General features: G+C 60.2%; 51 protein-coding genes (1 of these 51 cut by a window edge). 28 read left to right on the top strand and 23 right to left on the bottom strand.

All coding sequences use genetic code 11. The annotated features are described in order from the left end of the window. The coding region (locus tag FHT76_RS12800; RefSeq protein WP_259132222.1) for a transposase at positions 1 to 321 on the top strand (321 nt) is incomplete at its 5' end. Here FHT76_RS12800 and FHT76_RS12795 read toward each other — a convergent pair. The 3 genes from FHT76_RS12795 to FHT76_RS12785 all read right to left on the bottom strand — a co-directional run bounded on the left by FHT76_RS12795 (position 286) and on the right by FHT76_RS12785 (position 1,654). Next, positions 286 to 894, bottom strand: a complete 609-nt coding sequence (locus FHT76_RS12795; protein ID WP_259185611.1) for a class I SAM-dependent methyltransferase — start codon at positions 892 to 894, stop codon at positions 286 to 288. The two genes, FHT76_RS12800 and FHT76_RS12795, sit on opposite strands and share 36 nt — an antisense overlap. Before the next feature lie 145 nt (positions 895 to 1,039). Continuing rightward, a complete protein-coding gene (locus tag FHT76_RS12790) occupies positions 1,040 to 1,240 on the bottom strand; it encodes a hypothetical protein (protein WP_183860261.1) in 201 nt (66 codons plus the stop codon). A 180-nt stretch (positions 1,241 to 1,420) separates the two neighbouring features. Continuing rightward, positions 1,421 to 1,654, bottom strand: a complete 234-nt coding sequence (locus tag FHT76_RS12785; protein ID WP_183860259.1) for a hypothetical protein — start codon at positions 1,652 to 1,654, stop codon at positions 1,421 to 1,423. 245 nt (positions 1,655 to 1,899) lie between these two features. On the opposite strand from FHT76_RS12785, the gene FHT76_RS12780 reads away from it, so the two are divergent. Next, complete coding sequence (locus FHT76_RS12780) at positions 1,900 to 2,304, top strand: hypothetical protein (RefSeq protein ID WP_183860258.1); 405 nt, start codon at positions 1,900 to 1,902, stop codon at positions 2,302 to 2,304. Between the two features lie 112 nt (positions 2,305 to 2,416). Here the strand turns inward: FHT76_RS12780 and FHT76_RS12775 are convergent, their stop codons facing one another. After that, positions 2,417 to 2,623: a hypothetical protein gene (locus FHT76_RS12775; RefSeq protein WP_016552716.1), complete on the bottom strand. Its 207-nt coding sequence runs from the start codon at positions 2,621 to 2,623 to the stop codon at positions 2,417 to 2,419. Positions 2,624 to 2,858: 235 nt separating this feature from the next. On the opposite strand from FHT76_RS12775, the gene FHT76_RS12770 reads away from it, so the two are divergent. Both FHT76_RS12770 and FHT76_RS12765 read left to right on the top strand, forming a co-directional pair. Further along, positions 2,859 to 3,284 carry an OsmC family protein gene (locus FHT76_RS12770; protein WP_183860256.1) on the top strand — a complete coding sequence of 142 codons (426 nt, stop codon included), beginning with the start codon at positions 2,859 to 2,861 and terminating at the stop codon, positions 3,282 to 3,284. Between the two features lie 147 nt (positions 3,285 to 3,431). Then, positions 3,432 to 4,328 (top strand): DMT family transporter, encoded by an 897-nt coding sequence (locus FHT76_RS12765; RefSeq protein WP_183860254.1) that lies wholly within the window; start codon positions 3,432 to 3,434, stop codon positions 4,326 to 4,328. 6 nt (positions 4,329 to 4,334) lie between these two features. On the opposite strand, the gene FHT76_RS12760 is transcribed toward FHT76_RS12765, so the two are convergent. The 7 genes from FHT76_RS12760 to FHT76_RS12730 form a co-directional block, all read right to left on the bottom strand. Next, a complete protein-coding gene (locus FHT76_RS12760; RefSeq protein ID WP_183752738.1) occupies positions 4,335 to 5,354 on the bottom strand; it encodes a polysaccharide pyruvyl transferase family protein in 1,020 nt (339 codons plus the stop codon). A 42-nt stretch (positions 5,355 to 5,396) separates the two neighbouring features. After that, entirely contained in the window at positions 5,397 to 6,887 is a 1,491-nt protein-coding gene (locus FHT76_RS12755; protein ID WP_016552720.1) for a lipopolysaccharide biosynthesis protein, read from the bottom strand. A gap of 67 nt (positions 6,888 to 6,954) precedes the next feature. Then, positions 6,955 to 7,872 carry a glycosyltransferase family 2 protein gene (locus FHT76_RS12750; RefSeq protein ID WP_183752736.1) on the bottom strand — a complete coding sequence of 306 codons (918 nt, stop codon included), beginning with the start codon at positions 7,870 to 7,872 and terminating at the stop codon, positions 6,955 to 6,957. A gap of 722 nt (positions 7,873 to 8,594) precedes the next feature. Then, the gene (locus FHT76_RS12745; protein WP_183860252.1) at positions 8,595 to 10,217 is read right to left on the bottom strand and encodes a VOC family protein; all 1,623 of its coding nucleotides are present in this window, start codon (positions 10,215 to 10,217) and stop codon (positions 8,595 to 8,597) included. Then, on the bottom strand, positions 10,214 to 11,830 hold the full coding sequence (locus tag FHT76_RS12740) for a response regulator (RefSeq protein WP_183860250.1): 1,617 nt from the start codon (positions 11,828 to 11,830) through the stop codon (positions 10,214 to 10,216). The genes FHT76_RS12745 and FHT76_RS12740 overlap by 4 nt, the downstream gene beginning before the upstream one ends. Beyond that, positions 11,823 to 12,260 (bottom strand): response regulator, encoded by a 438-nt coding sequence (locus FHT76_RS12735; RefSeq protein ID WP_183752730.1) that lies wholly within the window; start codon positions 12,258 to 12,260, stop codon positions 11,823 to 11,825. The genes FHT76_RS12740 and FHT76_RS12735 overlap by 8 nt, the downstream gene beginning before the upstream one ends. Then, entirely contained in the window at positions 12,247 to 14,394 is a 2,148-nt protein-coding gene (locus FHT76_RS12730; protein ID WP_183860248.1) for a PAS domain S-box protein, read from the bottom strand. The genes FHT76_RS12735 and FHT76_RS12730 overlap by 14 nt, the downstream gene beginning before the upstream one ends. A 169-nt stretch (positions 14,395 to 14,563) precedes the next feature. On the opposite strand from FHT76_RS12730, the gene FHT76_RS12725 reads away from it, so the two are divergent. From FHT76_RS12725 to FHT76_RS12715, 3 genes are all read left to right on the top strand, one after another. Next, a complete protein-coding gene (locus FHT76_RS12725; RefSeq protein ID WP_183752726.1) occupies positions 14,564 to 14,938 on the top strand; it encodes a response regulator in 375 nt (124 codons plus the stop codon). Positions 14,939 to 15,250: 312 nt separating this feature from the next. Beyond that, positions 15,251 to 15,955 (top strand): helix-turn-helix transcriptional regulator, encoded by a 705-nt coding sequence (locus FHT76_RS12720; RefSeq protein ID WP_183752724.1) that lies wholly within the window; start codon positions 15,251 to 15,253, stop codon positions 15,953 to 15,955. A gap of 14 nt (positions 15,956 to 15,969) precedes the next feature. Then, positions 15,970 to 16,404: a response regulator gene (locus FHT76_RS12715; RefSeq protein ID WP_183860246.1), complete on the top strand. Its 435-nt coding sequence runs from the start codon at positions 15,970 to 15,972 to the stop codon at positions 16,402 to 16,404. An 8-nt stretch (positions 16,405 to 16,412) separates the two neighbouring features. Here the strand turns inward: FHT76_RS12715 and FHT76_RS12710 are convergent, their stop codons facing one another. The 4 genes from FHT76_RS12710 to ybaL form a co-directional block, all read right to left on the bottom strand. Beyond that, the gene (locus FHT76_RS12710; RefSeq protein WP_183860244.1) at positions 16,413 to 17,120 is read right to left on the bottom strand and encodes an ATP-binding protein; all 708 of its coding nucleotides are present in this window, start codon (positions 17,118 to 17,120) and stop codon (positions 16,413 to 16,415) included. A gap of 85 nt (positions 17,121 to 17,205) precedes the next feature. After that, on the bottom strand, positions 17,206 to 19,761 hold the full coding sequence (secD, locus tag FHT76_RS12705) for a protein translocase subunit SecD (protein ID WP_183860242.1): 2,556 nt from the start codon (positions 19,759 to 19,761) through the stop codon (positions 17,206 to 17,208). Positions 19,762 to 19,852: 91 nt separating this feature from the next. Continuing rightward, positions 19,853 to 20,236 (bottom strand): hypothetical protein, encoded by a 384-nt coding sequence (locus FHT76_RS12700; protein ID WP_183860240.1) that lies wholly within the window; start codon positions 20,234 to 20,236, stop codon positions 19,853 to 19,855. 54 nt (positions 20,237 to 20,290) lie between these two features. After that, the gene (gene ybaL, locus FHT76_RS12695) at positions 20,291 to 22,108 is read right to left on the bottom strand and encodes a YbaL family putative K(+) efflux transporter (protein WP_183860238.1); all 1,818 of its coding nucleotides are present in this window, start codon (positions 22,106 to 22,108) and stop codon (positions 20,291 to 20,293) included. A gap of 34 nt (positions 22,109 to 22,142) precedes the next feature. Between ybaL and FHT76_RS12690 the strand changes: the two genes are divergently transcribed. After that, complete coding sequence (locus tag FHT76_RS12690; RefSeq protein WP_183752712.1) at positions 22,143 to 22,451, top strand: DNA-binding transcriptional regulator; 309 nt, start codon at positions 22,143 to 22,145, stop codon at positions 22,449 to 22,451. A gap of 81 nt (positions 22,452 to 22,532) precedes the next feature. Here FHT76_RS12690 and FHT76_RS12685 read toward each other — a convergent pair whose 3' ends face one another. Both FHT76_RS12685 and FHT76_RS12680 read right to left on the bottom strand, forming a co-directional pair. Then, the gene (locus FHT76_RS12685; RefSeq protein ID WP_183860236.1) at positions 22,533 to 22,901 is read right to left on the bottom strand and encodes a hypothetical protein; all 369 of its coding nucleotides are present in this window, start codon (positions 22,899 to 22,901) and stop codon (positions 22,533 to 22,535) included. A gap of 205 nt (positions 22,902 to 23,106) precedes the next feature. Beyond that, positions 23,107 to 24,540, bottom strand: a complete 1,434-nt coding sequence (locus FHT76_RS12680) for a glycosyltransferase family 39 protein (protein ID WP_183860234.1) — start codon at positions 24,538 to 24,540, stop codon at positions 23,107 to 23,109. Between the two features lie 645 nt (positions 24,541 to 25,185). On the opposite strand from FHT76_RS12680, the gene FHT76_RS12675 reads away from it, so the two are divergent. The 13 genes from FHT76_RS12675 (at position 25,186) to visR (ending at position 37,274) form a co-directional block, all read left to right on the top strand. After that, positions 25,186 to 26,799 carry a globin-coupled sensor protein gene (locus FHT76_RS12675; RefSeq protein ID WP_183860758.1) on the top strand — a complete coding sequence of 538 codons (1,614 nt, stop codon included), beginning with the start codon at positions 25,186 to 25,188 and terminating at the stop codon, positions 26,797 to 26,799. A gap of 63 nt (positions 26,800 to 26,862) precedes the next feature. Then, on the top strand, positions 26,863 to 27,159 hold the full coding sequence (locus tag FHT76_RS12670) for an STAS domain-containing protein (RefSeq protein ID WP_183860232.1): 297 nt from the start codon (positions 26,863 to 26,865) through the stop codon (positions 27,157 to 27,159). Further along, the gene (cheY1, locus tag FHT76_RS12665; RefSeq protein WP_007530053.1) at positions 27,156 to 27,521 is read left to right on the top strand and encodes a chemotaxis response regulator CheY1; all 366 of its coding nucleotides are present in this window, start codon (positions 27,156 to 27,158) and stop codon (positions 27,519 to 27,521) included. The genes FHT76_RS12670 and cheY1 overlap by 4 nt, the downstream gene beginning before the upstream one ends. A 17-nt stretch (positions 27,522 to 27,538) precedes the next feature. Next, positions 27,539 to 29,821: a chemotaxis protein CheA gene (locus tag FHT76_RS12660; RefSeq protein WP_183860230.1), complete on the top strand. Its 2,283-nt coding sequence runs from the start codon at positions 27,539 to 27,541 to the stop codon at positions 29,819 to 29,821. Between the two features lie 4 nt (positions 29,822 to 29,825). Next, positions 29,826 to 30,293: a chemotaxis protein CheW gene (locus FHT76_RS12655; protein ID WP_183752702.1), complete on the top strand. Its 468-nt coding sequence runs from the start codon at positions 29,826 to 29,828 to the stop codon at positions 30,291 to 30,293. Further along, a complete protein-coding gene (gene cheR, locus FHT76_RS12650) occupies positions 30,290 to 31,201 on the top strand; it encodes a protein-glutamate O-methyltransferase CheR (protein ID WP_183860228.1) in 912 nt (303 codons plus the stop codon). The genes FHT76_RS12655 and cheR overlap by 4 nt, the downstream gene beginning before the upstream one ends. Further along, entirely contained in the window at positions 31,198 to 32,241 is a 1,044-nt protein-coding gene (cheB, locus tag FHT76_RS12645; protein WP_183860226.1) for a protein-glutamate O-methylesterase CheB, read from the top strand. Before cheR ends, cheB begins: the two co-directional genes overlap by 4 nt. After that, positions 32,241 to 32,630 (top strand): response regulator, encoded by a 390-nt coding sequence (locus FHT76_RS12640; protein ID WP_007530058.1) that lies wholly within the window; start codon positions 32,241 to 32,243, stop codon positions 32,628 to 32,630. The genes cheB and FHT76_RS12640 overlap by 1 nt, the downstream gene beginning before the upstream one ends. Continuing rightward, a complete protein-coding gene (cheD, locus tag FHT76_RS12635) occupies positions 32,627 to 33,181 on the top strand; it encodes a chemoreceptor glutamine deamidase CheD (RefSeq protein ID WP_016552743.1) in 555 nt (184 codons plus the stop codon). Before FHT76_RS12640 ends, cheD begins: the two co-directional genes overlap by 4 nt. Before the next feature lie 17 nt (positions 33,182 to 33,198). Next, on the top strand, positions 33,199 to 33,591 hold the full coding sequence (locus FHT76_RS12630) for a hypothetical protein (protein ID WP_016552744.1): 393 nt from the start codon (positions 33,199 to 33,201) through the stop codon (positions 33,589 to 33,591). Positions 33,592 to 33,701: 110 nt separating this feature from the next. Further along, positions 33,702 to 35,393, top strand: coding sequence for a flagellar basal-body MS-ring/collar protein FliF (gene fliF / locus FHT76_RS12625; protein WP_183752696.1), 1,692 nt, complete (start codon positions 33,702 to 33,704; stop codon positions 35,391 to 35,393). A 375-nt stretch (positions 35,394 to 35,768) separates the two neighbouring features. Next, a complete protein-coding gene (visN, locus tag FHT76_RS12620; RefSeq protein WP_114711407.1) occupies positions 35,769 to 36,515 on the top strand; it encodes a transcriptional regulator VisN in 747 nt (248 codons plus the stop codon). A 12-nt stretch (positions 36,516 to 36,527) separates the two neighbouring features. Then, positions 36,528 to 37,274: a transcriptional regulator VisR gene (gene visR, locus FHT76_RS12615; RefSeq protein WP_183860224.1), complete on the top strand. Its 747-nt coding sequence runs from the start codon at positions 36,528 to 36,530 to the stop codon at positions 37,272 to 37,274. An 18-nt stretch (positions 37,275 to 37,292) separates the two neighbouring features. Here the strand turns inward: visR and FHT76_RS12610 are convergent, their stop codons facing one another. The 6 genes from FHT76_RS12610 to motA all read right to left on the bottom strand — a co-directional run bounded on the left by FHT76_RS12610 (position 37,293) and on the right by motA (position 42,483). Further along, entirely contained in the window at positions 37,293 to 37,733 is a 441-nt protein-coding gene (locus tag FHT76_RS12610; RefSeq protein WP_259126509.1) for a hypothetical protein, read from the bottom strand. A gap of 4 nt (positions 37,734 to 37,737) precedes the next feature. Next, entirely contained in the window at positions 37,738 to 38,817 is a 1,080-nt protein-coding gene (gene flhB / locus FHT76_RS12605; RefSeq protein WP_183860220.1) for a flagellar biosynthesis protein FlhB, read from the bottom strand. 129 nt (positions 38,818 to 38,946) lie between these two features. After that, positions 38,947 to 39,987 (bottom strand): flagellar motor switch protein FliG, encoded by a 1,041-nt coding sequence (gene fliG, locus FHT76_RS12600; protein WP_183860218.1) that lies wholly within the window; start codon positions 39,985 to 39,987, stop codon positions 38,947 to 38,949. 29 nt (positions 39,988 to 40,016) lie between these two features. Further along, on the bottom strand, positions 40,017 to 40,601 hold the full coding sequence (gene fliN / locus FHT76_RS12595) for a flagellar motor switch protein FliN (RefSeq protein ID WP_183860216.1): 585 nt from the start codon (positions 40,599 to 40,601) through the stop codon (positions 40,017 to 40,019). Between the two features lie 64 nt (positions 40,602 to 40,665). Beyond that, a complete protein-coding gene (locus tag FHT76_RS12590; protein WP_183860214.1) occupies positions 40,666 to 41,604 on the bottom strand; it encodes a FliM/FliN family flagellar motor switch protein in 939 nt (312 codons plus the stop codon). Between the two features lie 6 nt (positions 41,605 to 41,610). Beyond that, complete coding sequence (gene motA / locus FHT76_RS12585; RefSeq protein WP_007796569.1) at positions 41,611 to 42,483, bottom strand: flagellar motor stator protein MotA; 873 nt, start codon at positions 42,481 to 42,483, stop codon at positions 41,611 to 41,613. A 250-nt stretch (positions 42,484 to 42,733) separates the two neighbouring features. On the opposite strand from motA, the gene flgF reads away from it, so the two are divergent. From flgF to flgG, 7 genes are all read left to right on the top strand, one after another. Continuing rightward, positions 42,734 to 43,468: a flagellar basal-body rod protein FlgF gene (gene flgF / locus FHT76_RS12580; protein ID WP_016552754.1), complete on the top strand. Its 735-nt coding sequence runs from the start codon at positions 42,734 to 42,736 to the stop codon at positions 43,466 to 43,468. Positions 43,469 to 43,482: 14 nt separating this feature from the next. After that, on the top strand, positions 43,483 to 44,874 hold the full coding sequence (fliI, locus tag FHT76_RS12575; RefSeq protein WP_183752684.1) for a flagellar protein export ATPase FliI: 1,392 nt from the start codon (positions 43,483 to 43,485) through the stop codon (positions 44,872 to 44,874). 11 nt (positions 44,875 to 44,885) lie between these two features. Next, on the top strand, positions 44,886 to 45,437 hold the full coding sequence (locus FHT76_RS12570; protein WP_183752682.1) for a flagellar protein: 552 nt from the start codon (positions 44,886 to 44,888) through the stop codon (positions 45,435 to 45,437). 173 nt (positions 45,438 to 45,610) lie between these two features. After that, on the top strand, positions 45,611 to 46,003 hold the full coding sequence (flgB, locus tag FHT76_RS12565; protein ID WP_114711419.1) for a flagellar basal body rod protein FlgB: 393 nt from the start codon (positions 45,611 to 45,613) through the stop codon (positions 46,001 to 46,003). Between the two features lie 4 nt (positions 46,004 to 46,007). Then, positions 46,008 to 46,424, top strand: coding sequence for a flagellar basal body rod protein FlgC (gene flgC / locus FHT76_RS12560; protein WP_037114251.1), 417 nt, complete (start codon positions 46,008 to 46,010; stop codon positions 46,422 to 46,424). After that, positions 46,424 to 46,750: a flagellar hook-basal body complex protein FliE gene (locus FHT76_RS12555; protein WP_183860212.1), complete on the top strand. Its 327-nt coding sequence runs from the start codon at positions 46,424 to 46,426 to the stop codon at positions 46,748 to 46,750. The genes flgC and FHT76_RS12555 overlap by 1 nt, the downstream gene beginning before the upstream one ends. Positions 46,751 to 46,769: 19 nt before the next feature. Then, positions 46,770 to 47,192, top strand: partial view of a flagellar basal-body rod protein FlgG gene (flgG, locus tag FHT76_RS12550; protein ID WP_016552760.1) — the 5' portion only. The gene runs 366 nt beyond the window's last position; 423 of the gene's 789 nt are visible here — the first part of the coding sequence; the start codon lies at positions 46,770 to 46,772; its stop codon lies off the right edge, out of view.

The following is a 47,192-nucleotide window of genomic DNA, read 5'->3' as shown; positions in this document are numbered from 1 at the left end:
GATGCTGTGTCCTACACCCTGAACCAATGGGATTACCTGACGCGTTACACCAGCGACGGCAGGATGCCGATCGATAACAACATTCTGGAACGCGACATTAGGGTTTTTGCGACCGGAAGAAAATCGTGGCTGTTCAGCGACACTGCTGACGGAGCCAAGGCCAGCGCCGTGATCTACAGTCTCATGCTGACATGCCGCGCCTGTGGCGTCGACCCTCTGATCTGGCTACGACACGCGCTCACTGAGTTGCCGCAGCGAGACGACGACGCCGACATCGGCGACCTGCTACCAATCAACTTCTCGAAAACATCCACCGCCTAACAGAGCCGGATCTCGGTACTGATGCGAGGCCAGCAGTGCAGCAGCCGTCAATGCGCATCGAAAATCGCGCTTACGATCTTGCGGCTGATATTGCCAAACCGAGATGTCGACCTCTTTCACGGCCACGAGCCCGCCTGGCTTTACGACGCGGCGAAACTCCTCGACTGCGCGGGCGAGCTGTTCGTCACTCAGATATTGGCTGGCGTTCGCGCTCCAAACCGCATCAAACGTTCCCGTCTCTTGTGGCAGCGCGGTCATGTCTCCGGTTCGCGTGCTTATCGGACAGGGAAATTGTTGATCGGCAATCAGGCTTTCGATTGCCTCGATATTTTCGGGTGCCAGATCCAGAGCCTCGATGTGTCCCTGGCTACCCAGCAATTCCGCCATCAAAGGCAGGAAGACCCCATTCCCGGCACCAGCGTCAAGCACCGACCAACCGGGTCGGATGCCGGTGGCGCGAAGCGTAGCATCGTACTCGTCCTTTAGCGCCAGGTAGTGAACGTCGAGATGCCTGCCGCCACTGAGCCTGTGCCCAGCCGATGTAACGCGTTCGGGACTTGAGGCGTTGTTCATCTTGTCCCCCGGTCTGGATCCGAATGACAGCTCTCAACGCCATATTGTTATGGATATCTCGTACGCAGACAATCCCCATCCAGAGCGAGTCACGGCACCCTGATCGCTCTGCTACGATCGACCGCCAGCATCGGGCCCGATAGTGCTATTCGCGGTTGAGCCGCTGGACGAGCTCCTCGAACAGCGCTTCGCCTCGCCTCGTCAGGACAAGATCGATTGCGGCGGTAAGGGCGCGATGCCCTTCACTGCTGTCAACGTCGATCCGTTGGGCGGAACACCATTGCCGAACGGCATCGGTAACGCGCGCAACATCATGGTCTGTAAGCGATATGAGAGATTGGAGCATTTTTGTGCCCTTCGCTAAAGCGGCAAGAGCACGTAAAAACTCCCAAGCAGTCCCCGCCGATTAATCTTATGGGGCCGATTTCATCGGTGTACTCTCATTCCACGGGAATGATACAAGCTCTTCGAGCAATTTTTACGAAGGCAATTGCGACCGCCGGTGGTCCGCTGAGGTCGAGCGGAATTACGCCATCCTGCGCAGCACATCGAGCAGTGTCTGCGCGTCATCATTGGCGCCGATCCGCCTTAGGGCGTCGTCCGCGAGCGTGATGATGGCCTCGAGCGCTTCATGCTCGCTCCAGCCCGCCTCGACCGATGCTGCGACAAGATCGCGGAAGGCAAACTGCAGGGCGTCCTGGCAGCGGACGTCCCGATCGGGGTCGTCTGTGGTGACGAAGGGTTTGTAGATGTCTCTCATCTCGCTCTCCGCGAATGTGCCGACGAGACAGAATAGCGGGAATGAGTTTAAGAAAGTGCTTAAGAAATAGCTACTGGGCGGGGCTGTGGCACTTCCGCGCGGCGATGCCGGCGCGCCGCCTTCGGGACATGGCTCACGCGATGGTAACATGGTGATTTTCCGAAGGTTAAAACTCCGTTCATCTGCCGTTCTCAATCCGCTTTTGCAATGATAATACTAACGGCGCAAACGGAGGGGGATACTCTATGCCACGCATCTCGCAGCTATACTTTAAGACCGCAATTCTATTTCTGATTATCGGCATTGTCATGGGTCTCAACATGGCGATCTCCCAAGATCACACCGTCATCGGCGCCCATGCGCACTGTAATCTGTTAGGCTGGGTGACCATGGCGATCTTCGGCGGTTACCATGCGCTCAATCCACAGAAGGCGGAGACGCGCCTGGCCATGATCCAGTACTACGTCTACACGGCCGGCATCGTCCTTATGGTGCCGTCGCTCTATCTCATGCTGCAGGGCAATGCGGCGATGGAGCCGATCGTCGCGCTCGCTTCTGTCGTCACCTTTGTGGGCGTCTTGCTCTTCGCGTTCATCATCTTCTCGAGCGGAAAAGTCGTCGTCACACCGTCGGCACCCTCGTATCGCTGACATCACCCAACGCGGTGTTCGGCGGGGCGTGATCGCCTTGCCGAACGCTCTTGGTGCAGATATCCGCTCGTGATCTCAGGCTCTGACGGTGTGGTGCCGTCGGACCGGAGCTTCAGTGGATGATCTGTATGCGGATCTGTTCCTTGGCCGCGTAGTCATGGCAATCGCTGGCGGCGTCGCCGACAAAGATCACGTCGCCGTCGGAATCGAAAAGACCCCAGCAGGGGTCTTCGTCGACATAGACTTTTCTGACGTAGCCGAAGGGCTCGGCATCGATGATAACGCTGGGTGCAACAGGAACAGCCGCAAGTGCTCGCATGGATAACTCCAATGAGTCGTTTCTGTTTTAGTGCATTTGCATATTGCGCCTTGAAGCTGACTCGGAGCTATCCTCAGAAATCGGGATGGGAAACTGAGGTTGACGAGCGGGCCGATTGTCGCCGGCCGAATCACTTTTGATTGTCTGTTCCCGCCGCGAGCAGATCAAATGCGCGTTGCCGCGGCGGTTCAAAATCCCTATCTAGAGCAGGCTATCATCACCAAAGGATTTTCCCATGGCCGACCTCAAGGCGCGCCCCCGTCCCGTTGGCGCAACCGCCGTTCTCGGCCGCACCGGCTTTCCGCATGTCACGTCGGCCACTAAGGGCGAGTTGCATATCGTCACCGGCGCTTCGCAGCCTGGTTTCAATCCGCTGGACCTTCTATATGCGTCGCTGTCGGCCTGCCTGGTCCTCAGCGCCCGCATCGCTGCGAGCCAGATGGGCATTCTCGACCGCGTAACCGAGATCACTGCAGACGTGACGGGCGAGAAGGCAAGCGAGGGTCCGTCGCGGGTTCAGGCATTCAACATTGCCTTCGCGATCAAGGGTGACATCGACGAAGAGACGCGCTTGAAGATCGCTCATGCGGCCGAAGAGATCTGTACGGTCAGCAACACCATCCGCGGGACGCCCGAATTCTCGACCGTCGTTTCCGGTTGATGGGCGCAGTGCTGCAAATGCGCATCGGCGGACAATAAGATTACGCTTTTGCCTACCCTTGTCGCTCCTCGGCTATCCACTCGGTACAGCTTCTGATAGGCCCGTTCCGTCGCCTGTCTCCAGGCGGCTCAGAAAGCATCGAGAGTCATGTCGCAGGCCGCTTCCACAATCGCAGACCCCCCTACCTCCAACCGGTTGGCTCTTGCCGCCCTGATCCTCGGCGGCGCGGCGATCGGCGGCTCGCCTATCTTCGTTCGGCTGTCGGAAGTAGGCCCAATGGCAACCGCCTTCTGGCGCGTGGCGCTTGCCCTGATCCCGCTCTTCATTTTTTCGCTTGCCAAGGGCAAGAACGCCGGCCCGAAGCCTGAAAAACTCTCGGATTATGCCCTGCTGATCCTGCCGGGCGTGGTTCTCGCGATGGATCTGGCGGCCTGGCATCTCTCCATCACCATGACGTCGGTGGCCAATGCGACGCTGCTTGCCAATCTTGCCCCCGTCTTCGTCACGGTGATCGGGCTTCTCTTTTTCGGCGCGTCCGTCACCCGTGTGTTCGTTCTCGGGCTGATATTGGCGCTTGCAGGCGTGGTCATCCTGAAGGGAGGCCCTGCGGCACTCGGCAATGGCGACCTGCGTGGCGACGGTGTGGCGGTCATCGCCGCCGTCTTCTATGCCGGTTACATCCTGGCGATCGGCAAGCTTCGCAGCCGTTTCGATACTGTCCGTATCATGCTCTGGAGCACGGCATCCGCCGCTGTCTGCATCTTTCCGCTTGGATTCTTCTACGAAGGCCACATGCTGCCGCCGACGGCCTATGGTTGGGCAATCGTCTTCGGCCTTGCCTTCGTCAGTCACGCGGGAGGGCAGATGGCCATCGCCTACGCGCTCGCCTATCTGCCAGCCGCCTTCTCCTCACTGACGCTGCTGCTGCAGCCGGTGGTGGCGGCAATCCTCGCCTGGGTGCTGCTCAGCGAGCCGATCGGTCCGATGCAGGCGATCGGCGGCATTGTGGTGCTCGCCGGGATTCTGGTTGCCCGGCGAGGCTGATCTCAATCAGGCGACCGCTGCAGGAGCGACACGTCGCGCATCGAGGATCGCAAGCGCCTCGTCGACTGTCGAGGCAAGTTCCGCCTTGTCGCTGTTGCAGGTGCCCCAGGCCGCGATGAAGCTGCTGGTCTTGCCATAGCTGTTATCGAGAACGCAGTGATCCGCGCCGAGAAGCACGCACATGATGTGTCCGTGCATACGGTCGGTAATGACCTGGCGTGCCGAGCCCAATAGAGCCACGCCGCGGTCGAAACGCTGCTGCGCCCGTTCGCGATAGGCTAGCTCCGTCATCCGCGCGCGACCGCCGATGCGGCCGGTCAGAAGGCCCTTCAGGATCGCGGCGTGCTTCGTCTGGCGCTGGAAATCGGCAGGCTCGTCGGGCCAGTCCGATTTCACGGTGCCCGGACGCAAGGTTGCTGCTGTCAAGTCCTGTGCGGTACCGACCTCCTGGTCCTCGCGCAGATTGAGCAGCAGTTCGTGCTGCGGCGTCGGTCGAGCGACCGGACCGATGCAGAAGGCCATGTCGGGGCAAAGGCGCGTTTCGCACTGGAACCAGCGCTGGGCAAATTCCAGGCTTCGCTGGTCGCGGACGAGCAGCGTGAACTGACCGTGACGCTCGATCGCGCGCGCGGTGCTGTCGACGTTCGCCTGTTCCTTGAAATGAATGGTCTGCGGCATCTGCACGATCGGCCGGCCCTTGTGCTTGTCGAGCAGACCTTCGCGGAACTGGCGGTAGCCGGCCCAGATGTCACCGAAATTGCCGCCGCCGTGCAGGAAGATGCGACCGTTGCCGATCGCGCTGAGCATCCGGCCTTCATCGTAGGTCGGGATCTCGGTCACGTAGGTCGGACGGGTGCGCTTCCGGTCAAAATAGGCCAGTTCGCCAAGCCAGATGGCACTGTCGCCGATGTTGTAGTGGTTCGGGAAGTCGAGAAGCGCAAAACGCTCGGACGGATCAAAGAGATCGGAAAGGCAATTGGCGATCACACCCTGAAGACGGTTGATGATCGTAATATTGGATTCCATGGAATGCTCCTTGTTTGCGGACACTTGGGTCCATGCAAGCGGCTAGGCTTCGGCCTGTTTGCGGAATGGGTTGAGGGACATGGCAAGCGCGATGTACGGACGGATGACCGAGCGGCCGAAGATCGGCAGGAAGGCGAGGTAAATCAGTCCGCCGAGACCGATGCTGAGGCCGAGCGCCAGCCAGCGGTTTTGAATATGTGCGAGGATGACTGGATGTGCGAACCAGACGCAGACCGCCATCAGCGCCGCGCCGCAGAAGGGCAGGGCGACAGCCTTCAACGTGCTCTTGGCGTCGATATGCGCATATCGTGCAAGCACATATTGCTGATAGGGCATCGTCAGCCAGGCCCGCAATGTGTAGCCCGCGGCAACGGCCACGACGCCGTAGGGGACGAGCAGCCAGGTGAGGATCAACGTCGTCGCGAGCTGCAGGGCAGCGACGGACAGGATCGATTCCGCCCGGTTGACCGCAGAAAGCGCCGACGAGGCGAAGAAGTTCATGACGAAGGGAACCGCCATCAGCACGAGAACGGTGGCGATATCGCCGGCATTGCCCCACTTGTCGCCGAAGAGCAGGGCGATCATGTCGTTGGACAGAGCGCCGAAGCCGAGCAGCAGCGGGATGGTTCCGAGCGCGGCAGCGCCGACGATCTTGTTATAGGCATTGCGAAAGGCCGTGTGGTCGTTCTGCAGGCGCGACAGCGTCACGAGCGACACGCTGCCGATCGGCGCCAGCACCGCTTGGCCGATCAGCTCGATCAGTCGCCAGGCAATGCGGTAGCGGCCGACTTCGACCGGGCCGAACCAGCGCGAAATGAAGATGTCCTGCACGCGGGCAAGCAGCATCCACATCAGCTGGGTGACCACGAGGCTGATGCTGAAGAGGAAAACGGACCGGAACATCGGCACGTTGAAGCGAAACTTCGGCATCCAGGGATAGTAGAACCAGCCGAGGAGCACGGTCACGGCAGCGTTGACCGCGGTCTGCGCCACGAGCGCCCAGACGCCCCAGCCGAGGAAGGCGCAGACGACGGCGGTGATGCCGGACAGCAGGCTGGCGGCGATCGCCTGCCCGGCAAGGCTCTTGTGGCCGAACTCGCGGGCAAGGCGGGCATTGTGGATGACTGCCAGCGAGGAAATCGGAAGCAGTGGCGCCAGCCAGCGTAGAATGCCTGAGACCGATGGGTCGCGCACCAGATCGCCGTAGTAGGGCGCGAAGAAGAACACCAGCGAGGCAACGATGCCGCTGAAGGCGATCGTCGCCCAGAAGGCCGTGTCGGCAAGCTCCTCGTCGAGATCGAGCTGGCGCGTGACGGCATCGCCGAGGCCCGCATAAGCCAACACGCGGCCGATTTCCACGAACAGGCTCGCAAGCGCGAAGGTCCCGAAATCGCCCGGCCCGAGAATGCGCGCCAGGATGACGAAGATCACAAAGGTTGCGATCGTGCTCCAGGCCACGCGGACGACCGACCAAAGGACGGAGAGCGCGGTTTTCTTCTTAAGCTCGGCGTGCGCAATTGCCGTATCGGCCATGCATTATCCAATCGAATCTGGCTCGCGATCGGTCTCGCGTGTTTCCGTTGACGGTGAGGCGGGCGCCCTAGGCGGGCTGCTTTGCCTTCGGCGCCCGCCAGTAGGCGAGCATGCCGGTCAGGTTGTCACGAAGCTGGCTGCGATAGGTCAGGCCAAGGTCCTCGTTGAGTTTCTGGCGCCCCATGGCTTCCATGAGCGCCTGGCGGATTTCCCAGCGCAACATGCCGCGCATGTTCGAGCGACGATCGAAGAGATATTTGGCGTACAGCGCTCCGTTGCCGAAGGCGTAGCCGGTCTGCAGGCGCTTGATATCAGCGAGATCACGCCGTCCATGAAAGTGCTTGACGGCAAAATCGGGCAGATATTCGACGCGCACGCCGGCATTGAAGGCGCGGTGGACATAATCCGTGTCTTCGCCGGAGCGGAAAGGCGTGCCGGCCCCGAAACGCGTGTCGAAGAGGCCGATCCTTTCGACCAGGCCATGCGGAAACGCCATGTTGGCGCCATGAATGAAGCCGCCGGCGTGCAAGTCGCTGGTCAGCACCGCGGGTTCCATCTCAGGCTTGATCGTCACCGGCAGGTCGCGGGCATCACCGAGTTCGATCCGTCCACCGCGCATGACCATCTCGGTATCCGAGCTGAAAAGCGCCGCAAGCGTCGTGAAATAGTCTGGGAAAATCTCGCAGTCGTCGTCGGTAAAGGCAAGGATGCGGCCCCTCGCGGCGTTCAGGCCCGTGTTGCGGGCAACGGCGAGGCCGGGCTTCGCTTCGTAGATCAAGTTGGTCTTGATCGGCGCGGTCGACGCCCATTGGCGAACGACGTCCGACGTCTCGTCCGTGGATCCATTGTCCACGAAGACCAGCTCAACTCTCAGATAGTCTGCCTGCCGGGCGGCAACAGACACGGCATCCAGGCAGTTCGTCAGTCCATAGGCCCGATTTCTCGACGAGATAATCAGGCTGATGTCCACGGGCCGAGGAGGCATGCAATTTCCCCTTCTGCGATCGATGTCGAGGCGAGGATAGGGCTGAGACCCCGCTTCGGCAAGGAGCTTTTTGCGCTGCAGCAAAATAGAACAGTTGGAGCAGTTCGCAGACGAATGTGGTAATTTCTTGCCTCAAGAAGACAGAAAATAAATACAAATATAGATTTTGTCACAAATCAAAGTTAATCGTAAAAATAACAATGAAAAATAATCTTATGTAGTTCTATCTAAGCACCAAAGAATTTTTAGCTTGCCAAAATTAAAGAAGATTGGCGTGGCTTCGGTTGTTTCTATAGTATTCCCCTGTCAAAATGCAATAAGAAGTATTTTGTCGATAAGTGCTTGCAATAATCGTTGCGGCAGTCGGTAGTCCTTAACAGAAACGATCACAAACACCCTTCTGGGTAGCATTGGCCATTGCCAACGGCATGGCGCGATCACTGTGCAGATTCGAGAATAGATAGCCATCGGATCTGTTGGAGTGCCATTTCGCATGTCTTCATCGTCGTCTCATGCCGCCAACGTAGTGTTGTCCGCTACCGCCGCTGTGCGGACGTTAAAACACTACTCTGCCAACAACTGGCAAAACTGCGGGCGCCTGGGCATGGGTCGGAGCACGCGGGCAAACGCCTTGCTCGCAAGGGGGCTATTATCCCCAGTTATACCAAGGCGCTGTAGCCGAATCGCTCGACGCTGATGCCCTTCGCCACAAGGCGCTCTGCTCAGTTGATTTGCTGCGACAGCCATTTCTGGATGATCGAGACGTCCCCCTCTCCGAGGTCGTGTCCGCCGGAGATGACATCCGAATCGACTGTCGCGCCCGATTGCTTGAGGCGCGTTTCGAGTTCGTTCGCATACTTTCCGTAGGCATCCGTCTTTCCGCTGATAACAAGAAGATCCGTGCCTTTTAGATCGGCATGCGGATAGGTCTTCAAAACAGGCATGGAGCGCAACAGCACCGCACGGTGCACCAGATTCGGATGCAGATAGAGCAACGAGTTGAGCAGGTTCGCGCCATTGGAATAGCCGACATAGACGATCTTCTTGGGATCTAGACCGTATGACGACACGGCGCCCTCGATAAAGGCGGCGAAGGCCTCTGCTTCGCTCTTGATGTCATCCTGGTCGAAGGAGAACGGCGTGATGCGCTTGTACCAGCGCGGGATGCCTTCCTCGGTCGCCCGTCCGCGCACACCAAGCAGCGTGGCACGCGGGGCAGCCTCATGCAGGAGCGGCATCAGCGTTGTTTCGTTACCGCCCGAACCGTGCAACAGCACGAACACGCTGCCGTCAGGATTTGGCGGCGTATAGAAGCGGTGCACGAAAGGCAGGTCGCGATAATTGACGCGCGGCTCGCCCGGCATCGAAAACTGCGGCAGCACGACCTTGAGGTCCTTGAGGTCAGTGATCGGATCCTTGGGGACGAAGAGCTTGGTGCCGAGTGTGGCCTGCGGCTCGTCCACCATCATACCGGGCTTGTCAGTCGCCAGTTCGATTAGCGTGCCGCCCGGCTCGCGGGCGTAGAGCGATTCGAAATATTTGCGATCGTGCAGGTTCGTCGCTGCCGCGCCGCCATCCTTCAGCGCATCGTGTACCTTATGGAGCTGCTTTTCGTTGGCGGCGCGGAAAGCGACGTGGTCGGCAGTCCCTGTGCCCGGCGCGCCGGCCCAGAAGCCCTGAGCGTTTCTGACGTCGACAATATCGCCCGATTCAGAGACAAGCCGTTCGATGTTGCCGCGGCTCTCCTGGAAGCGATAGCCGAAATGCCGCTCCACGAAGTCACGGCTTTCGGCCGGTTTTTCCGTCAGCATGGTAACGCCGCGCACCCGCTGCACGGCATGCTCGATCGGCACGCCGGCGCCATCCCAGGCGGCCGGGGACTTCAGATTACGAGCACCGGCAAGCTTGACGATGATGTTGTCGGGGTCTTTCAGCCGCAGCACGGGTTCGCCAAACTCGTCGGCCGGACCTTCGGAGCGAAACCCGAAACTCATAGAGCGGGTGAGCCAATAACCGATACTGGAGGGATCGATGGCAAGCGAGAGTTCGCCGATCTGGCTATGGCCGACACGACCGGGCGAACCATCCTCCCAGACGAGGAAGGTCACCAACGAGCCGGGGCTGCCCACGGTGTCTCCGTAGAACAGATGAAGCTGCGTGGCGTCTTCGAAGCCCGCGGTCTGCTTGACCAGCCGCATGCCGAGAAACCCCGCGTAGAAATCCACGTTGGCCTGTACCTTTCGGGTCAGAAGGGTCACGTGATGGATGCCAGATACCATTGAGTTCAGTCCGGATGGCGTGGAGGGCGTCGTAAGCGCCAGAATCAGTGCGAGTATAAACGTCATGCCGTTACAATTGGAGTTTGCCTCGAAGGTTCCGCATAAAGAACTAGGCTATCTCCGCGCGGCTTCAAATCCAAACTGTCCAGTCCGGCCAAGGCCTCCTGAAACTGTTGGAGGGTTGGCGGCTTGGTCATGTAGGCGCTAGCGCCAAGTCTTTTTGCCTGCTGGATGTCGCTTTCGTCGCTAGAAGTGCTCAGGATGCAAACCGGAATGGTCTTCAGCCGCGCGTCCGCCGAAAGCGCCCCGAGAACCTCGAAACCGTCCATGATCGGCATGTTGATGTCGAGCAGCATGAGGTCGATTCCAGGGATGCCATCTGATGTCGCCCGCTCCTGCAGTAGTCGCATGGCATCGCGGCCGTTGCCGGCGACATGGAGGTTGAAGTTCACCTTGGCGCGTTGCATCAGCTTGATCTTCAGCAGTTGAACGTCCGCAGGGCTATCCTCGACGAGTAGAACCTCGGCAAGCCTGGGCGAGCCTTCGGGTGCTGGCGACAACACATTGGCAGCATGTCCATACGGCACATTTGCCGAAGCGGAGGCAGCGGGTCTGGCAAGCGGCAATTCGACGACGAAGGTCGAACCGGTGGCCTGCCTGCTTTCGCACCAGATCGCGCCGCCATGCAGCTGCGCGATGCGCCGGCAGATTGCAAGTCCGAGCCCCGTGCCCTCGATGCCGCGTCCCACCAGTCGTTTGAACGGCTGGAAGATGACCTCGCGATGCTCCGCGTCGATACCTGGACCGTTGTCCTGGACGGCTAGGCGGCATATCTCACCATCGCTTGCCGCGGAGACATGGATTTCTGGCCGATCGACGCAGTAGCGGATTGCATTCGAGACGACGTTCTGCAGCAACTGCACCAATAGCGTTGTATCGCCCATTACTTCGGGCAGGTCGCCATAGGAAAGCGACGCGCCGGAACTGGCGATCTGTTCACGAAGGTTGCTCTCCACGCGTTCGATCACTGCCGCAAGCGCGATGGGCTTCAACTCCAGCTCGCCCGAAACCTCGAGCTTGGTAAAGCCGGAAACCTTTACGATGAGATCTTCCATGTGACCCGCTGCCCCGACGACGTAGTCCAGCAATTCGCGGTCCTCGTCTGACAACGTCGGGGAAACCTGCAGGATCTTGCTGAACGACCGGATCGTGCGCAGCGGCTCCTTCAGGTCATGCGCCATCGCGCGGGTAAAGATTTCCAGCGACTGCCGCTTCTGCTCCAGCTTGGCTTCGAGGTCGCCATGCATGATGGCGTTCTGGATGCACCAATGAAGAGTTTGCGGGGAGAGCGAATCCTTCGTCAGGTAGTCGCGAGCTCCGGCCTTCATCACCTCGACGGCGATGGTTTCGCTTCCTTGGCCGGTCAGCATGACGACGTTTGCGGTCGGATCCTGTTTCAGGATTTCTTCCAGCACGCCGATGCCGTCGCGGCCGGGCAGAGAGTAGTCCAGCAAGATGCAGTCAGGACGTTTCTGAAGGCTAAGTGCGACTCCCTCGTCGCCGCTTTCGGCCTCGCGAACACTGTAGTGGGCCTCGGACACCCGCGAGAGCATGCGTCGATAGAAATCGCGGTCGTCGACGTTGTCATCGACGATGAGTATGGCGCAGTCGTCAGCCACGGTCGTCCCCATCGGCGGGTAGGATGGCGATCTCGAACCAGTATTCCTTCAGCCGTTGTATGGCGGCGAAGAGGCCATCGAGATCCACCGGCTTCTGCACATAGGTATTGGCGCCGAGCGCATAGCACCCTTCGATGTCGCGCTCGTCGTCGGATGTCGTAAGGATCACGACCGGGATCTTGCGCCATTCCGGATTAGATTTGATCGCCTCCAGCGTCTTGCGGCCGTCGAGGCCCGGCATGTTCAGATCCAACAGGATCAGGCCGGGTCGCGGCATCATGGCGGCCAGCGCTTCCAGGGCATCCTGCCCCGACGCTGCCCAGCGGATAGGATTCTTCAGCTTGGCACGCTGAAAGGCGCGCAGCGTTGCCTCGAAATCGTCTTCGCTGTCCTCGACGATGAGGATCGGCTGTGATTCACGCTGTGGCATTCTGGTCCTCTCTTTTGTGGCCCAAGGTGAAGTAGAAGGTCGTTCCACGCCCCACCTCGGACTCCAGCCAGATATCGCCCTCATGCCGGGCGATGATCTTGCGCACGAAGGTCAGCCCGGCTCCGGTACCGTCGTCGGAATCCTTAGGCTTTTCCAGCCGTTTGAAAATACGAAAAATGTCTTCGTGGAACTCAGCCGGAATGCCCTTCCCATTGTCCCTGACGAAGAAGACGTCGCGTGCCGAAGTGCCATCATTGCCCGTGAATTGCTGGAGATGTCCGATTGTTACGATGGGGTCGGGCTTGTCGTTGTACTTGACAGCATTGGTGATCAGGTTGCGGTAGACCTCCGTCAACCGCAGAGCATCGCAGACGATCTCCGGCAGGCGACCTTCGACCTGAACCTTGGCATGGCGCTCCTCCAGATAGAGTTCCATGGTCGAAACGACGTCCCCGACGATCGCGTTGACATCGCTGCGCTTGATTGCCAGCTGCTGCCGCCCGATGCGCGAAAAATAGAGGAGGTCGTTGACAAGCTTCTCCATCCGCTGGCTAAGGAGAACGAGCCGGTTGAGACGCCTGGTGCCGTCCTCGTCGAGCTGGCTTTGATAGTCTTCCAGGAGAAAACGGGAGTGATTGTGCAGACCGCGCAGGGGCTCCTTGAGGTCATGCGAGGCGATGTAGGCGAACTCGTCGAGATCCGCATTGCTGCGCTCTAGATCGGCCGTATAGGCCTGCAATTGGCGAAACATCGTCTTCAGCTGCTCCTCATGCGCGACGCGATCGCTAATGTCGCGAAGGATGCCGACGAAGGTAATGGTCGTGTCCGTTGCCAACCGACTCACTGAGAGATCGAGAGGAAATACCTCGCCGCCCTTGCGTCTGCCGGAAACGGACCGCGTTGTTCCGAGGATATGCTTTTCGCCGGTCCGGGCGTACCGAGCAAGATAGCTCTCATGCTCGGAATGATAGGGCTCCGGCATCAGCAGTCGAACGTTCTGGCCGATAGCTTCTTTGGCGGCATAGCCAAACATTTTCTCCGCTGCCGGATTGAACAGCGAGATTAAGCCTTCCGCGTTTATGGCGATCACGGCGTTCGGCGTGTTTCTGATGACGCTGTCGAAGCGAATGCGCTCCGCATTCAGGCTGCTGTCCTTGCGGAGAAAATAGAAGACGAGCAGGGCGACCAGCCACAGCGTCGCTATGGTGATGGCCCGGTTGGTGGCCTCGTACCAGTAGCCTGCGCCCGCCCGATCGACCGCAAAGAACCCGAGTGACACGAGAACGGAACAAGCAAACGCGAAGGAAAAGGGTGCATTCTTGTTGCCGAACCACAAGGAGGCGAGCACGAGAGGCACATAGAGAATGCCGTTGGCCACGCCGAGCGGCGTATAGAGATCGACGAATAAGCCGGTAAGGCAAACGACTGCCGGCAACCAGATCGGCATGCGGCCGCGACTTTCCGGATTCAGCCACCAGGAGCGTGCCAGCATCGCCGACCCGAACAGCACCAGCCCAGCCGCGGTATGGACGGCCATGCCGATATTGGCACCCCATTGGTATCCTTGCTCAGACCGCGTCGCATAGCCGGCAAGCGCTGCCATGCCGAGCCCGATGACGACGTAGCCGACAAGCTCCTGCACAAGCTGTGTTCGCTCCGCTCGCCCGGAGAGCGCGAAAGCGAGCGAGAGGTTGGCGACGAAGAAGATGACCGCCGTATTCGGGGCCATGCCGCGATTGACCCTCGCGGTAAAGGCGGGGTCAACGATCAGGCTTGCGAGAAAGCGCTCGACGATCTGCGCCTGATTTCCGACAAACAGGATCTCGATCAGCCGCTGTCCGCTCATCGCTGCCGCAAGGCTGAAGAGCAGGAATGCCAGCATGTGACCGCGGTGACCGGGTTGAACGGAGGAGATGAGACCGAGCCCGGAGAGCGCAAAGCATAGGGCCGTGTTCAGGGCCATTGACGAGAAGCCGGGCAGCACTGAGAGAATACTCTGGACCTGCGCGATCCAGGCGACGATCACGACCGCGCCGAGCGCAACGAGGAGGGCGCTGATCGCTATAACAACGAACCGGTACTGCCGTTGGCGGCGTAGTATATCGGCGCTGGCGGCCTCGATCGGCTTTGGCACGCGGTCTCTCCCATTTGCGCGCTCATCTAGTTCTGGAAACTGGGAACTTTCAATATGGTTCGTTGCGGTTACGAGAGCTTTCCCGCGCGCTGCAGGGATGGCGTATTTCGGTTTTCCCGCCACCCGATCCTAAGGCATAGTGGCAGCCTCATGGTTCGAACGGATCGATATGCCGACGGTATTCTACGTAGATGACAACGCCGACGACCTCTTCTACGCCGATTATGTGCGCAAGAAGCAGCAGGTTGGCGTCACGCTCCTATGCTTCTCCAAGGCTGAGGATGCCGTGCAGGCGCTGGAAGAAACATATGCGAAGCATGAAGAATTGCCGGACGCCCTGATCGTCGATCTCTATATGCCGCTCGACAGCGGCCTCGACCTGATCATGCGACTGCGCGCCGACGCACGGTTTTCGCAGGTTAGGCTCGGTGTTTGCACAGGCTCGGATGCGGATGAGGATCGCCGGCGCGCGCTGGCCGCGGGTGCCGACTTCTATGTCGAGAAACCGATCGATCTCCCGGCCATGGTGGCGCGGATAGGCTGATGTTGGAAGAAAAAGCTGAGAGAGCCGGGCAACCTTAAGTTTGCCGCCACAAACACAGCCAACCCCTTGACTGAAAGGCTGCCGGCTCCCTCCAATGCCGCTACGGCACCGCCTTCCGCACTCAAGGGGTGTTGGATGCGGAAAGACAAAAGACTGGGAGGAGACGGCGCGGGCCCCTAATCCGAAGATCGAGGTCTTGTTTCACGCTCTTCCTGCAATAGTCTTGCTGGTGGTAATAACTGTGCCGGTCTAGGACGTGTATCCTTAGATCTAGGGATAAGGCCGCCAAACCCGAGAGGCCCAGGACGTGCAATGAGCAGTGCCGCCGCCATTCCTTTCCATCTCGGACCGGAGCTCGGTCGGGCGATAAACCGCACCGATTTCTTTCGGTTGCTGAAGTCCGCAGCACAGCACTACCGCTTCGACTGCTTCGCCCTGGCGCGTGTCTCCGAAGCTTCGCCACCGTTCAGCAACCGCGAGATCATCATCACAAACGTTGCCGAACGGCGCGTCGCCCTGTTTCTCTACGGCATGCGCCAGGCTCTAGGCCTGCTGAAGACGAAAGCCGCGCAGTTTCTGGCGATGCCGCTCACCGGCAGCGGCAGTTTGCGGGAAGATTACCCGCGCGATCTCGTCCTCAACGAATTTGACAGTAATTCCTTCCTCCTTGTTCCGTTGTTCACTCCGGAGGGCAAGCGCTATTGCGTCGCCTTCAGCGGCAAGCGGGCGGAGCCGGATCAGGGCGAGGTCGCCGAGGTGCTGCTCGACACGATCCGAATCTTCGATAAGTTTTATGAGGAGATCCTGGCGCATGAAATGTCTGCACGTCTTACCCAGCGCGAGACCGAAGTCGTGAAGTGGACCAGTGAGGGCAAGACATCCGCCGATATCGCGATCATCCTTGGCCTGTCGGAACACACGGTCAATTCCCACATAGCGGCCGCCGTGAGAAAGCTTGAGGCTGTCAACCGCGTCCACATGGTCGCAATCGCGCTGAGGATGGGGCTGGTGTCGTGATCGGAGAAACGGGAATGACAGCCGGTGAGGGCCGCAGGGCGGTAAAGGTGCTGTTCGTCGACGACGAGTTCATCGAGTTTCGATCGCTGAAAAAGAAGCTCTCTACGTTGACCGAGCCGCCGGTCGAGATCGACTATGCACAATCGATCGGCGACGCTTTGGGCAAGCTCGGTGGCGACAGGTTCGACCTGATCCTCCTCGACAATCGGCTGCTGCCGAATGCCGATTTTCGCGAAACAATGCCTAAGCTGCGGGGCAGCGGCTATACCGGCCCGATCGGCGTCATTTCCATGGACATCTCGGACGGCTACTTCCAGCAGTTCCCAGACTACGGCGTCGACTTCCGGATCGGCAAGGACGAGATAGACGCAGACACCTTGCAATACATCATCCGCGAATATGTGACCTACAACATGCCCGACATCTGGAAGGACGACTACACCACGTAGCTCGTTTTTTATGCTCGCGAGGCGGGGAGGCGAATGGCAAAGCGACTGCCGCCCGCGTCCGACCGCTCCAGACGAATGCTGCCGCCGAGCGCCCGCAAGATTTCGCGCGAGGCCGTCAGTCCAAGCCCAGGGCCGACCGGCAGGCCCTCCTGCGGCAGCTTCCAGAAAGCATCGAAGATCTTGTCTTGATGAGTCGGGTCAATACCGGGACCGTTGTCGGAAATGCGGATTGTCACTTCGGCGGCTTCCCGCTCGGCTTCGATTGTCACGACCGGAACCAAGCTGCCGCGATGGGTCAGTGCATTGGCAATCACGTTTGTCAGCGCGATCCTGACGATCGCACCATCCGAAACGATCGTCGGGAGGCGATCGTGCTGCAAGGTCGCACCCGATGCGATCACGTCGCTCTCCATAGCGGCCCAGATCTCCCTGACAAGACCGTTTAGATCGATCTCATCCGCGGTCACCTGAGGCATGCTGGTGGCAAAGCCGATCAGCGCCTTTGTCAGTCGCTGCGCCGTCTCTGCTTTATGGAGAATGGTTTGCAGGCTTTGCAACTGCTCGCTGTCGAGCTTGTCACCCAGGTCGTCGAGCAGGATTTCCGCATACATCGCAATATGCCGCAGCGGCGACTGCAGATCGTGCGAGGCGATCGCGAGGAAGCGGCGAATGCGCTCCTCGTTCTCAGTCGATGCAAGCGATTGTTCAGACGACATGCCGCGGAATCTCCTTGCGTCAACATAGAAAGAGGGCGCCGGCTCTGCAACCGGCGCCCTCTTTTCAAGTCACGTCAGCATGTTCTCAGCCCGCGGTCTTGCGCGACTGGCCCTCTTCCGGAGGGATGATCTCCGGCGCGCTTTCTGCGGCCGCGACAGCCTTGCCGTGGCGACGACGCCAGTCGCCGAGGAAGAGCAGGATGGGTGCCGCGATGAAGACGGACGACGCGCCGGCAACGAGGATGCCGAAGACCATCGGGATCGCGAAGCTCGAGACCGCGCTGCCACCCCAGATCGCCATCGGCAGCAGGGCGAGGAAGGCGGTCGCGTTGGTGTAGAGGCTACGTGCCAGCGTCTCGTTGATCGACCGGTCGATGATTTCGCGGAGCGGCATCGACTTGTAGAGGCGCATGTTTTCACGCATGCGGTCATAGACCACGACCTTGTCGTTCACCGAGTAGCCCACCAGCGTGAGGATGGCGGCGATGGCGGTAAGGTTGAAGTCGAGGCCGGTCAACGCGAAGAAGCCGATCGCCTTTGTCACGTCGAGGATGAGCGTGACGATGGCGCCGACTGCAAACGGCCATTCGAAGCGGTACCAGATGTAGAACAGCATCGCGAGGCTGGCGATCACCACCGACAGGATGCCGGCCCAGGCAAGTTCGCCGCTGACCTTCGGACCGATGACGTCGGTGCCGGTGACAGTTGCCGACGGGTCGATCTTGATGATCTCCGCCTTCAGCTTTTCGACGGCTGCCGTCTGGGCTTCTTCACCGCCGTCCTGGCGTTGCGCGCGCACCGCCATGGTGTTGTTGTCACCATAGGACTGCAGCGACACCTCGCCGAGGCCAAGGCTGTTCAAGCCTTCGCGGAAGCGGCCAAGATCGCTGGCTTCCGCGGTCTTCACCGACATCTGGATACCACCGCGGAAGTCGACGCCGTAGTTGAGGCCCGGATGGATGAAGAGGACGACCGAGGCGATCGACAGAAGCGCCGAGACCGTCACGCCGAAGAAGCGAGCCTTCATGAACTGGATGTGGCGGCCGTAAGGGTTGAACATCATCGGGATCAGCGGCTTGATGTTCAAAACCTTCAGCTTACGGCGACGCGTGATCTCGATCATCGTGACGCGAACGAAGGCAACCGACGTGAACATCGAGATGATCAGGCCGAGCGCCATGGTGACCGCGAAGCCACGAACCGGACCGGTGCCGAACCAGAACAGGATCGCCGCTGCGATTAGCGCCGTCATGTTGCCGTCGATAATCGTCGAGTAGGCGCGGCGGAAGCCGGTGTCGATGGCTGCAAAGGCGCTCTTGCCCTTGCGCGTTTCTTCGCGGATGCGCTCGTTAATGAGAACGTTCGCGTCAACCGCAAGACCGATACCGAGAACGACACCTGCGATACCCGGCAGCGTCAGCGTCGCGCCGACGAGCGTCAGCGCCGAGAAGGTCAGGATCGTGTGGATGAGCAGCGCGAAGTTCGCGAGGAAGCCCCACTTGCCGTACAGGATGAAGATGAAGACAGCGACCAGCACGAAGCCGACGAGGCCGGAATAGATACCCATGCGGATAGCGTCCGCACCGAGGTCGGCGCCAACGGTGCGTTCTTCGATGACGGTGAGCTTGGCGGGCAGGGCGCCGGCGCGCAGCATGGCGGCAAGCGTCGTTGCGCTGTCGGCCGAGAAGCTGCCGGAGATCTGGCCGGAGCCGCCGGTGATCGGTTCGCGGATAACAGGCGCGCTCAGCACCTTGTCGTCGAGAACGATGGCAAACGGGTTGCCGACGTTCTGGCGGGTGATGTCGGCGAAGCGGGTTGCGCCGGCGCTGTCGAAGCGGAAGCTAACGACAGGCTCATGCGTGTTCGGATCGAAGGAGACGCGGGCATCCGAGAGGCGGTCGCCCGAGATTTCGACGCGATCGAGAACCGGATAGCTGTTGCCCTGCTCGTCCTTGAGCATCGTCACGCCCGGTCCCGGCTGGTTGTTCGGAGCGAGCATGTGGAAGGACATCTTCGCGGTGGAGCCGAGAAGCTGGCGAAGGCGGGACGGGTCCTGTGCGCCCGGAAGCTGCACGAGAACGCGGTTTCCGCCGATACGCTGGATCGTCGGTTCGGCAACGCCGACCTGGTCAACGCGCTGGCGAATGACTTCAAGGCTCTGCTGGACCGCGGAATCGACGTTGGCTGCGATACCGGCCGGCGAGAAGGCGACGAGGATGTTGCCGCCGCTGGTCGTCACCGCGAGATCGGACTGGCCGGCGCTGAGGCCGGTGGCGATGGCGTTGCCGAGCGTCTTCAGCTGCGTGACGGCTTCGTCGGTCTGGGCAGTATCCGTCAGGGTGACGACGATCTGGTTCTGATTGCGAACGATCGACTTCGTCTGGATATTCTTTTCACGAAGCACGCGACGCGCGTCCTGCAGAAGCGATTGCAGGCGCTCGCGGGTCAGGTCCGCCTCGTCGACTTCGAGAACGAGATGCGAGCCGCCGCGAAGGTCGAGACCGAGGGAAACCCGGTCGTGCGGCAACCACGAGGGCAGGCGGTCGAGGGTGGACTGCGGCAGTGCGTTCGGCAAAGCGATCAGAATGCCGAGGAGAATGATCACCGTATAGGTGAACACCAGCCATGGTGAATTACGCATGTTGTTGTTTATCCTTGATAACGCTTGAGCCTGCGCTCCTCGCGCAGGCGGCGTGTCTTAAAAGCCATGGAAAGCGCCGGAGGGCGCGCATTCATGCCGCGGCCGCAGGCGGGCCGTGCGAATCGTAAGCCTTCGCATCGGCGGCACGAAGCTGCGGGTGGAAGGCGACGGGATATGTAGGCTCCACGAACGAAAGGAGCGCAATTCCGGGGATTGCTCCGACTGCGGCGTTGGCGGAATCGTAAGGAATATATTTCGGTGCCGCTTTGCGCTCGGCGGTCAGAATACCGCGGACGGCGTCTCGCACGCTGAGCTGCAGCGGCTGGCCATCCTTGCTGGACGAGGAGACAGAGTTCGGGCCGCGCGTCGGGCCGATGACAAGGTTGCCACCGAACAGCAGGCCGAGATAAGCGAAGACGGCAATGACCAGAGAAATCGCAACGCGACCGCTCATGCGGCGTGCGTCGAGCCTCATCTCGTGGTCACCCAAATTTTCGGCCTCGTACCGGTTCAACGGCGCAAAAGTCTCTCATTCTTTGTCGGGAGAAGGCGCTTCCTTGGCTGCAATTGTAGCAGTCTCGGCCTCGTCTTCATAGCGCACACTGTCATGATGCACTTGAGCGAGCCGGTCAACCATGCCCATGGCAATTTCCCGTTCGCCCATGATGACGGTATCGGCGCCGTATTCCTTCAGTTCCTCGACCTCGGCGTCCGAATGCGCACGCGCGACAATCAGGATGGACGGGTTGATGTCGCGGCCCTGTTCGGCGATGCGGCAGGCCTCGAAGGCATTGGGGATGGCGATGACGAGGCTGCGGGCGCCACCGATGTTGGCAAGGTCGAGCACCTCGCGCGATACAGCATTGCCGCTGATTGCCTCGATCCCTTGATCCCTGAGTTCTCCAATGCGCTTGTCGGAGTCCTCGATGACAAGGAAGGGCGTACCTGAAGATTTCAGGTTTTGCCCGACGATGCTGCCCACACGGCCGTAACCGACGAGGATCGCGTGCCCCCGAAGCGCCGTCGGGTGCACATCGTCTTCTTCTGCCGCGGGCTCGTCAGCCGGCTCTGGTGCCGTCTCAGCAGTCAGCTCGGCGACAGGCTCTTCCCGCTTGCCACGCTCCAGCATCGGGCGCAGACGATCGCAGACGTAGAAAAGCAGCGGATTGAGGATGATCGAGATGATCGCGCCCGCCAGGATGAGGTCGCGCCCTTCCTCCGGCAGCAGGCCGAGGGCGACGCCAAGCGTTGCCAGGATGAAGGAGAATTCGCCGATCTGCCCGAGGCTTGCCGAAATCGTCAGCGCCGTGCCGACGGGCTTGCGGAACAGCAGTACGATCAGGAAGGCGGCGATGGATTTGCCGATGACGATAATGAAGATGGTTGCAAGCAGCGGCAGCGGCTTGTCGACCAGGATGTTCGGATCGAACAGCATGCCGACGGAGACGAAGAAGAGAACCGCGAAGGCATCGCGAAGCGGCAGGCTTTCCTGGGCGGCCCGGTGGCTGAGTTCGCTTTCGGCCAGAACCATGCCGGCAAAGAAAGCGCCAAGAGCCAGCGAAACGCCAAACATCTTCGAGGCGCCGAAGGCAACGCCGAGCGCAATGGCAAGCACGCCGAGGCGGAAGAGTTCGCGCGATCCGGTGTGCGCGATGCGGTGCATCGTCCAGGGAATGATGCGCCGCCCGAAGACCAACATCAGCCCAACGAACAGCGCGACCTTGATCAGCGTCATGACGATAATGCCGCCGATGCCGAGATCGAGGCCGAAAATTCGGCTGACAGCGGCTGAGAGCGGCTCGACGGTCGCATGCTCCCCACCGCCGATGCTGGCCGCGGCCGGGATGAGAACCAGCGCCAGCACCATGGCGAGGTCCTCGACGATCAGCCAACCCACCGCGATCTTGCCGCGATCGGTTTCGATCAGCCGTCGCTCCTGCAGCGCCTTCAACAAGACGACCGTCGAAGCGACGGAAAGAGCGAGTCCGAAGACGAGGCTCCCGCCCGTCGGCCATCCCATCAACGCCCCCAGTCCCCAGCCGAGCAACGTCGCAAATCCAATCTGCACGATGGCGCCCGGAACGGCGATCCCGCGAACGGAGAGGAGATCCTTGAGAGAAAAGTGCAGCCCGACGCCGAACATCAGCAGGATGACGCCGATTTCGGCGAGTTCAGGAGCAAGGTTTTGATCGGCAACGTAGCCGGGGGTATGCGGGCCGACGAGCACGCCGGCAATGAGGTATCCGACCAAGGGGGGCATGCGGAGCCTGTTGGCAAGCGCGCCGAGGATGAACGCAAGCACGAGACCTCCGACGATCGTCGAAATCAAAGGTGTGTCGTGCGGCATCACGTTCTCCTGTACTGGAAATCCCGGTTCAATTATGACATATATGGCTTATATCAACCAATATGGGTGGTTTGACATTATGGGTCAAGGCGCGAAGGAAACAATTCTGACCCCGGCACTCTGCCGGGCCGCTCGTGGATTGCTCGACTGGACGCAACTCGATCTGGCAGAGCATGCGGCCGTGTCGCGCAGCACCATCCGCGACTATGAAGGAAAGCACCACGAAATCCACCGCGCAACCGAGGCGCAGTTGCGGCTTGCTTTCGAAAACGGCGGCGTCGCGTTCGTGGATGTCGAAGGCATGGGGATCTGCCTGGGCCTGTCAGCGCCAGACGATCGCTAGATGTTAGCCTCACGAGGTTGTCCATGCCGCTTCCCGGCAGGGACCTTCGGTGCGGTATAAGGGGCACGCCGCGCCGGACCGTTAGCCGGAAGCGAGTGTAATGTCGCGAATGGCCTCCCAGTGGTCCAATGGTGCGGAGCCGAGTTCAAAGCAGACCGATACGTGACCGTCAGGCAGGTCAATGACAAGCTGGTGGAAATTGCCGTATCCGATCACGACGAAGCGCATGCCGCCACAATCGAGGTCGCCGCGTTGGCGCGCCAGCTTGAGCAGCGTGGGATTGACGAACAGTTCCTCGTATTTGTCCGATTCCGATGCAGAGGCGCCAGCCACCTGCGATTTCTGTCGCGAAACCAATTCGCCCCTTCGGTAGAGGGCGACATAGCGGATCCCATCGGACACCTCGAAAATGCGATCGATCAGCAGTGCGTCGGGCGAACTGGATGGCATGTCTCGCTCCCTCTTCGCTGGAATGTCGGTCGGCTGCGAAGCCTAGCGCTCAAGAGAATCGTGTCAATGTCAGCCCCGACGGGTGACTACATCAGCCTCCGGTCGCTGGCCGTTGCGCTTAGCGACCTCTCGGCAAGCCCTTTACGCAAATGACAGCGATAGCTCCTCCAGCCGAGGCCTTGGCGTCCGAAACCGATATACTCACTCAACGCGGTTGGTTAGGTACCGCAAGGCAATTCGGTGAAATCCGGTAAGCGAAGATCGTCTTGCCGCGATAGTAGCCTTCCGCCGGCTGCCAGCTCCGGACGAGTTCAGGCGCTTGCGCACAGTCCACCGGATGGATCGTTATGTAGAGCACGTTGTCCGCGATTTGACTCGGCAGCGCGAAGGTCTGCTCGTAATAGTTATCAGGCGCGTCGACCGGTGGCTTCGCATAGATGTGGACAGGATCGTTCCGCAGCGTATGGAACATGTCCGCCAGAAGGTCGCGGCTGTCGCTGACGATCACCGGTGTCGCCGACTGCCGCGCCAGCTCGCCGGCCTCGCGGCTTATCGCACTGCGGCCCAGGTAGCGCTTCATGACTTCGCTGCCGTTCGGCAGCACCAGCTGATGTGCAAAGACCGCGGCGAGGGGAAACAGGAGGCTGGCCGTGCCGTTGATCGCGAGCGATAAGCGCAACCCCTTCGGCCAGAGGCGGTCAAGCACCCACACAGCAAGGATCGTTCCAGCAACATAGGCGGTCACACCCCAGTTGGCGTAGGCCTTGGCGACCAGTGCCTGAAGCGTGATTAGCAGCACGACCGGGATCGACAGCCAGATCAGCAACCGTTCCTGCGGCTCGCTCTCCCCCTTGAGCGCACGCGCAACGCCCCACAGCATGGCGAAGAAGATGATCGGCCCGACAACGCCGAATTGCGCGGCGAAGAATTCGAGGCCACCGCCGATGTCAATGCCGAGCTTGCTCCAGTGTGCGATGTTTGTCGTGTGCCGGACGGTCGTGGCGTCATGCGCAAGGTTCCACCAGAGATTCGGGGCGGCGACGGCGAGGGCAACAATCACGGACAGAAAGAAGTCGCGCCAGGCGATCCGCGCGTTTGGAACAAGGATGAGCGCGATCAGCCCGCCGGGGACGACGAAGAGGATGGCGTATTTCGACAGAAAGGCGCAGCCGAACGCAAATCCCATCAGGAGAGCGAGACCGACAGAGCGCTTCTCGGTCAGGCCGAAATAGGCCCACAGCGCCACAGTCAGGAAGAAGAGAAGGACCACATCGGTGGAAAAGAACACCGATGAAAGGGCAACGCCCGGCAGCGTGATGAAGGTGGCGCCGGTCCAGCCTTCAATCTTTGGTCCGACAAAGCGCTTCGCCGTCTTCATCAGCACAATTGCCGTCGCCATATGGATCAGCGGTCCGCTGACCCTGATCCAATAGATCGATGTCGATCCGGCGATCTCGGTCATCACGCGAATGACCCAGGCGATCATCGGCGGTTTCGAGTAATAGCCGAAATCCAGATTCTGCGACCAGAACCAGTACTGCGCCTCGTCGACGAAGAGGTCGGTGGTGTCAAAATGAAGGGTGAGAACTCGCCAGAGTGTCACGCCAAGGATGATGAAGAGGCCAAGTCTGGCAGACATGAACGGAAATTCCGCTGAACGCAAACAGTAGTCGAGCCGAGGTTTAGCGCGCCGGCGTGCCGGGCGCGTGGCTGGTTTCTACTGGCGTATTATGGAAATTCAAAGAACACGGAGGGCGATTTGGCCGCGGGTCGCTTCGATGCGGTCCAGCAGCGTAACGGCTGCGAGAACAGCAATTGCGAGGAAGCACGACCCCAATCCGAGAACAATCATTGCCCAATCCTTCTGACGTCATGTCACGGTTATTTTCGGGGCTATAGCACAAAGCTTGCGCCGGACTTGTAGCAGCGCGGCAACGCAAGCCCAGTAATTCGTAGATGGTTATTAGGGTCTGCCGGAAAGTCGACATTCATAAAATACGCATTAACCTTCAGGCAAGGAATTAACCATAAACATTGCATGACACGTCGGAATGGGAAAACTCACTCGTTCCCACCAGGCATGACGCCGCACCGCCGTACCGGTCAATCCGGAATCCATCTCTTCAAGTAGCTCCGAAGTAGAAACTACTGATCGGGAGGCTTCAGGCCGCCGGCGGCCGCCGGAGGCAAGCCATCAATCAGCAGTGTGCCTGCCGCTCGGAGCGGTAGAATTATGACGGGCACCCGCCCGGCATGTGGTTGGGGGCAGGCGTTGGGGCAGGAAATGCCATCAGATCAGGCACGAGGAGCGCAGGCAGGCAGCTTGCGCGACAGGCTGCGTTTTGCCGGTCTCGATGCCGAGCACTGCGACCTGGTGCGGCGTCGCCGCCTTGATCTCCAGCAATACCTGGCTGCTGGTCTGCGCGATCTTTTCCAGCGTTTTCAATCGTTTCCCGATGCGGCCCGGAACTTCGAGAGCGAGCGCCAGGTTGAGCGGCTCCACGATCTCCAGGCGTCACACTGGGACGTTTTGACGGATGCACGCTTTGACAGTCTTTATGCCGAGCGCGTGAAGGTTCTCTCGGATTCCGAAAGCAAGATGGGTCTTGACCCGCGCTGGCATGTCGCCGGCCATGGCGTCGTTCTCGAGCACATCATTGGCGGCCTCGCCGGCGAGCTCGCGGGACGTTCCTTCCTGCCGAGCGGCCGCCGTCGGGCAAAGGAAATCTCCGACCTCATGACCGCGGTCGTCCGCCTAGTGATGGTCGATGTCGAGATTGCAGTATCTTTGCGTTTCAATGCCTTGCGGGCTAGCCAGCAGCGCGCCCTTGCCGATCAGCGCAACCATGACAAGGCCGATATCACCCGCGTTTTCGCCGATGTCATCAACGGTCTTGTCAATCGCGACCTGACGGTCAGGGCAAACGTTGAGGAAGAGGGTGCCCATCGGGACATCGCGCAGGCACTCAACGGCGCCCTCGATGCCATTCAGTCCGAATTCCAGTCGATTGCCGAAAAGACTGCGGCCGCGGAAGCGTCGGTCGGGACGCTTGGCGATTCATCAAAGCAGTTTGCCGGCAATGCCTCCGCGCATGCCCAGCGGCTGCTCTCATCTGCGGCCGCCCTTGCCGATCTCTCGGAGAGCGTACGTCACGGTGCCGCGGGCAGCCGTGCTGCGGAGCAGGCGGCAGCGTCGACGCGCACGGCAGCCGAAGAGAGCGGCCAGGTCGTCGGTCGGGCAATCGCCGCCATGGCGGACATCGAGCAGTCGGCCGAAAGGATCGGGCAGATCATCGGAGCGATCGACGAGATCGCTTTCCAAACCAACCTTCTAGCGTTGAATGCCGGCATCGAAGCCGCTCGCGCCGGTGATTCCGGACGCGGCTTCGCGGTCGTGGCCCAGGAAGTGCGCGCCTTGGCGCAGCGTTCCGCGGATGCTGCGCGGGAGATCAAGACGCTTGTAAGCACCACCAAATCGCAGGTGGGTGCGGGCGTCCAAATGGTCGGCCGAACGCAGGATTCCATTGGCAACATCGTTCGTCAGGTCACCGACATCAACGCGGCGATTGCGGCGGTCGCCAATCAGGCGGGCGAGCATGCCGCAAACCTTGATCTGGTGACGACCGACGTCAAGGATCTCGGTGTTCAGATGACCGGCAGTGCTGCCTCGGCGACACAGTCCGCGGAACGCGCCGACGACCTGCATACCGTCATTGTCGAACTCGGCCAGACGATCCGCGAATTTCGAATTGCACGGCAAAATGCCGAAGCTGCGCGCTCTGCGCCGCTGTTGTCGGCGACGCTCGATGTCAGACGCCCTGTCGACGTCGTGGCCGAGGAAGACGATTTCGGATTTGTGCAGCCCGTCGCCTCGGTCGGAGGGCGGATTGTTTACTAACACACCAGTATATGAGCCCTGCTCACCTTCGGTGAGTGGGAACGAGGAGACAAGGACGAGCTGATGGCGGCAAGAAAAACTGGGAAGACGCTGAACCTGTCGGCGGTGCTTGATCTGAACGAAGCGACCACGCTTCGCGACAAGCTTGCTGCGTTGCGCGGCAACGATCTGGCCATCGACGCCTCTGCGGTTGAACGCGTCGGTGCGCTCAGCGCGCAGGTCCTGATGGCGGCTGCCAAAACCTGGGACCAGGACAAGCTGGCCTTCAAGTTCAGCAAGGCTTCGGACGCATTTCAGAAAACCATGCAGCTGATTGGTGTCGATATCCACCATCTGCTTGCCAAGGAGATCCGGCAATGAAGAAAAAAGTGCTTACCGTGGATGATTCACGGACCATCAGGAACATGCTTCTCGTCACCCTCAACAATGCAGGGTTCGAGACAATTCAGGCGGAAGACGGCGTCGAAGGCCTCGAGGTTCTGGAAGAATCCAACCCTGACGTCATCGTCACTGACATCAACATGCCGCGCCTAGACGGCTTCGGCTTTATCGAAGGCGTTCGCCGCAACGACAAGTACCGCGCGATCCCGATCCTGGTCCTGACAACCGAAAGCGATGCGGAAAAGAAGAACCGCGCGCGCCAGGCCGGTGCCACCGGCTGGATCGTCAAGCCGTTCGACCCTGCCAAGCTGATCGATGCCATTGAGCGCGTAACCGCTTAAACCCAGGATTTTCTCCTATGGATATGAACGAAATCAAAGAGATCTTTTTCCAGGAGTGCGAGGAGCAGCTCGCCGAACTGGAATCGGGTCTTCTGAAAATGAATGATGGCGATCGCGATCCGGAAACCGTCAATGCGGTGTTCCGTGCCGTCCATTCGATCAAGGGCGGCGCTGGCGCCTTTGGTCTGGATGATCTCGTCGCTTTCGCGCATGTGTTCGAGACCACACTTGATTGCGTTCGTTCCAACAAGCTTGAGCCGACCCAGGATGTCCTGAAGGTCATGCTGAAGTCGGCAGACGTCCTGGCCGATCTGACCAATGCTGCCCGCGATGGCGGCAGCGTCGATGAAAGCCGCAGCCGCGGCCTGGTAAAGGAACTGGAAGCGCTCGCCAACGGCGAGCTGCCGATGCCTTCCGCAGCCGTGGAAGCTCCAGCAGCAAAGCCGGCGCCGGTCGCCGCACCGGTTGCCGCCACTCCAGCACCCAAGCCCACCGATGATAGCGGCTTCCAGCCGATCCCCTTCTCCTTCGACGATTTCGGCGACGAAGAGGACGGTTCCGATCTGCCCGCCTACGAAATCACCTTCAAGCCGCGCTCGGACCTTTATTCGAAGGGCAACGACGCAACCCTCCTGCTGCGCGATCTCTCCCGCCTCGGCGAGATGAGCGTCTATTGCAACATGGATGAGCTTCCCGGCCTCGACGAACTCGATCCGGAAGCCGCTTATTTCTACTGGAACGTCACGCTCAAGACCGACAAGGGCGAGGACGCGATCCGCACGGTCTTCGAATTTGCCGAGTGGGATTGCGACCTGCAGATCTCTGCCGTCGAGGAAAAGGCGGCTGCCGCCGAGACCGAAGAACTGCCGATGATCCCGGTGCCCTTCGACCTGTCGATCCTCGACGACGGCGCGACCGGTGCGCCGGCCGAGCAGCCGAAGTCCGATGTTGCTGCCGCGGTTGCCGCCGCCGAAACAGCGTCCAACGTCACGCAGATGGCTGCTGCGGCTGCTCGCGTCGAGAAGAAGGAATCGGCTGCCGCTGCTGCCGCAAGTGCAGCTGCCGCCGCCCAGAACAACGCCGCTGCCGGTGCTGGCCAGACCATCCGCGTCGATCTCGACCGCGTCGACCGCCTCATCAACCTCGTCGGCGAGCTCGTCATCAATCAGGCGATGCTCTCGCAGAGCGTCATCGAAAATGACACGACCGGAACGTCATCCATCAACATGGGCCTCGAGGAGCTGCAGCAGCTCACCCGCGAGATCCAGGATTCGGTCATGGCGATCCGCGCCCAGCCGGTGAAGCCGGTCTTCCAGCGCATGTCGCGCATCGTCCGCGAAATCGCCGACATGACGGGCAAGACGATCCGCCTGATCACCGAAGGTGAAAACACCGAAGTCGACAAGACGGTTATCGACAAGCTGGCCGAGCCGCTGACGCATATGATCCGCAACGCCGTCGATCATGGCATCGAAACGCCGGAGAAGCGCGCTGCCAACGGCAAGAATGTTGAGGGTACGGTTCGCCTGACGGCAAAACACCGCTCGGGCCGCATCCTGATCGAACTGGCCGACGACGGCGCGGGCATCAATCGCGAGAAGGTGAAGCAGAAGGCGATCGCCAACGAGCTGATCCCGGCCGATGCCAACCTCACGGACGAGGAAATCGACAACCTGATCTTCCTGCCGGGCTTCTCGACGGCCGACAAGATCTCCGACATCTCCGGACGCGGTGTCGGGATGGACGTCGTCAAACGCTCGATCCAGGCGCTCGGCGGCCGCATCAACATCACTTCGCGGCCGGGGCAGGGCTCTGTCTTTACCATGAGCCTGCCGCTGACGCTCGCCGTTCTCGACGGCATGGTCGTCACTGTCGCCGGCCAGACGCTGGTCGTGCCGCTGACGGCAATCGTCGAGACCCTGCAGCCGGAAGCGTCCGCGATCCACTCCTTCGGCGCCAGCCATCGCCTGATCTCGATCCGCAACAGTTTCTGCCCGTTGGTCGATGTCGGTCGCATCCTGAACTTCCGGGCCACCCAGGCCAATCCGGTGGAAGGTGTCGCCCTTCTCGTCGAATCCGAAGGTGGCGGTCAGCGCGCCCTCATGGTCGATGCGATCCAGGGCCAGCGTCAGGTCGTCATCAAGAGCCTTGAAGCGAACTACACGCATGTTCCGGGCATCGCTGCGGCGACCATCCTCGGTGATGGCCGCGTGGCGCTTATCCTGGACGTCGATGCGGTCGTCGGCGCTTCGCGCGGTCAGGCCTTGAAGCCTGAAATGTCTCTGGCAGCAGCGGGATAGCATCATGTCTTATGCCGCAAAAAATCTGAGCGCCGGCAGTCGCGAGTTGATCGCCTTCCGCATCGGCGATCAGGAATTCTGCGTCGACATCATGTCGGTCCGCGAAATCCGAGGCTGGACGCCGGCCATGGCCATGCCGCACTCCCCATCTTACATGCGCGGTGTGATAAACCTTCGCGGTGCCGTCCTACCGATCATCGACCTGTCGGCGCGGCTCGGCATGAAGGCCACCGAGCCTACGCAGCGTCATGTCATCATTGTCGCGCAGGTGTGCCGCAAGGTGGTTGGGCTGCTCGTCGAAGCGGTATCCGACATCCTGACGGTGACGGATGAAAATGTGCAGCCGACGCCGGAGATCGCTTCCGAACTGCAGCGGCAGTTTGCGCGCGGCATCCTGGCGATCGACAAGCGCATGATCTGCCTGCTCGAACTCGACGCAATCTTCCCCGATACGGAAAGCGAAGCTGCATGAATGTCATGAGTGCAAAAGACGTGCGGCAGGGAAGCCCGGACGAGGTGCTGGCGAGCGGCGAGTATCCGCTGACTCGTCGCGACCTCACGGAAATCGCCGCGATGATCTACTCGGACGCAGGCATCTTCCTGAACGAGACGAAGGCCTCGCTCGTCTACTCGCGTCTGTCGAAGCACATCCGCAACCTCGGCCTGTCCGGATTTCGGGAGTATTGTGCACTCGTCTCCTCGCCGGCCGGCGCGGCGCCGCGTCGCGAAATGCTGTCGCATCTGACGACGAACTTCACGCGCTTCTTCCGCGAGAACCACCACTTCGAGCATCTTCGCGAGCATGTGCTGCCGGAGTTGTTGCAGCGCGCCAAGATGGGTGGTCGGGTCCGCATCTGGTCGGCCGCTTCCTCGGATGGCCAGGAGCCCTATTCGATCGCGTTGACGGTTCTGTCGATGATGCCCAACGTCGCCGACTACGACTTCAAGATCCTAGCCACCGATATCGATCCGAAGATCCTGGCGATTGCCCGCGCCGGAGCGTACGATGAGAGCGCGCTTGAAACCGTGTCGCCTGCCATGCGCAAGCAGTGGTTCAGCGAAGTCGAGGTGCAGGGCCGCCGCAAGTTCCAGGTCGATGACCGCGTCAAGCGCCTGATCACCTACAACGAGCTGAACCTGATGGCGCAGTGGCCGTTCAAGGGCAAGTTCGACGTCATCTTCTGTCGAAATGTTGTGATCTATTTCGACGAGCCGACTCAGATGAAGATCTGGTCGCGCTTCGCCGAATTGATGCCGGAAGGCGGCCACCTCTACATCGGCCATTCCGAGCGCGTCTCCGGCGACGCCAAGCACGTCTTCGACAATATCGGCATCACGACCTATCGCTATACGACCAAGGGCGTGGGGAGGAAGGCATGAGTGCACAGGCACGTGTTCTTGTCGTCGACGACTCCGCCACCATGCGTGGCCTGATCACCGCAGTTCTCAGCGCCGATCCCGAGGTCAACGTCATCGGCCAGGCCGGCGATGCCCTCGAGGCCCGCGAGGCAATCAAGAAGCTTAATCCCGACGTCGTTACCCTCGACATCGAGATGCCGAACATGAACGGCCTCGACTTTCTTGAGAAGATCATGCGGCTCCGCCCCATGCCCGTCATCATGGTTTCGACGCTCACCCATCGCGGCGCCGATGCCTCGCTGGCGGCGCTTGAAATCGGCGCGTTTGATTGCGTCGGTAAGCCGCTTCCGGGTGATGCACGCCCGTTCGGCGATCTCGCCGAAAAGGTGAAGGCAGCCGCCCGTTCGCAGCGCCGCCAATATACGCAGCCGACGCCGGTTGTACCGCCCCCTGCGGTTGCCGACTTTCGCGTCGGACGCAAGATTGTCGCCATCGGTTCGTCGACCGGCGGTGTCGAGGCGTTGATTGCCGTGCTGCAGAAGTTCCCGGCAAACTGCCCGCCGACCGTTATCACACAGCATATGCCGCCGACCTTCACGAAGAGCTTCGCGGAACGCCTGAACCGCCTTTGCGCGCCGGTCGTGCAGGAAGCAACAGACGGGGCACGTCTGGAGATCGGCAAGATCTACCTTGCCCCGGGCGGCGAACGCCATCTGCAGGTTGTCAACGCTCACGCGCCGTGCTGCCGCCTGATCGAGCGCGATCCGGTGAATGGTCACCGGCCGTCCGTCGACGTGCTGTTCGACTCGGTTGCCGAACTGGCGGGCCGCAACGCGGTCGGCGTGATCCTCACAGGCATGGGTCGCGACGGTGCCGCCGGCCTGTTGAAGATGCGCCATGCCGGCGCGCGTACGCTTGGCCAGAATGAAAAGACCTCAGTGGTCTACGGTATGCCGAGGGTCGCCTACGAGCTCGGCGCCGTCGAGCAGCAATTGCCGTTGAATGCCATCGGCGAAGAAATTTTGAAAATGACAGCCGCCCGAAAGGAAGGAACTGACTAATGTCTATCGCAGAGAAAATCAAAGTTCTGATTGTCGACGATCAGGTTACCAGCCGTCTGCTGCTCAGCGACGCTCTGACCCAGCTCGGCTTCAAGCAGATCACGGCCGCCGGCGACGGTGAGCAGGGCTTGAAGATCATGACCCAGCAGCCGCATCACCTCGTAATCTCCGACTTCAACATGCCGAAGATGGATGGCCTCGGCTTCCTTCAGGCGGTTCGCGCCAACCCGGCGACGAAGAAGGCGGCTTTCATCATTCTGACGGCACAGGGTGACCGCGCCCTCGTCACGAAGGCAGCGCAGCTTGGCGCCAACAACGTTCTCGCCAAGCCCTTCACGATCGAGAAGATGAAGGCGGCTATCGAAGCCGTATTTGGAGCATTGAAATGAATCTCGAGGTTGCGGCCCGCCGCGTCAATATCATCCAGGGCGAATGGAAGGTCCTGAATGATCCGAACGCGGTTCTGACGACCATCCTTGGATCGTGTGTGGCTGCATGCCTGCGAGATCCCGTGGCAGGCGTTGGAGGAATGAACCACTTCCTCCTGCCGGGGACAGGAAACACGCCGATGACGGGCGGCGACGCCACGCGCTATGGCGTCCATCTGATGGAATTGCTGATCAACGGCCTCCTGAAGCAGGGCGCGCGCCGCGACCGCCTAGAGGCCAAGATCTTCGGAGGGGCGAAGACGATCTCGACATTCTCGAATGTCGGCGAACAGAACGCCGCTTTCGCCGTGCAGTTCCTGAAGGATGAAGGCATTCCCGTCGTCGGCTCCAGTACCGGTGGTGACCACGGGCGCAAGCTCGAATATTGGCCCGTTTCCGGGCGCGCTCGGCAGTACCCGTTGACGGGTGCCGAAACGCAGAGAACGGTCGCGCTCGAGCAGCGTCCGGCCGCTCCGCAGAAACCTGTCGAAACAAGCATCGAATTCTTCTGAGGGCGAGGACAGTAGTAATGACCGTGAATGCCATGACAGAGCAGCCGTTGCCGGCCGAAGCCCTGCCTGAGATCCTGATGCGCATCGTCTCGGAATTGCATGACGTCGCCTACCTGATCGAGCGGATCGAGCCGCAACTCCTTGACGTTGGAGGAGGCGCCGAACTGCTGAACTCGCCGGAAAGCATGAAGGTCATGCAGGGCATTGACCTTGCCGTGCAGAAGACGCGCGGTCTCGCAGAATTCATCGACACCATCACCGGTGAAATCCCGCAGGACTGGGCGGTCGATGTTGCGACTGCATTGAGCCTCGTGAAACTCAGTGAAATGCAGCGTGCCCTGGGTGGTGCCAGACGTCATGGCAACGTGCAGCCGCTGGCGAAGGCAGCCGGAGACTTCGACTTCTTCTGATCCCGCATTTACTCGCACGATTTTACGAAACGCTCGCACAAGTTTCGGCATCTATCGTCGGACATGAGGCAATAAGCCTGCTTTGTCGGTGACGGTCGTGCGAGAACAGAATGAATCTGTTAAATCAATTAGTTCAAATTTTTAAGAACTTCAGTTCGCTAGGGCGGAATCGCCTGTTGGCGCTGGCTGGCGTGGGCGTCGTTTCTGTCGCGCTCATCCTGGGGGCGGCCCTTTTGGTCAATAAACCGGCCCAGGAAACCCTTTATGTCGGGCTTGATCAGCCGGATCTGAACCAGATCAGCATGGCGCTTGCCGAGGCAAATATCGGCTTCGAGGTAGGAACCGACGGCTCCAGCATCACGGTTCCGGCCGGCATGACCGGCAAGGCACGCCTCCTGCTCGCCGAGCGCGGTCTCCCGAACAGCGCCAACGCTGGCTACGAACTTTTCGACAACGTCGGCTCGCTCGGCCTGACGTCGTTCATGCAGGAGGTCACGCGCGTCCGCGCACTTGAGGGTGAGATTGGCCGAACGATCCAGTCGATCTCGGGCATCACCGCAGCGCGCGTCCACATCGTCATGCCCGAAGTCGGAAACTTCCGCAAAGCCGAGCAGAAGCCGACCGCTTCCGTCATGATCCGCGCAAGTGCCGCGACAGGCCGCACGGCAGCGACATCAATCCGTCATCTGGTTGCATCAGCTGTTCCCGGTCTTGATGTCGGCGATGTCACTATCCTCGATTCCGCCGGACAACTGCTCGCCTCTGGCGACGAGGCCAGCAACAGCTCGCTGAACCGCTCCCTGAACATCGTTCAGAACGTCCAGGGCGAAGTGGAATCCAATATCGACAAGGCGCTCGCACCGTTCCTCGGCATGGACAACTTCCGCTCCAGTGTCACCGCCGAACTGAATACCGACGCACAGCAGATCCAGGAAACGACCTACGATCCGGAATCGAAGGTCGAGCGCTCGATCCGCACGACCAAGGAAGCCTCGCAGTCGCAGCAGAAGCAGTCCGACAACGCGACAACTGTCGAGCAGAACATTCCGCAGGCAGCGCCCGACTCCGGCGGCCCTACCGGCCCGGAATCGCAGGACAAGTCTGACAAAAAGGAAGAGCAGACCAACTACGAAATCAACAGCAAGACGACCGCCACGACGCGCAACAGCTACAAGATCGAAAAGCTCTCCATCGCTGTCGTTGTCAACAAGGGCCGCATTGCTCAAATGGTCGGCGAGCCGGCTGACCAGGCGAAGATGGATGCCTACCTTGCTGAAATGCAGAAGATCGTGGCATCGGCAGCCGGCATAAGCACCAATCGCGGTGACGTCGTCACCGTCACGGCCATGGACTTCCTGGAGAACCAGCTTCTCGAGGAAACGGGCGGTGGCGTTCGCGTCATGGATATGTTGAGCCGCAACCTCGCCGGCATCATCAACTCTCTCGCCTTCGTCGCGGTTGCCTTCCTGGTGATCTGGATGGGTGTACGACCGATGGTTCGCAGCGTGACGGGCAGTGGTGCCGCCGTCCTCGGCGACACCTCGCCGGAAAGTGCTGGACTCGAACTTCCAGACTTCGCTCCAGCAGCGGGCGGTGGCGCCGGTGGCGCGCTGATGGATGGCTTCGGCTCGGACTTCGGCTTCGACAGTACCGAAGACCTGCTCAGCCTTGGCGACGACGACGGAAACTTCAATCGTCGCGTCAAGGAAGGTCCAGAACGCAAGCTGGCGCGCATGGTCGAGATCAACGAGGAACGCGCTGCGAAAATCCTCAGGAAATGGGCGGTCGACAACGCCGCATAAAGAGAGGCCGGGAGACCGGCCTTTTTCTTTGTCTACGCCTACACGGCGATCCTAGTCATCTTTTGCCATCGGTCGAATGCGGGCATGAAGATTTCTGAGGATAGACTTGACAGAGGCCGGATGTAGCCACGCGTTTTACGCGAATCGTATTGTCAGAATTCCCCGAATCACTTTAAATTAAGAATTCCTTAACAAGCGGAATTTGCGTGCGAATCAGGGCACAAAAAGCAGGTAATGTAAATCCCAAGAACTCGGAGATGGTGCATTATGCTACCTATCGTAATCTTGGGTGATTCGCGGAGAGGTCGTAATTTGTTCAGGAGCATGCGGATCAAGCTTCTGTCGTAAGTGGTTTACAGCCGCGGGGTTTTGCCTATGGATATGCATATATTGCAGGCTCTCAAGAGCGATACGCACAAGGCAAACTTTGTTGGCATTGCAGCGACAAACCTCTCTTCACGTGACGAGCTGATCGCGCAGCTTTGTGAGATCTCAAGCACGGGACGGTTGCAGCCGGGGCTGCGGGCGCTGACCGATTATGTCGGCGCTTCGCATTATCTCCTGGCGCGAGCGGACCTGGTGCAGGAAGCCGGCCTCGACTTCGTGGTCTCCTCCGACTGGCCATTCGATCTTGTCACCAACCTGGCGCATGCCTTCGTTGGCGGCTTCGCCCGCGCGACGGAGCTCGAAAAATGCATGCTGCTCTTCCAGCCGCATTTCGCCCTCCTACCGGATGAGGCCGACGCGCCTGATGGCGCGAGCCGTCAATACTGTTCGCTGATGTTCAACATCGGCCGTTCGCGCCTCGTGCTGATGTTCCTGTTTGACGACGGCTTCATCCTGTCACAGGAGCGGCTGCGGGACGTGGGACTTTTAACGGCTTACTTCGCAAGCTTCCTGCAGTGCGGCGCCACCAAGGCTGACCGGGACTTCGAACTGACCGATCGCGAACTGGAGTGCCTTTTCTGGATCGCCGAGGGAAAGACCAGCGACGAGATCGCGATGATCCTCGGTATCTCCCGCAACACCATCAACAACTACATCACCAGTGTCATGCGAAAGACGGCCACGAAGACTCGTTCCGAGGCCATCGCATTCGCGGTCAGGAATAATCTCGTCTAGGGGGACGGCGTTATGGGGCAGTCATCCGGTCGCTCGATGGGACATTCAGAAACGATGCGCGCGGTGCGCGTCAACAAGGTTGCGAGCCGATCGGACCTGTTTCCACGCCTGATCGGCATGCAGAAACTCGCCGACGCTCAGAATTTTGCGGTTTACCGCATCAGCGGCGCGGGCGTGCCAGGAAAGCAGCGGCTGGTTTGCGAACTGGAGAACTGGGGTTCGACGCATAGCGGCTTCAGCCGCGCATTCGTCGACGCGCATGGCGAGGCGCTGCTCGATCATATCGAGAAATCGCTTCTGCCGGTCGTATGGGCCGGCGGGCTTGATCGCGCTGCCCCAAGACCTGCCAGCATTGCCCCCTTCATGACGCGCCTGAAGGACGGCCTGCTGCCGTTCTCGGGCATAGCTTTTCCGGTTCGCCTCGGTGCCGTCGGTAACGGCTTCATCGTCTTCACGGGCGATGATCTCGAACCAGCTAGTGATATGATCGTCGAACTGCATGCGAGGTCCTGTCAGGTCATGATCGATCTGCTCTCGCTCGACGAGCGCAGAGTGGCGGCCGCCGAAGCTCTCAGCGAACGCGAGATTGCCTGCCTGCAGCTTGCTGGAGACGGGCGTATCAGCGAAGAGATCGCCGACAAGCTTGGCCTCTCGGTGCATACCGTCAATGCCTATCTCGGCTCGGCGACGATCAAGCTGGATTCGGTCAACCGAATCCAGGCGATCGCGAAGGCCATTCGCCTCGGATATATCAGCTGATATGAGGGCGAGGGCGTCTTAGCCCGCCAGTGCCCGCAATGCCTCGACGTTATAGCGCGCGTCGCGCAGGCTCCGCTCGAGGAAAACGGTGTTTTCGTCCGGATCAGCAGATGGATCCTGGAACGCGATGTGGTTGATCTCGATGCCGGCATGTTGCTCGGCGAGCGTCAGCTGTGCGTAAATCGTGACGCCGCGTGGCTTGATTTCGAGGTCGATCACCACTTCAGGCTTGCCGCCCCATTCAAGCGTATAGCTACCGCCATGGCCAAAATTGACCGTGCCGGGGTGGAAGAAGAGCTCCGCAGCTGACGATACCAGATCGGAAAGATTGCCATAGTACTCGAAGCGCAGCAGCGAGATGAGGTCCGAAGCGTCCAGAAGCCTTAGTTCGGTGGCTACCGGGCTGATGGCTTCCGCCAGGATTTTTTCACGCTGGGTAGAGTAGGGGCATTTTTTCATTCGGCTATCTTACCCGTTTGTTCTTGGCATGCGTCGCGTAAACCCGATGGATGAGCTCCGCGACTGCCTTGTAGAATACAGACGGTATGACACTATCGACCGAGACTTGCGCAAACATGGAGCGCGCAAGAGGCGGGTCTTCGAAAACCGGAATCCCGTTCTTTTCCGCGATCTCTCTGATTTTCAACGCAATTAGATCCTGGCCCTTGGCGACGACGACAGGCGCGTCGTTCTCCTCGCGCACGTAGCGCAGGGCGACCGCAAAGTGCGTCGGGTTTGCAATCACGAGCGTGGCGCGGTCGACATTGGCAATCATACGGCGGCGGGCCCGGTCGCGCATCAGCGAGCGCTGGCGGCTCTTGACGAAGGGGTCGCCTTGCGACTGCTTGTTTTCTTCCTTGACCTCGTGCCGCGTCATCTTCAGTTCGGTGAACCAGTGGTAGCGCGTCCAGAAGAAGTCGGCGATCGCGACGACCGCTGTGGCGATCAGAACGACGATCGTGATCTTCTGCATCGACGTCATCATGCGGGTGAAGATCGTTTTCGGATCGGAAAACATCGCATCGATGGCGCCGAAGTATTCGCTCTTCAGCACGAAGAACATCACGACACCGACGATCACGATCTTCGTCAGCGATTTGCCGAACTCGACGAGGCCGGGCAGGCTGAACAACCGCGACCACCCCTTGGCAGGCGAGATACGCGAGAACTGCGGCCTGATTCGCTCGAGCACCGGCGTCGGCAGGTTCTGAGCGATGGACGCGCCGACACCAAACACCATGAACAGGATGAAGGCGGGCGCAAGCAAGGTCGCCGAAACCCAGCCGAGGTGAACGAACAGCGAAAGCGCGTCCGGCCCCGTTTCGAGCTTCCATTGGTCGGGTTGCTCGAAAATGTCCTTCAGCGCCTCCCCGACCTTACTCAGCCCGCTCGGCAGAAAGAAAATGATGTAGATGAAGGTGGCAAGAACAGTGGCAAAGAGCGGCACCTCTCGCGAAAAAGGGACGTTACCTTTCTCGGCAGCGTCACTTTTCTTTTTCGCTGTCGGGTCTTCTGTTTTGCTGTCCTTGTCGTCGTCGGCCAAGGCCGAAGCCCTCCATCAAAAAGAAATGGCCGCGCCAGGGCGCGGCCTTTCCGGAAGGGTATCTCCCTTTCGTCGCCGCGATCAACCACGGTGACCGGGAGGAGACGCTTCGTGCACAACAACAGCGGCTTAAGCCGCTGCCGAGTCTTCCGCCTCGGTCTCCTTGAGCTGGATCTGACCGGAATTCGACAGGCGAATCGCTTCCTGGGCGATGGCGCGGCGCGCGATCGCGATCTCGCGCGGGTTGATGCCAGCCGTTCCGCTCTGCAGATCCGATTCGATCATGCGGCGCTGGCGCGGGCTGATCGAGGCGAGAACCGCTTCGCGCATTTCGGTGGACGAGCCACGCAGTGCCATGGTCAGGATGTCCGCCGAGATATCGTTGAGCAGCATGACGCGGCTGCGCTGCGGCATGAGCATGAGGTCGTCGAAGAGGAAGATCTTCGGGCGCACCTTGTTGACCGATTCGCGGCTGATCGATTCGAGCGAGGTGAGCAGGGTATCGACCTGCGGCTTGTCCATCTCGTTCATCAGTTCGGCAACCTTCGTCGAGCCGATCGAGTTCTTCTCGGCATCGATCTCGGCCAGCAGGGTCATCACCTGCTTTTCGATGATCTGCGCGGCCTTTGGGCTGACGGACTTGAGATTGACCGTGCGGTTCATGATATCCGCACGGCGGCCATCCGGGATCTGCATCAGAACCTTGGCGCCAAACGACGAGGGCATCATCGAGAGAATGTAGGCAACAGTCTGCGGGTGCTCGCGCAACAGGAACTTGCCGATGAAAGCCGGATCGCCTTCGCCGAGGCGGTCCCAGATCGACGTCTCGTAGGCCTGGAACGTCGTGCGACGGCCAAGCAGACTGTCGACCTCGTCAGGGGTCAGGCCTTCCTCGAGAATGCTTTCGATCGCCTTGGCGTTGTCCATGAGACCCGCACCTTCGGTGAACAGGTCCTCGAATTCCGCGACAAGTCCAAGCAGCTCATCCGGTGGGATGGCGCGCAGCGTTTGCGCCGAGTTGATGATCGTTTGCAACTCGGCCTGCGTGAAATACTTCAACAGCCTGCCGGCGACCCCTTTCCCCATTGCGAGGAGAACGGCCGCCGCCTTTTCAGCCTGGGTCAACGGTTTCTCGGCTAGAGCGCCGCCGAAATCGTCAAAGTCCATCATGGTCTAACCTCTCCGTCCCTGCACCGGGATCAGGCTTTTTTCGTACTCAAAACTTCTATCAGCTTGACGCCAAAACGCGTGTCGTCGTTGTCCAGAACGGTGATCTCGCCGCGCGCGATCTTGCGGCCGTTCACCATGATTTCGACCGGTTCGCCGATCTTCTTGTCGAGCGCGATGGTTGCGCCTTCATTCAGGTTCATCAGGCCGGCAACCTGCATGCGGCTGCTGCCGAGCATGATTTGAACGTCGATCGGAATATCCATGATCAGGTCGAGGTTCGACTGCATGGCGCTGCCAAGCGGCGCCGGCTCGGACGCGATCGCACCGAAAGAGCTGTCGCCGAAATCGGAAGAGCCGCCAAAGTCGGATGTTGCGCCGAAATCGCTTCCACCGAATGCGGAATCGCCGGCGGTATCCTCGAAATCGCCGCCAAAGGTCGACAGATCGGTGCTGCCGCTGAACGCGTCGCTCTCACCTGCGAAGTCCGGCAGGCCGCCGTCCGCGTCGGTCTTCAGGACGCCGCGCAGGTCATCGATAGCCTGATCAAGCTCGGCCTCGTTGCCCGGGAGCTCCGTTGAAAGGTCGCTGGTCTTGGGTGTCTTCTTCGTCGCCATGAAATCACTATTCCAGTTGAAACTTGCCTCAAGCTGCCGTGCGGCGGCTCGGTTGGAAAATGGGCTAATTCATCAAGTGGCGGATGAGCTCGTCATCCGAGTTAATCGTATCCTTGACCCGGACGGTGTAATTCTCGCCCGAACGTCCAAACTCGCAGATGTACAGTTCCTTGCTGTTGGCGCTGACTTCGACGCGAACGTCGCCGCGGTCATAGAAGGGGATAACGTCGCCGGCAGCGAGCTTTGAAATGGTCCTCAGCGTCAGGTCCTGCAGACGGATTTTGGCGTTGAGCGTTACCTGCGAGCGGCGCACCTGCTCGCTGAGCTGGTCGGTCCATTCCGCGGACTTTGCCGACTGTCCCTTGGCTTTTGGAGGCGCCACCGTCGTCTTCAACAGGGCGGCCTGGGGTACGATCAGCGAGAAATCCGAAGTGATGCCGGACAGCGTGATCGACATGTTGATTGCGGCGGCAAACTCGTCGGGTTTGTCCTCGGCGGGCTTGGTTCGCGTTTCGAAGGCGTAGGGGAACTCCATGGCAGGCTCGAATCCACCGGGCGCGTTCACCGCCGAGCGGAGAACATTGGCGATCTTGTCGAAGACCATGACCGCGAGTTCGAGCTCGATTATGGAGAGCAGGCGGTCGGCCGGCTGCTCGACTGTCCCGGCATCCGCACCCAGCAAATGCTCCATCAGCGTGATGACAAAGCTGTTGCCGCAGGCGAGCGTGATATTCTGCGACCAGTTGCGGAGTGTCGCGTCGACAAGCGTGGTGTTGCCGCCCAGGTCGGTAATCAGGTCGTTCTTGTGCCCGCTGTCGCAGCCGAGATAGGTGACTTCGACGTCCAGGTTGGTCTCGCTCTTGATGACGTCCGGCAGGAAGGCCGTATAGACATCGCCGAATGCGCCGCAGATCTTCTCGATGGTAGCCTTGTCGCCGAGCCGGCCAGTCAGCTTGGCAAGAAGGGCTTCATCCATGAGGGGTTTCTTGAGGATAGCGTTCATGACCGTTTACGCCGCCTTGTTCTCGCCGCCGGGGTTCATCATTTCCTGCTCGACGGCGTCGATTGACGGACGTTCGTAGGCCGAGATGGTCTTGCGGCCGTATTCGAGCGCAACCTGCGGCACCGAGCCGTTCATGTAGGCAAGCAGTGTCTGCTTGACGATGACATAGAGGCGGTGCTGCTTGTTGCGGACGATCTTGATCTGAGAAACGATCGGCGAGCAGACGCAATAAGACAAGAGAATGCCGAGGAAGGTGCCGACGAGTGCCGAGCCGATCAGGTGGCCGAGAACTTCGGGCGAATCGTTGATGTGCGCCATCGCCTTGATGACGCCGAGAACGGCGGCGACGATACCGATCGCCGGGAAGGCGTCGCCCATGGTCTGGATCGCGTGATAGGGCTTCATCTTGTCGTGAAGGATCGTGTTGATCTCTTCGTCCATGAGCGCTTCGATCTCATGCGAACGGGCATTGCCGATGATGATCAGGCGGACGTAGTCGCAGATGAACGCCGTCAGTTCCTTGTTCTTCAGGATCGTCGGCGCGGATTGGAAGATCGAGGATTCGGCCGGATTGTCGATATGGGCTTCGATCTCGTTGCGCGATTTCGTACGAAGGTCGCGCATCAGGGAATAGAGGACACCAAGCGTATCGAGATAATTCCGTTCCTTAGGGACCGTGTGCTTGAAGGCTTCGCCGAGCGCCTTGCCGGAATCCTTCACCACCTTCATCGGGTTGCCCATGACGAAACTACCGAGGCCCGCGCCGCCGATGATGACGAGCTCGAAGGGCTGCCAGAGCGCTTCGACGTGACCGCCCATCGCCATGAAGCTGCCGATGATGCAGCCGCAGGTAATCACAAATCCGATAATGATATTCATCGTCAGTCCAAACCTGATCGTTATTTTCAACCCAAGGGATAGGGCTGCTGGCTTGCGTGAGGCTGATGGTTGCCCCTGTAAACCAAGCTTTTGCATGCCAGCTTCGCGCAAGCATTTGCTGTCAGCTTGTCGGTGACGAATGGGCATCCGTGCCCGTTTCTGAGATGCCGCCTCAGCGAGATCCGTGGTCGAACCGACTGCAAACACCCGGATCTCGTACCGTTCATCGCCAATGCAGGAGCCTATCGGGATGCAATCTGGTCTTTATGTTTCTTTGTCGTCGCAGATCGCACTCGAACGTCGCCTCACAACCATCGCCGACAATATGGCGAACGTGAACACGACGGGCTTTCGCGCGACGGAGGTGAAGTTCGACGAGATGCTTGGCGAAACAGGCAACAAGATCAATGCCAAGATCGCCTATGTGTCACAGGGCAACGACTATCTCTCTGGTGATAGCGGCGAGCTCGAGCACACCGGAAACATGCTGGACTTCGCAATCAAGGGCGACGCCTGGTTCTCGGTGGACACGCCGGCCGGCAAGGTTCTGACTAAGGACGGCCGCTTCACCATGAAGGATAACGGCGAACTCGTTTCGGTCCGCGGCTATCCGGTTCTCGATGCCGGCGGTGCGCCGGTGACGCTCAACACGGCTGCCGGCGAGCCAAAGGTCGGCGCCGATGGGCTGATCTACCAGGACGGCAAGCAGGTCGGTTCGCTGGGTCTCTTCGAGGCCGATATCAGCAAGGGTTACCTGCGCTATGAAAACAGCGGCATCATGACGACGGAGCAGCCGCGCGCCGTGACCGATCGCTTCAACGTCGGCGTCCAGCAGGGTTACCTGGAAAACTCCAACGTCAACGCCATGCGCGAAATCACGCAGCTGATCGAAGTCAATCGCGCCTTCGAGAGCATGACGTCGCTTTCGAAGGACAGCGAAGCGTCGTTCAGCGAAGCGATCAAGACGCTCGGCGGCAGCCGCTAATCGAGGTCTGACGCATGGGTAATACGCCGCTTACCGAAGCCGATCTCTCACCGAAGCTCGCGCATCTTGCCGGGCTCGTGTCGCGCTACTCGAATCCCGATTTTTCGGTCGCCGCCGGCGGCCATGTCCAGACGATCGCGGCCGGCCACTACACGGTCACCGGGCTGTCGCGCCATGTGAGGCTCGGCGAGTTCGTAGCACACAAATCGTCCACCGGTATTCACCTCGGTGAGGTCGTGCGTGTTGAGCCGGAACTGACCTATGTCTGCCCGATCGAGCCGGGCGAGCCGATTGGCATCCATGATACGGTCATCCGCAAGGGTGCCTTTCGCATTTCGCCTGATGACAGTTGGTGCGGGCGCACGATCAATTCGCTGTGCGAGCCGATCGATGGGCTCGGCCCCATCGTAGAAGGGCTCGGCCGCCGCTCCATTTCGAACACCGCGCCGCCTTCGATGACGCGAAAGCGCGTCGAGAAAGGCTTCAAGACAGGCGTTCGCGCCATCGACATTTTTTCGCCGCTCTGCCTCGGCCAGCGTCTCGGCATTTTCGCGGGTTCAGGTGTTGGTAAATCGACGCTGCTCTCGATGCTGGCGCGCGCCGACGCCTTCGACAAGGTCGTCATCGCCCTGGTTGGCGAACGTGGCCGTGAAGTACGCGAGTTCATCGAGGACACGCTCGGCGCCAACATGAGGAAGGCGATTGCCGTCGTTGCGACGAGCGATGAGAGCCCGATGCTGCGCAAGATGGCGCCGCTGACCGCCGTCACCATTGCCGAACACTTCCGCGATCAGGGCGACAATGTGCTCTTGATCGTCGATAGCGTCACCCGATTTGCCCACGCCATCCGCGAGGTTGCGACCGCATCCGGCGAACCGCCGATCGCGCGCGGCTACCCTGCTTCTGTTTTCACCGAGCTGCCACGTTTGCTGGAGCGCGCAGGTCCCGGCCCGGAGGGCACGGGGACGATCACCGCGATCATCTCGATCCTCGTCGATGGCGACAACCACAACGACCCGATCGCCGACTCGACCCGCGGTATCTTGGATGGTCATATCGTCCTGCAGCGCAGCCTGGCGGAGGAGGGACGCTACCCACCAATCGATCCGCTGGCCTCGATCTCGCGCCTCGCGCGCAAGGCCTGGACCCCGGACCAGGAAAAGCTCGTGTCGCGTCTGAAGACGCTCATCCACCGCTTCGAGGAAACCCGCGACCTTCGCCTGATCGGCGGCTATCGGCAGGGCGCCGATCCTGATCTCGACATGGCGGTCAAGCAGGTACCGATCATTTACGATGTTCTGAAACAGTCGCCGGGCGATGTCGATTCGCAGGATGCCTTTGCCGATCTGGCTGGGGCCCTGAAAGCGGCGGCCGGCATCGGCGGCCAGCCGAATATCCGCAGGTAGAGAGGCGTGACGTGACCGATTTCGATGACGATGAGAAGATCGCGCCGTTGAAGCCCTTGCGGCGCAAGACCGTGTTCCTCGACCGCGCCTTGACCATTGCCGGCCTCGCATTGGCCGGAGCGTCGGCTTTTTTCCCGTGGTACGTCTTCTTCAACGAGGACAAGTTCGGCATCAACGTCGCGCAGGGCGACCGGACGCGCGATCTTCCGGACTGGCCGGCGCGAAACGTCTTCAGCGTCTCGCCGCTGGCGATGGCCAACAAGAACCAATACGAGAAGAAGCCCGAAATTCCGGTCGATCCGCTGACGACCGCGACGGTCTCCAACATCGGCAAGGAGGATGACAAGGGTCCGCCGGCCGAAGATCAGCCGTTTCCCAGCAAATCCGGTTTTCGACTTCTCCACGTGGCAAACGGCCGCGCGCTGATCGAAGACCCGTCCGGCATGTACGTCGTGCGTGTCGGCTCCATTCTGCCGGACGAGAGCCGGCTGGCGACATTGGAGGAGCGTGATGGCAAATGGGTCATCATCACCTCCAAAGGCGATGTCTATCAGCATAATTGAGCACCGCCCACGAGGCAGCGAATCAACGGAAGGCTCAGCCGGATATGGTTGGAGCCTTCTTCGCGTTGTGGAGGCTGTGGCCAAAAAGCTCCGGGATTGCCGGACCGCATCCCCCGTAAGTCTGACGCAAGATTACCGCCCTAGGTTCGCATCAGTAAAAACGGAGAGTTCCCATGCAACCGATTCAACTTTTCGACTTGGCCTCGCGGCAGGCCGAATGGCTGACGATCCGTCAGGAGGTTGTTGCCGGCAACATCGCGAACGCGAACACGCCGAAATATCGCGCCAAGGACATCACGCCCTTCCAGGCCGCCCTCGACAAGTCGGACGTTACCATGGCGCGCACCAATGCGGCGCACTTGACCGGCAATGACCTGGGCACGAAGAGCGACATCGATGTGAAGGATGCAGCTCTCGATCAGGAGATCGGCGTCCAGGAGTCGGGCAATACTGTCGGTCTAGCCGAGGAACTTTCCAAGTCCGGTGAAATCAAGCGGCAATACGATCTGAACACCTCGCTGGTGAGCTCGTTCAATCGGATGATGCTGATGACGGTGAAGGGCTAAGATCATGGATCCTTTGTCGGCAGCACTCAAAATCGCAGGATCGGGACTCGAGGCGCAATCGACGCGCCTGCGCATCGTATCCGAAAACATCGCCAACGCCCGCTCGACGGGTGATACGCCCGGCGCCGATCCCTACCGCCGCAAGACGGTAACCTTCGGCGAAGCCGTCGACCGCGCAAACGGCGTCACCACGGTCAACGTCAAGAAGCTCGGGGAGGATGAATCGAAGTTCATCACCGAATACGACCCGAGCAATCCTGCGGCGGACGAGAAGGGCGTCGTCAAGCTCCCCAACGTCAACATGCTGGTCGAAATGGCCGACATGCGGGAAGCCAACCGCTCCTACGACGCCAACCTGCAGACCATCAAGCAATCCCGCGACCTGATCTCGGCAACGATCGATCTACTGAAGAGCCAATAATGATCAACAACGTCAATAGCGTCAGCTCCCTCTCCATGACCCGCGGCCTCGCCGCTATCGAACAGGACAGCTCGACGGCTTCGTCGGCAGCAGAAAGCGCAGCAAACGACGGGGGCTTCGGTGCTGCTCTCAGCAATGTTGCGACTGGCGCCGTGAACACCCTGAAGAATGCGGAAGGCATGTCTTTCGCCGGCATCAAGGGCACGGCCACGACGCGCGAAGTCGTCGATGCCGTCATGCAGGCGCAGCAGACGCTGCAGACCGCAATCGCCATTCGCGACAAGGTCGTTTCTGCCTTTCTCGACGTCACCCGGATGCAGATGTAATTGATTTAAGGACGAAGCCATGAGAGCGCTTGCCATTGCTGCAACGGGTATGGATGCCCAGCAGACCAATCTCGAAGTCATCGCCAACAATATCGCGAACATCAACACGACCGGCTACAAGCGGGCCCGCGCTGAATTTACCGACCTGCTGTATCAGACCGAGCGCGCCAAGGGCGTTTCCAACCGCGCGAACCAGGCGATCGTGCCGGAAGGTGCGAATATCGGTCTCGGCGTCCAGACGTCTGCTGTCCGCAACCTGCACATCCAGGGCGAACTCTCGCAGACCGGCAACGATCTCGACGTGGCGATGATCGGTCGCGGCTTCTTCCAGATCCAGGCGCCGGACGGCACGACGCTCTACACCCGCGCCGGCGCATTCAACAAGAACGAGACGGGCCAGATCGTCACGGTCGACGGCTATCTCGTGGCACCGAACATCACC

The sequence above is a fragment of the Rhizobium sp. BK176 genome (genome assembly GCF_024808055.1).
The sequence above is the reverse complement of the archived record's forward strand: the minus strand, read 5'-3'. Positions and strand labels throughout refer to the sequence as shown.

Excerpts from the sequence above, each read along its gene's own strand:
- fliI (WP_183752684.1), top strand. The coding sequence starts at position 43,483 with ATGGGTAATACGCCGCTTACCGAAGCCGATCTCTCACCGAAGCTCGCG.
- FHT76_RS12775 (WP_016552716.1), bottom strand. The coding sequence starts at position 2,623 with ATGCGAGCACTTGCGGCTGTTCCTGTTGCACCCAGCGTTATCATCGAT.
- FHT76_RS12660 (WP_183860230.1), top strand. The coding sequence starts at position 27,539 with ATGGATATGAACGAAATCAAAGAGATCTTTTTCCAGGAGTGCGAGGAG.
- FHT76_RS12765 (WP_183860254.1), top strand. The coding sequence starts at position 3,432 with ATGTCGCAGGCCGCTTCCACAATCGCAGACCCCCCTACCTCCAACCGG.
- cheD (WP_016552743.1), top strand. The coding sequence starts at position 32,627 with ATGAATCTCGAGGTTGCGGCCCGCCGCGTCAATATCATCCAGGGCGAA.
- FHT76_RS12790 (WP_183860261.1), bottom strand. The coding sequence starts at position 1,240 with ATGCTCCAATCTCTCATATCGCTTACAGACCATGATGTTGCGCGCGTT.
- FHT76_RS12590 (WP_183860214.1), bottom strand. The coding sequence starts at position 41,604 with ATGAACGCTATCCTCAAGAAACCCCTCATGGATGAAGCCCTTCTTGCC.
- FHT76_RS12675 (WP_183860758.1), top strand. The coding sequence starts at position 25,186 with ATGCCATCAGATCAGGCACGAGGAGCGCAGGCAGGCAGCTTGCGCGAC.
- FHT76_RS12750 (WP_183752736.1), bottom strand. The coding sequence starts at position 7,872 with ATGCCTCCTCGGCCCGTGGACATCAGCCTGATTATCTCGTCGAGAAAT.
- FHT76_RS12785 (WP_183860259.1), bottom strand. The coding sequence starts at position 1,654 with ATGAGAGACATCTACAAACCCTTCGTCACCACAGACGACCCCGATCGG.
- cheY1 (WP_007530053.1), top strand. The coding sequence starts at position 27,156 with ATGAAGAAAAAAGTGCTTACCGTGGATGATTCACGGACCATCAGGAAC.
- FHT76_RS12610 (WP_259126509.1), bottom strand. The coding sequence starts at position 37,733 with ATGAAAAAATGCCCCTACTCTACCCAGCGTGAAAAAATCCTGGCGGAA.
- FHT76_RS12690 (WP_183752712.1), top strand. The coding sequence starts at position 22,143 with ATGACATATATGGCTTATATCAACCAATATGGGTGGTTTGACATTATG.
- FHT76_RS12760 (WP_183752738.1), bottom strand. The coding sequence starts at position 5,354 with ATGGAATCCAATATTACGATCATCAACCGTCTTCAGGGTGTGATCGCC.
- fliN (WP_183860216.1), bottom strand. The coding sequence starts at position 40,601 with ATGGCGACGAAGAAGACACCCAAGACCAGCGACCTTTCAACGGAGCTC.
- flgC (WP_037114251.1), top strand. The coding sequence starts at position 46,008 with ATGGATCCTTTGTCGGCAGCACTCAAAATCGCAGGATCGGGACTCGAG.
- FHT76_RS12655 (WP_183752702.1), top strand. The coding sequence starts at position 29,826 with ATGTCTTATGCCGCAAAAAATCTGAGCGCCGGCAGTCGCGAGTTGATC.
- FHT76_RS12555 (WP_183860212.1), top strand. The coding sequence starts at position 46,424 with ATGATCAACAACGTCAATAGCGTCAGCTCCCTCTCCATGACCCGCGGC.
- ybaL (WP_183860238.1), bottom strand. The coding sequence starts at position 22,108 with ATGCCGCACGACACACCTTTGATTTCGACGATCGTCGGAGGTCTCGTG.
- fliG (WP_183860218.1), bottom strand. The coding sequence starts at position 39,987 with ATGATGGACTTTGACGATTTCGGCGGCGCTCTAGCCGAGAAACCGTTG.
- FHT76_RS12735 (WP_183752730.1), bottom strand. The coding sequence starts at position 12,260 with ATGCCACAGCGTGAATCACAGCCGATCCTCATCGTCGAGGACAGCGAA.
- FHT76_RS12630 (WP_016552744.1), top strand. The coding sequence starts at position 33,199 with ATGACCGTGAATGCCATGACAGAGCAGCCGTTGCCGGCCGAAGCCCTG.
- FHT76_RS12795 (WP_259185611.1), bottom strand. The coding sequence starts at position 894 with ATGAACAACGCCTCAAGTCCCGAACGCGTTACATCGGCTGGGCACAGG.
- FHT76_RS12770 (WP_183860256.1), top strand. The coding sequence starts at position 2,859 with ATGGCCGACCTCAAGGCGCGCCCCCGTCCCGTTGGCGCAACCGCCGTT.
- visR (WP_183860224.1), top strand. The coding sequence starts at position 36,528 with ATGGGGCAGTCATCCGGTCGCTCGATGGGACATTCAGAAACGATGCGC.
- flgF (WP_016552754.1), top strand. The coding sequence starts at position 42,734 with ATGCAATCTGGTCTTTATGTTTCTTTGTCGTCGCAGATCGCACTCGAA.
- FHT76_RS12640 (WP_007530058.1), top strand. The coding sequence starts at position 32,241 with ATGTCTATCGCAGAGAAAATCAAAGTTCTGATTGTCGACGATCAGGTT.
- motA (WP_007796569.1), bottom strand. The coding sequence starts at position 42,483 with ATGAATATCATTATCGGATTTGTGATTACCTGCGGCTGCATCATCGGC.
- fliF (WP_183752696.1), top strand. The coding sequence starts at position 33,702 with ATGAATCTGTTAAATCAATTAGTTCAAATTTTTAAGAACTTCAGTTCG.
- FHT76_RS12745 (WP_183860252.1), bottom strand. The coding sequence starts at position 10,217 with ATGACGTTTATACTCGCACTGATTCTGGCGCTTACGACGCCCTCCACG.
- flgB (WP_114711419.1), top strand. The coding sequence starts at position 45,611 with ATGCAACCGATTCAACTTTTCGACTTGGCCTCGCGGCAGGCCGAATGG.
- FHT76_RS12725 (WP_183752726.1), top strand. The coding sequence starts at position 14,564 with ATGCCGACGGTATTCTACGTAGATGACAACGCCGACGACCTCTTCTAC.
- FHT76_RS12755 (WP_016552720.1), bottom strand. The coding sequence starts at position 6,887 with ATGGCCGATACGGCAATTGCGCACGCCGAGCTTAAGAAGAAAACCGCG.
- FHT76_RS12670 (WP_183860232.1), top strand. The coding sequence starts at position 26,863 with ATGGCGGCAAGAAAAACTGGGAAGACGCTGAACCTGTCGGCGGTGCTT.
- FHT76_RS12685 (WP_183860236.1), bottom strand. The coding sequence starts at position 22,901 with ATGCCATCCAGTTCGCCCGACGCACTGCTGATCGATCGCATTTTCGAG.
- cheB (WP_183860226.1), top strand. The coding sequence starts at position 31,198 with ATGAGTGCACAGGCACGTGTTCTTGTCGTCGACGACTCCGCCACCATG.
- FHT76_RS12710 (WP_183860244.1), bottom strand. The coding sequence starts at position 17,120 with ATGTCGTCTGAACAATCGCTTGCATCGACTGAGAACGAGGAGCGCATT.
- FHT76_RS12780 (WP_183860258.1), top strand. The coding sequence starts at position 1,900 with ATGCCACGCATCTCGCAGCTATACTTTAAGACCGCAATTCTATTTCTG.
- FHT76_RS12700 (WP_183860240.1), bottom strand. The coding sequence starts at position 20,236 with ATGAGGCTCGACGCACGCCGCATGAGCGGTCGCGTTGCGATTTCTCTG.
- FHT76_RS12715 (WP_183860246.1), top strand. The coding sequence starts at position 15,970 with ATGACAGCCGGTGAGGGCCGCAGGGCGGTAAAGGTGCTGTTCGTCGAC.
- FHT76_RS12720 (WP_183752724.1), top strand. The coding sequence starts at position 15,251 with ATGAGCAGTGCCGCCGCCATTCCTTTCCATCTCGGACCGGAGCTCGGT.
- secD (WP_183860242.1), bottom strand. The coding sequence starts at position 19,761 with ATGCGTAATTCACCATGGCTGGTGTTCACCTATACGGTGATCATTCTC.
- cheR (WP_183860228.1), top strand. The coding sequence starts at position 30,290 with ATGAATGTCATGAGTGCAAAAGACGTGCGGCAGGGAAGCCCGGACGAG.
- FHT76_RS12680 (WP_183860234.1), bottom strand. The coding sequence starts at position 24,540 with ATGTCTGCCAGACTTGGCCTCTTCATCATCCTTGGCGTGACACTCTGG.
- visN (WP_114711407.1), top strand. The coding sequence starts at position 35,769 with ATGGATATGCATATATTGCAGGCTCTCAAGAGCGATACGCACAAGGCA.